Origin of the sequence: Glaciimonas sp. CA11.2, from assembly GCF_034314045.1 — a bacterium.
In the GTDB taxonomy this organism is placed as follows: domain Bacteria; phylum Pseudomonadota; class Gammaproteobacteria; order Burkholderiales; family Burkholderiaceae_D; genus Glaciimonas.
Window position 1 is genome coordinate 692056 of record NZ_JAVIWL010000001.1, and the last position, 57671, is coordinate 749726.

Below are 57671 nucleotides of genomic sequence, written 5' to 3' on the forward strand. Positions count from 1 at the left end.
TGCGTCAATTACTGCGGTTACTCGGGCATTGGTTATTTGGACGGCCCGCAATCAGGAGCGCCGTATGATTTCATTTTCACTCTGGGATATCGTACGTAATCTGTTATTAGCGCTACGCTGGACCGTATTACTATCATTAGCTGCCTTTGCCATGGGCGGATTGCTTGGTCTGATCATCTTATTTCTCCGGACCTCCAAACAAGTCTGGTTACGGCGGGTGACCAAACTGTATATCGAATTATTTCAAGGCACGCCATTGCTGATGCAATTGTTTCTGGTCTTTTTCGGCTTAGCACTATTCGGTCTGGAAGTACCCGCCTGGCTCGCCGCCGTCATCGCGCTGACTTGTTGGAGTAGCGCTTATCTGGCAGAAATCTGGCGCGGCTGCGTTGAGGCCATTCCACGTGGTCAATGGGAAGCCTCATCCTGTCTGGCGATGAGTTACTTGCAGCAAATGCGACACGTTATTTTGCCGCAAGCCCTACGCATGGGTATTCCCCCAACCGTTGGCTTTAGCGTTCAAATCGTCAAGGGCACTGCAGTCACCTCTATCATCGGATTCGTCGAATTATCAAAAGCCGGGACCATGATTACCAACGCAACGTTTCAACCGTTCACGGTGTATGCATTGGTCGCGTTAATGTATTTTGCGCTGTGCTGGCCGCTGTCCAAATATAGTCAGTCTCTAGAAAGGAAATTCAATGCCACTCATCGCGATTGATAACGTTAAAAAAAGCTTTGGTACCAATCAGGTTCTGAAGGGTATCAGCCTCAATGTTGATCCTGGTGAAGTCATCGCGATTATCGGTAAAAGTGGTTCTGGCAAGAGCACGTTGCTGCGTTGTATCAATGGCCTTGAAAGCATTGATGACGGCAGTATCAGTGTGGCCGGATCGCACTTGGGGAACACGGAAATTGAGCTGCGCGCACTGCGCTTGAAAGTCGGCATGATTTTCCAGCAATTTAACCTGTTTCCACATCTGACAGTTGGCCGCAACGTGATGTTGTCGCCGATGATCGTTAAGGGAACGACGGAAAGTGCAGCACGTAAGTCAGCGGAAGAAAATCTGGCACGGGTCGGTCTTTCGGAGAAATTTGATGCATATCCTGATCAGTTATCCGGCGGTCAGCAACAGCGCGTTGCCATTGCACGTGCGCTAACGATGCAACCGCAAGCGTTGTTGTGCGACGAAATTACTTCAGCACTTGACCCCGAACTGGTCAATGAAGTGCTCAGCGTCGTACGCGGCCTGGCAAACGAGGGGATGACGTTGCTCATGGTCACACATGAAATGCGTTTTGCACGCGAAGTCTGTGACCGTGTGGTCTTTATGCATCATGGAAAAGTCCATGAAATTGGCGCGCCGGAAGATATTTTTGCCAATCCACAGACGTTGGAATTGCAGCAATTTTTAGGCGCGGGTGCGTAATACGCTCTATCCGGTTTCTACAACAGGTTTTTTAAACCTTGTCGCTCCCTTCACCGCCAGTAAGTCCCGTAGCAAGACGTGATGGCGGTGTTAGTCTGAGAATTCAGGCTATACGACTATCATCGGCAACTTAAGGATGAACAACGCCCAGTCGATGCTATCGCTCTACTTCCCTAGCAACTGATAAAAAGTCGGATCGCTGTCGCATTCACCGCCGCCGCACTCCAGCACGGTGGACACTAAATTCGCCGCAATCAGCAACGTGAAAATGACAATGGCGAACTTACCTGCAACATTTACTTTCTGTTTGCTTTCCAGCGGACGTTCCCACGTTTTCAGCATCAACATCGCGCCAATAAACAAGATGGCAGCGAGAGACGAAAGCACCGCTAATGTATAAAAATGGACACCAAATACTTCTGAACCATAACCGTTAGTACGGCCAGGAATGATGTGCAAAAACATTTGACGTGTAGCAACGGCCAACGTCAAAAGAGCGCCAATAAGAGAAACGCCATAGTGGGCGCTACGAATCCCGAATCGGACATTCATCAAAAATCCGATGCCGACCGCGATCAGTCCAACACGCTGAAGAAGGCACAGCGGGCAAGGCAATTCATGCAACGCTAGTTGATAGTAAAAGGCAATCGTCAGCGACAAACTAATGCCAAGGAGTGCAAAAATATTCAGTAACTCACTCGCACCGAGAGATTGTGGAATATCGTTTTTTGGTAATGAATAATCAGGGATCATCGCAAGGTCTCGCTTTAAAAGGACAGATTCAGGGAACTTGTCGCGTGATGGTTAAAGGAAGCGATAGTGACGATCAGTAGCGTAAGCCACAAACCAAGGCCGATTTTTTCTTTTCCGGCGAGCATGCTCAGAACGGCAAGCAACGCGATCAAGAACGGTAAAAACATAAACATGTGAGATTTCCTTTAAGGGAACTAAGCGCTTGAAAACCTCTACAAATAAATGTTTAAAACGTGGGCTTTCATTTGCGGGCTGACCGCCAAATAGCTTTATCAACAGCGGTGCATTGCTAAAACTAATTTTCGGCGAGGCAACAATGTACACCTAGTCAGATGCCAGTGCCTGATATCAGCGAGATGTTTAGGGATTTTTAACCCTATTGACAGACCTTCAATTAGTCCTGTTAACGGGATAAACAGCATCACCCCGCTAAACGTTCAGGCGCATACTTTGCATTAATATAAATACAACAACTGATGCAACGATACCATGCTCGTTGACCCCCATCACAAATCAACCTATCCTGCATCATCTACCCAGCAAATCGCGCTAAGGAATTGCAATGCCGCTTATCATCGTCATCGTTTCACTGGTCGCTCTTAAGTATTTTGCCATTGGCCCCTTCGCAAATTTCTCCTGGTGGTGGGTAGCTGGCTTGATGGCGATTGCATTCATCTGGTTTGAGTTTGTGGAACGTATGCTCGGTCTCGATAAACGACGCGCCCACGAAGAGTTGGAAAAGGTCCGCAAAGAGCGCATTGAAAAGACCTTTGAAACAAAAAAACGTCCAGGCCAACGCTAATTTCCTTGCACTCAATCTAAAGCCGACCCTTTGTCATTTTTCATAATCGTGCATTCCAAGTTGCCTTTAAGCATTCAAAGCGGCTATGATCCCACCAAGATGAAACTGGATATCATATGCCTGTAGAGATGCGGCAACTTCGTTACTTCCTCGCTGTTGCCGAAGAAAAGCACTTTGGACGAGCCGCTATTCGGCTACATATGACGCAGCCTCCGTTATCGCAAGCGATACAAGCGCTCGAAGCCGATATCGGCGCTATTCTTTTTGCGCGAACCAAACGCAGTGTGGCACTTACCCCGGCTGGCCTGGCCTTGTTGCCGGAGGCGCGCCGCATCTTGCAACAGGCCAGTACTTTGCCTGATCTGGTGCGGCGCGCCGCAACCGGTGAATCCGGATTATTAACGCTGGCGTTTGTATCGACCGCGGACTACAGCATTTTGCCGCCGTTGCTACGCGAGTTCCGCGAAGCGTACCCGCATGTTCAGATCGATTTGCAAGAGTCCACCAGCGATCTCCAATTGGAACAATTGGCGCAAGGTCAAATTGATGCAGGTTTATTGATTCCCCCTTTGCCAGATCAGGCCAAGCGGGGGCTAGACTATTTGCCAGTATTATCCGAACCGCTGATACTGGCCGCGCCATCCGGTCATAAAGCCTTGCGGGTAAAAGGAAAAATCAGTTTGAGTACGTTGAGCGATTTACCACTCATCATTTTCCCTCGCAGAATTTCGCCCGGTTTTCACGACACGATACTGGCGTGCTTTCGTAATGCAGGGCAAACCCCGCATATCGGGCAAGAGGCGATCCAAATGCAAACCATCGTCGGTTTGGTGTCAGCCGGCATGGGATGTGCACTTGTGCCACAATCAGTGTCCAATTTAAAGCGCCCCGGAGTCGATTACCGCGAACTGAAGGATGCAACGTCGCAAATCGAAACCGGTCTGGCCTGGCGCAAGGACAATACATCACCAGTATTACAAGCCTTTTTAGAGTTATTAAGAAAGAAACAATAAATGCTGATACATCCAATGCCCGATCCGATTGCCTTTTCACTGGGTCCACTTCATGTCCGATGGTATGGCCTGATGTATTTGTTGGCCTTTATACAATTTATCTGGGTCGGTAGAATCAGAATTAAACAACCGCATATCGCAGCGGCCGGATGGAAAAAAGAAGATCTCGATGACATGCTGTTTTACGGTGTGCTTGGAGTCGTCATTGGTGGCCGTTTAGGTCAGGTATTTTTTTACGATCCGGTCTTTTACTTCCATAATCCTTCGCAAATTATCGCTGTCTGGAATGGCGGGATGTCATTTCACGGAGGCTTCATCGGGGTCATGCTGGCGATGGCCTGGTGGGGCCGCAAAAAAGGGCGCAAGCTCATGGACATCATGGATTTCATTGCGCCAATGGTACCGCTGGGTTATGCCGCTGGACGTCTGGGCAATTTTATCAATGCAGAACTACCGGGCCGCGTCGCCGACGCATCGCTACCGTGGGCCATGATCTGGCCGAACGTAGACAATTTGCCGCGCCATCCATCGCCTATTTACCAAATGCTGGTAGATGGTATTTTGCTATTTATCATCCTGTGGTTTTTCTCGCGCAAACCGCGTCCGCGTATGGCTGTTGCCGGTATGTTCAGCTTGTTATACGGCTGCGCACGCTTTTTCACCGAATACTTCCGCATTCCAGACTATAACGTGACGTTTGAAGGAATCACTATTTCGGCCGGACAGATGCTGTCGATACCGATGGTGATACTGGGAATTGTGTTGTTGGTGCTGGCGTATCGAACGCCGCGCTTCGCTAGTGCACCTCAATAGTTAAGCCACGTAATTACCGCTTGAACTTGGCTTGAACTTGTGTACGCGAATGTTATGCACTCCGGAACGAAGGTTGTTCCGGATTTTTTTTGAACAATCGATAGGCGAACCGGTCTTTCAAGCCACATACTTAACCGCATGAAGCAAGCGCTTCTGCTCCAACCATGTTAATGGCGGTCAATCTTCCAGAAGGTTATTGGGTATTGATCACAGAAGGACCGACTGATCTGGGAATCCCACCGCCCTATTCGGGCTGAATACCAGCCGCGTGAATTAAGGTCGCCCATTTACCTTTTTCAGTTCGTATAAAAGTCGAGAGTTCTATGGGGCTACTCAGCGCAACATCAATCCCGATTTTTGCAAATTTGGCCCTTAATTCCGGGTTATCAAGCGCTTTAATTATGGCCGCATTGAGTTGCTTCACGATAGCCGGATTGGTACTCGCGCGTACGCACATTGCGGTCCACGCAACCACTTCGTAACCGGGCAACCCTGACTCGGCGATTGATGGCAATTGCGGCAAGATCGCGCTCCGTTGTGCTGTTGTCACCCCAAGCGCACGCATCCTGCCCGCCTCGACTTGCACCAGCGCAGATGGCACATCGGCGAACATGACCGAGATGGTCCCGTTCATCACATCTGTCAAGCCAGCGGCGTTAGTTTTGTAAGGCACATTCAACATGTCGATACCAGCCATCTGCGCAAACGTGCTTCCTGCGACTTGTCCCGTTGCGTTGGCGCTAGCATAGGACAGCTTACCCGGATGGGCCTTTGCATAGGCAATCAATTCCCGTACCGAATGGACCGGGAGTGCGGGCGTCACGACCAATACAAATGGCAGCAATCCAACGCGGGTAATCGGGGCAAAATCCTTGAGCGGATCATAAGGCAGCGTTTTCATCAAACTGGTATTTGCGGCGAGCGTGGTGGTACTTCCATAGAATAATGTGTAGCCATCCGCTGGCGACCGCAGCACTTCCTGCGCGCCGATAATCCCATTGGCTCCAGGTCGGTTGTCGATGATAACCGGCTGGCCTAGTTCAAGCGTAAGCTGCTGACCGAGGATGCGTAAAGAAGTATCACCGCCGCCACCGACGCCGAAGGGAGCCACAATACGTATTGGATTAGCCGGATAAGGTTGCGCCCAGCCGGATTGCGCCATGCCGGTACTGACGATCAGGCATACCATCGCGCGCTTAATTAGCGGGTTAAGTTGCAGATCAAGATGTTTTGCAAACCACAACGAAAATACCAACGATCTTTTTCTATTTATGATGGTCATGGTCTAGATCTTAAGATACGATGATTAATAGCTTTTTATGTTGGCGCAATATTCGCTAAATCCGTCATAGGTATTACACCAGCGCTTGATAGTGAATACCGGCTTTATGCAGCATCGCATTAAAGATATCGATCGGCATTTCATCTGGCTGCGGCTGGCGAATTGACGCCTCGCGCATTGGCGATTCTTCGTATACCTTCAAAGGTATAGCCTGATTTGGGCCCTGCAATGCATCCATCGCCATCTGCAACTCACAGGCACGCTGCAATCGCCAATAGTTCATGAAAGCCTTTTCTACAGTGTGGCCGATGGCAAGTAGTCCGTGCGTGCGCAAAATCAACATATTCTTATCGCCCAAACTCTTGACCAGGCGTGGCTGCTCGCTTTCATCAGTCGTGATGCCCTCGAAATCATGGTAAGCGATGCGTCCTTTAAGCCGCACGCTCACCAGATTATCGTAGCGCAGACCATCCTGTTTTCCAGCTACCGCTGAACCAGCCAACGTATGCGTGTGGATCACGCAATGGGCATCGTCACGGGCCGCATGAATCGCACTGTGGATAACAAAACCAGCGCCGTTGATAGCGTACTTTGAACTTTCGACCTTGTTACCGGCGAGATCTATTTTGACCAGATTGGACGCGGTCACCTGACAGTAATGCAATCCAAAAGGATTAATCAGGAAATGTGTTTCCGGCCCTGTCACACGTAACGTGATGTGGTTATAGATCAGCTCAGTCCAGCCGAACCAATCGACTAACCGATAGAAAGCGGCAAGTTTGAGTCTATGTTCCCACTCTTCTTCACCAACTTGTTCTGGGCGCATGCTTATCGCTTCTTGCAAATCAGAATACATTTTTTGTTCCTTGATGCATGAGAGGACGCATAAACGGAAGCGCACCACGTCGGGAGTCGTCGGTAAATGTGATTTAAAAAAAATCAAAATATTACCAACTAGTATTCTCAACTTTACGCTTGGCGTCACCCAACTTTTTCTGATCGTTAATCATCGGAAAAATTGTTGTAACTTGAAGTGGTAATAGAAGGATAAGTAAGAAGGGACAAGACAACGAGGGAGCGGCTTATATCCCAAGAGAAATGATTAGATGCTGAAACTGAATTAAAACGTGATGTTTTAAGATGCCAACGGAATGCAGAAAGCCAAACCAAAAAATAGTCAATAACGCTAAGAGGCAATCTGTTTGATCAGATAGCGCCATTCGGCAGCGGAAACGGGCGTAATCGACAGGCGATTTCCGCGACGCAATATTTGCATTTCAGACAGCAATGGTGCAGCCCGTAAGGATGCAAGATTAAATAGCGGCGTCTTCTTTATTGCGCGCACATCTACCAGCACCCAGCGGGGATTTTCACGCGTGGCTTTCGGGTCAAAATACTTACTGTCGGGATCGAACTGTGTGTCATCAGGATACGAGATGCTCGCCACCTCAGCAATTCCGGCGATGCCAGGCTCTGCGCAACTGGAATGATAAAACAGTACGCCGTCACCTACTTTCATGACATCGCGCATATAATTACGCGCCTGATAATTCCTCACGCCATACCAAGGGATGGTCTGATGCGGCAAAGCCAACACATCGTCGATGCTAGCATCTGCCGGTTCCGATTTCATGAGCCAATATTGCATAGTGGGTTCACCGGATAAGGCCAAGTAAAATAAAAAAGCAGCTGCATCTGCATGCAACTGCTTTCGAATTGATTCCCGCTGTGCCGCTTTGCCGGCATCCTGAACCAAGAAGGTTCAAGTTGGCTACAGTTAGTTCAATTTCGGGTTCATCGAACTAGCGACGATCACTCCCATCGAACGATATTCCGTAACCGCTGCGTAAAAATGGTTCAAGGAATTATGACAATGGCGAACACGGCAGGAGCCCTAAGTTTACTCCAAACGTCCTTCATGTCAAACACTTTGGTAAAAAATTAAAACAGTACTTCCTGTGATCCCAAAGCGTCGTCAAGCACCGTATGCATGACAGCAATTTCTTTCTTTACTTCCGCCATAGTAAGATCCGACAAAGGCCCATCAGGCGCTTTTGCCGATAACAATTCTGCCGCCAGACCAAGCGCTGCGATCACCGCGATGCGGTCATTGCCGCGAATTTTTCCTGCATCACGAATAGCGATCATCTTGCTGTCGAGATAAGTAACGGCTTGCTGCAATGTCGCCTCTTCGCCTTCTTTGCAGGATAACGTGTAAGGTTGGCCCATGATTTGGACGCTTAACTGTGTCATGCGTTCTCCTGAACGTGAGGCTGAACCAGCGGTTCATCTTGTGGCAGCGCCGGAATTTTGTCGAGCAATGCGGCAACCCGCCGATGCGCCTCATTAATACGCTTTACAAGGTCAGCGTTTTCGCTGACTAAAGTGGCGGCGTTTTTGCGGAGGTCCGCATTTTCGTGTCGCAATGTCTGCGTTAATTCGGCTAGTAGCCGGACTTTTTCGGATAGTTGGTGGAATTCTGAAATCATGTCGTCACTATAGTGTTGCCGATCAATCTACGTCAATAGATTCGATCAAGGAATTTGCCGCAGCCTAGCAGTCTATCTGAAGTCGCCCTGAATGCGCGATCAATCTGCTCTACAGCAACTCCTTATCTTCATTTGACACATGCTTAATGACAAAGCCATATGCTAGAGTTTGCAATAAAGCCACACTGCTGCCGGCTAACACCTCGCCCACCCGTAATAAGGCAAGATGCAACTCCTCATTCAAGCCGGTCCCCTCGACAGCAGCAGACATTAAAATGACTACGGTTGCGGGACCCAAGCGCCAATTGGCTGGATAGTTATGTAAAAACATTGCTACTAATACGGATATCGCCAATGCTATCAGCATGGAAAAAAAACTCGGACCTAGTATCACCAACGTCAGGCACGCGACAACCGCGCCATTGATGGTATTGATCACGCGCGCCTTGAAATTGGTTTTGGCCAGCGTTATATCCGGCTCAGTCACAACAATCAGAGAAATCATTGCCCAATACGGCTCTGCGATACCCGCTGCACGCAATCCATACCAGGAGATCAACGAGCCGGTCAGTATCTTGATCAGATATAGAAGAGCATTCTTGCGCGGGCTGATGAATTGTAATTCCATTGAATGCATACAATATAGGCGGAGGGCATAGACTAGCACTCCAACCGGCTGAAGGCACGCACAATCCTGCGATGACCGCAACGGCGTTATCTACACGTATTCAATCGTATTTCAACTGACAAATAGCAAAAGACCAGCACTTTGATATTCTAAGGTGATGGTCCATGTAAGTGACGCGTCCGCTGACTCGCTTATGGCGTTTTGATAATCATTTTGCAAGATAATCTATCGCATCGCATCGGCGTGTTCCCGTATGCTTTGGCGCACCATATCGGTCAATTCATTTTCTTCTTGCTCGTCCGCATATTTCAGCAAGGCAGAACGCATGCGCGGCTCCCACGAGCGCTTGATGTGCATGGCGAAATCAGTCATTGCCTGAGGACGGTTTGGCATGGTTTCAAAAAAAGAACCAATCTGATTTGCCATTTTGATGAGATGGTGTACGTTCATTATTTTCTTTCATTTCGCTGTTATCTGGTCTGTAGCATCCTGCTGACCAGATGCGTTAAACACTTAATCTGAATCACTTGGGGCGTGTTGATATTTGAGTGTTGTTTTAAAAGTTGCTTATTGGGTGTTATTGCGATGATTCGATTCATCGATAACTGGAAAAGTTATCGCTCCGTGGATACTGGTCGGGGGCGGCCCGACAGCCAGTTACTTTCTTTTGCTCAGCCAAAAGAAAGTAACCAAAGAAAAGGCGACCGCAGAGGCGCTGCCCTCCCGTTGGTCGGGTCCCAAGCGTTTTAGCCATCAGTCGGGTTGAAAGACCAACTCGCTACGCTCAAACACGTCTTCCAACAATTCCCGCCTGATGACTAAACACTTGGCAGCGCCAATGACGGTGTAGATCAACAGCAACAGCAACAGCCTTTATAGTGAATGTGATTTAGTTTGCACTGACTTCATCTATAAATTTTATATATCAACCGGTCCTAATTCGGATTAATTAACTAGCACTGCGCATTACATTACCATCGATTTTTTTTTACATCACCCCACAACGCGGTCTTTATTCGATCAACAAACGATGCCCGTTTGCGTACACGGCATGAGAGCTTTGGCGCATAAAACCTAACAAGGTGACATTAGCCTCCTGCGCCAACCTGATCGCCAACGCAGTCGGTGCGGAGATTGCCGCAACCAAGCCAATTCCCATCGTGGCGGCCTTTTGCACCATTTCATAACTTGCCCGGCTGGTAATGAGAACCGCGCCACTAGAAAAATCTTCTTTATCTGCCGCTAATGCACCGATCAGTTTATCTAACGCATTGTGTCGTCCGACGTCCTCGCGCACCAACACAACATCGCCATTTTTTCGCACCCATGCCGCTGCGTGCGTTGCGCCGGTCGCTTGTTGTAACTGTTGTTGCTGTTGCATCTGCTCAATGGCTTTGTGTAAGGCCACAGCCGTAAACTGCGCGTCGGATGCTACCGGCGGCGGCTTGCGGATTGCTTGCGCAAGGGTTTCTGCACCACACAAACCACAGCCGGTACGACCGGTCAAATTACGGCGCTTCTCTTTTAGAGCCATGAATCGTTGCGAGGCTATTTCCATCTGCACCTGAATACCATCGGCAGCGCCCACTATTTCACAGCCGAACAACTCGCCGGGATCAGCAAGAATCCCTTCCGTTAAGGAAAAGCCTAACGCAAAATCTTCCAGATCGGCTGGCGACGCCATCATCACCACATGCGAAATACCGTTGTATTCCAACGCAATCGGAACCTCTTCCGCGACCACATCACGTACCGACGACACCCGACCTTCGCGCCATTTTTCAATGTCAACATGCGCGCTGGTCGGATAGTCTTCCGAGCTTGAGATGGTTGTTACGTCGGTACCTGATACTGGACTACGCATTTACATCACACTTCCTATTTAAATCGCCTCGTGCCTTTATTTAGAGACTGCTGGTTCAGCAGAAGCCCCTTGCAACAAGCGCATTTGTAGTTCTGATACCTGACTAAAGTTCTTCTGCCACTCTGACGGTTGCGATACCGGCATAACCTGCACCGCAGTCACTTTATACTCAGGACAGTTAGTCGCCCAGTCGGAATTATCAGTCGTAATCACATTAGCGCCAGATTCCGGATAATGGAACGTGGTATAGACCACACCAGGTTGCACGTTATCCGTCACCGTTGCACGTAACACGGTCTGGCCAGCGCGGGACTCAATACCGACCCAGTCATCTTCCTTAATGCCGCGATCTTCAGCATCGTGCGGATGAATTTCCAAGCGGTCTTCGCTGTGCCACTCCACGTTCTCGGTACGACGCGTCTGCGCGCCAACATTATATTGCGACAAAATTCGGCCGGTGGTTAAAATTAGCGGAAATTTCATCGTTACTTTCTCGTCGGTCGCGAAATACTGGGTATTGATAAATTTGCCCTTGCCTCGCACAAACTCCCCAATATGCATGATCGGCGTGCCTTCTGGCGCAGCGTCATTACACGGCCACTGCAAACTACCGACTTCATCAAGCTTGGCATAACTGACGCCCTTAAAAGTCGGGGTTAGTGCGGCGATCTCATCCATAATCTCGGATGGATGGTTGTAATGCATCGGATAACCCAATGCATTTGCCAATGCAACCGTGACTTCCCAATCCGACATACCGGCCTTAGCTGGCATGACTTTACGCACGCGTGAGATACGGCGCTCGGCATTAGTGAAAGTACCGTCTTTTTCGAGGAAGGATGAGCCCGGCAAAAATACGTGGGCGTATTTGGCGGTTTCGTTCAAAAACAGATCCTGCACAACGATACATTCCATCGCCATCATCGCCGCAATCACATGCTGTGTATCGGGATCAGATTGAACGATGTCTTCGCCTTCGCAATACAAACCCAAAAAACTACCGTCCAACGCTGCATCGAACATATTCGGAATCCGCAGGCCGGGTTCCGGGCTCAACGGTACGCCCCAAGCTTGCTCAAATTCGGTGCGCACTGTGGTGTCGGACACATGCCGATAGCCAGGCAACTCATGCGGAAACGAACCCATGTCGCAAGAACCTTGCACATTGTTTTGACCACGCAATGGATTGACACCAACACCGTCACGACCAACGTTGCCGGTCGCCATCGCCAGGTTGGCAATACCGATCACCATCGTCGAACCTTGCGCATGCTCCGTGACACCCAGACCGTAATAGATCGCACCGTTGCCACCGGTCGCAAACAAACGTGCCGCGCCGCGTAATTCTTCGGCAGAAACACCCGTTACTTCAGCCATTGCTTCCGGTGAATTCTCTGGACGCAAGACGAACTCGCGCCAATCGGCATACGACGCGGTATCGCAACGCTCCGCGACAAAAGCAGCATCTTCCAAGCCCTCAGATACGATGACGTGCGCCAACGCAGTAATCAGCGCCACGTTAGTACCCGGGCGTAATTTCAAATGATAGTTAGCCTCAATGTGCGGCGATTTAACCATTTCTGTCGTACGTGGATCGACCACGATCAACTTGGCACCCTGACGCAAACGACGCTTCATTTGTGAAGCAAATACCGGATGCGCTGCGGCCGGATTTGCACCAATGATCATGATGACATCTGACTTCATGACCGAATCAAAAGTTTGTGTACCTGCCGATTCACCTAATGTTTGCTTCAAGCCATAACCTGTCGGCGAATGGCAAACGCGGGCGCATGTATCGACATTGTTGTTACCAAAAGCGGCGCGTACCAGCTTTTGAACGAGATAGGTTTCCTCATTAGTGCAACGTGATGAGGTGATGCCACCGACAGAGTCCTTGCCATGCTTGGCTTGAATCCGACGGAATTCGCTAGCCGCGTAGCCAAGCGCTTCTTCCCATGACACTTCGCGCCATGGATCGGTAATCTTGCTACGAATCATCGGCTTGGTCATACGATCTTTATGGGTTGCATAACCCCATGCAAAACGTCCTTTAATACAGGAATGACCATGATTGGCCTTGCCGTCTTTATGCGGCACCATGCGCACTACTTCATTGCCTTTCATCTCGGCTTTAAACGAACAGCCAACGCCGCAATATGCGCAAGTAGTGATTGCGCTATGCTCCGCTTGCCCCATCATGATGACGGTTTTTTCGGTCAACGTTGCAGTCGGACAGGCTTGCACGCAAGCCCCGCAAGAAACGCATTCGGACTCCATAAAACTGTCCAGCTGTCCAGCCGACACACGTGACTCAAAACCGCGTCCGTCGATGGTCAATGCAAAGGTACCCTGCGTTTCTTCGCAAGCACGTACACAACGGTTACAGACGATACACTTGGACGGATCATAGGTAAAGTACGGGTTCGATTCATCCTTTTTGAGTTTTAGATGATTCGCGCCTTCATAGCCATAACGCACGTCCCGCAAACCCACCACACCAGCCATGTCCTGCAACTCACAATTGCCATTGGTTGGGCAAGTCAGGCAATCCAGCGGATGATCGGAGATATACAATTCCATCACGCCACGGCGAATATCGGCCAACTTAGGCGTTTGTGTCCTGACTTTCATACCCGGTTCGCAAGGTGTCGTACACGACGCCGGGTAACCTCTCTTGCCGTCGATTTCTACCAGACACAAACGACAGGAACCGAACGGCTCCAAACTATCGGTCGCGCAAAGCTTTGGTACATTCACACCCGCTTCTACCGCCGCTCGCATTACTGAAGTACCGGCAGCGACTTCGACGGTGACGCCGTCGATCTCAAGCGTCACTAATTGCGCAGACAATTTTTCTGGCGTGCCGTAATCAAGTTCATTCATCTGGTTCATGGCTGATTCCTTTTACTGATCCCTTTTACACCCGGGAAGGTGACGTGACATAAGGCCACTGTAGTTAACATTGACAATTGATACGGTGCCGACCTGGATTGCCGACAGTCCCAAATAACAAACTGCTAAGCAGGAACCGGGCAACTATTTGCCGAAGCCCATCCTACTGCGCATGTTTGCATTTCAGCAAATTGCGCACTTAGTGTTCAGCAACCTCTTGCTCTGCGGCGATACCAAAATCTTCCGGAAAATTATTCAGCGCCGACAACACTGGTAACGGCGTCATATTTCCCATTGCGCACAATGAACCATTGATCATGGTGTCGCATAAATCACGCAGCAGATGTACCTGCTGCGGCTGATCAAAACCACCGGTTGATCCAGCTACAATCTTGTCGATCACTTCCACGCCACGGGTCGACCCAATACGACATGGCGTACATTTTCCGCACGATTCAACGGCACAAAATTCCATCGCATAGCGGGCCTGTTTTGCCATGTCGACAGTGTCATCAAACACCACGATTCCGCCATGCCCGACTGTACCGCCAACCGCGCTAAAGCTTTCATAATCGATCTTAGTATCGAATAACGATTCCGGCAAATAAGGCCCCAACGGGCCACCGACTTGCACTGCGCGAATGGCGCGTCCGCTGGCGGTGCCGCCACCGAAGTCAAACAATAATTCACGCAAGGTGACGCCGAACGCCTTCTCCACCAATCCACCGAACTTGATATTTCCGGCCAATTGCATCGGCAACGTTCCATATGATCGACCAATGCCGTAGTTCTTATAAAATGCACCACCGCGGGCCAGAATAATCGGTACCGATGCCAACGAAATCACGTTATTGATCACGGTCGGTTTGCCGAACAAACCTTCCAATGCTGGCAGCGGTGGCTTAGCGCGCACGATGCCGCGTTTGCCTTCCAGACTTTCCAGCAAAGCGGTTTCTTCACCACAAACGTACGACCCAGCACCCTTGCGGACTTCCAGATAAAAAGTTTTGCCAGAATCGCATATATTTTTGCCGAGATAGTGGCGTGCACCGGCAACCGCAATCGCCTCATTTAAAGCGGCAATAGCATGCGGATATTCCGAGCGCACGTAGATGTATCCCTGCGTCGCACCGACGGCCAGCGCGGCAATCGTCATGCCTTCAATCAGCACAAACGGATCGTCTTCCATCACCATGCGGTCCGAAAACGTGCCCGAATCACCCTCATCAGCGTTGCAGACAATATACTTTTGTCCAGCCTGCGCGTTGGCGACTGTCTTCCATTTAATACCGGTAGGAAAAGCGGCGCCGCCCCGTCCACGCAAACCAGAATCGAAAACCTCTTGCACCACTGCTTCGGGCGACATCGCCAGCGCTTTACGTAAACCGACATATCCTTCATGCGCCAGGTAATCATCTAGCGAGACCGGATCGGTGATGCCGACACGGGCAAACGTGAGCCGTTCCTGCTTTTTCAAATATGGAATCTGATCAACCAGGCCGAGTGCTAGTTTATGACTACCGCCGTTTAAGAAATCGGCGTCAAACAAAGCCTCCACATCTTCCAGTTCGACAGGACCATAACCAATGCGACCCGCAGCGGTGGCCACTTCTACCAGCGGTTCTAGCCAGAACATGCCGCGTGAACCATTGCGAATCAATTTAATAGCAATCCCGCGCTGCGCTGCCTTGGCGACGATGGCGTCTGCAATTTGATTGGCACCAAGCGCAATCGCGGTTGAGTCACGCGGGACGTAAACTGTAATCGCTGTGATCATAAAGCACTCCTTTTAGCTTGCACTAATCGATTGAACTTGTCGGTCGTCACGCGCGCATACAAGTCATCTCCGATCATGATATTCGGCCCTGATGCACATTGGCCCAGGCAATATACCGGCTCCAACGTAAATTGTTTGTCACTAGTCGTACTGTGATAATCACAGCCTAATGCTGATTTTGCGTGCGCTTCAAGTAGCTCGGAACCACGCGCCTGACAGGCTTCAGCCCGACAGATTTGCACGACGTGTTTGCCAGCTGGGTGTTGCCGAAAATGATGGTAATAACTGATCACGCCGTGCACTTCCGCACGGGACAGATTGAGCTGATCGGCAATCATCGGTACGACATCTGAAGGAACGTAGCCGACGGCATCTTGTATGGCGTGCAAAATTGGTAGCATCGCGCCAGGCTTGTCTTTTAATTCGCCAATAATGACCGAGACTTGCGCTTTGATTTCTGCCGAGATGGCAGATTTAAGATCTATTTTAGCGCCGGTCTTCGGGTTCATCAGATGCAACGGAAACGTCTTTTCTGTAATACTTTGCGTGCTCACAGCAAACCTCCTACCAATACGTCGAATGGCGCGCCGGGCGGCAATGATCTAACGCCCTCGCGTTGAATTAATTCATACTTTTTTAAACGCCAGCTGATAACCCACAAGGGTCAGCAGCAATGAAAATTACACTCTATTACATCCCTACAACCACAAGCTGCAATTATTTAAACAGCACCGCTGCTTTTTGCAATGTCGTGAAAATACCCCAGATTAGCGGAATACCGACTGCAGCCCACGCCAGCATCAAGAGCGCTGGGCTACCACCGCTACCGACGAGCGACATATCCACCACAACCGGTGCACGGACACCAGTCGTCGCGACTATTTTTTCGTGCGCGAGATGCTTTTCATGCTCCAGCTCTTCCGCGGTCATGAAATATTTTTCTGCCACTGGACGAATCATTAAATTGCACACCAAACCCACCAGCAGCATTCCCGCGAGGATATACATGGTCGTGTTGTAGACTGCCTCCCGTGGAATGCCTAATGACAATTGGTACTCACGCATATAATTTACGACTACTGGCCCCAAAATCCCTGCTGTTGCCCAAGCTGTCAGCAAACGGCCATGAATCGCACCCACCATTTGCGTACCGAACAAATCGGCTAAATACGCTGGTGCAGTCGCAAAACCACCGCCGTACATCGACACGATCAAACATACCGCTGTGACGAATAACGCCATGCTACCGGCCGCGCCAGACCATGGCAGCGATACAAAGAGAATGAAACCAAGTATAAAAAAGATCATGTAAGTTTTCTTGCGCCCTAGAAAATCGGAACATGAAGCCCAGACGAAACGACCACCAATATTAAACAAACTGATAAGACCAGTGAATCCTGCTGCAATAGCGGCAATCGCGCTCTTCTGCTCTAAGGACAATGCTGAAAATTTTGTGGCAACGCCAAGCAAGCGACCACCAAATACTTCTTGCAACATCGGCGAAGCCATCCCAATCACGCCAATACCTGCCGACACATTCAGGCATAGCACCAACCACACCAGCCAGAATTGCGGAATGCCCCAAATTTTGCTGACATGCACATGTTTCTGCGTAATCATCGTGTTTTTAGATGGCGGCGGCGGCAACCAGCCAGCCGGTTTCCAGCCCGATGGCGGAATCCGATAACCAAACGCACCGGCCATCATGAAGACAAAATAACCTAACGCCAAAACCACAAAAGTTTGCCATACGCCAACGCCTGTATCGCTGGCAAAATATTGCATCAGCTTGAATGCCAAGGGACTGCCGATCAACGCACCACCGCCAAAACCCATAATCGCCATACCGGTCGCCATACCGCGCCGATCCGGAAACCATTTAATCAATGTCGACACCGGCGAGATGTAACCTAATCCCAGACCGATACCACCGATCACACCCGAACCGAGCCACATAAGCCAAATTTGATGAAGATAAACCCCGAGGGCCGAGATCAGCAATCCGCCGCACCAACATAATGCGGCCACGAAACCTGCCTTACGCGGTCCAACGTGCTCCAGCCAGCTTCCCCAAATTGCTGCAGAAGTGCCCAATATCACGAAGAACATAGTGAATATCCAGCCCAGCATTGAAATTTTCCAGTCGCAATTGCTTGCGAATATCTCAGCAAAAAATCCTATATCACTGCCACACGCCAAAGACTCTTTAATCCCAATCGCCTTGGATAAAGGCAACCAGAATACCGAAAAACCGTAGGCCATTCCGATACAAAGGTGAATCGCCAAGGCCGCAGGCGGCACTAGCCATCGATTGAATCCAGCACCGGCAATAGTCCGTTCTTTTGATAAAAAACCCATATCTCCCCCGCTTATTTCTTTTAAGAGCCCCAATTATATGTATTTAATTACATATATTTTTATAGCAGATAGATTTTATTTAACTATTATATCTATAGCTTCTCTTAAAATACCATTAAGGGGGGCATTCTTCAATATGTAAAATATTGCATATATTTTTCCAGAAGTTGATACAAATATCGTATTCTGAGCGTTACTCGCCGTCATCGCCGCCTTACAAAAGATACTGTTTAAAAACCCATTTTTTAACACCCAAACCGCCTGGGCGCTTGTTTTGAGACTGCCGTCATGGAAAATCGTATGTATAAAGTTACAATCAAACCACATTGGGAAATTGGACAAACTTCTGATGCCGTTCTGGACACGACTGGGCTGTTGATTTTGCTGACATCAATCCGGGAAACTGGCTCAATTTCCAATGCGGCCAAAGCCACGAAGCAATCGTACCGTCATGTTTGGGGACTCTTGCGCGCCGCAGAAGAACTTTTCGGTCATCCACTGGTATTGACCGAGCGCGGTCGCGGCAGCGTTCTCACACCGCTTGCAGAAAAATTAATTTGGGCCGACCGCCGTATCGCCGCTCGCTTGTCGCCCACGTTAGATAGTTTAGCCTCCGAATTGGAGGGCGAGTTGAGCAAAGCCGTCGCTGGCTCCAGCAAAACGATTCGGCTAAATGCAAGCCATGGATTTGCGGTTGCGGCATTGCTGAGTCAGCTAAATGCTATTCAATTACCAATCGATCTGCGCTATCGTAGCAGCACCGACGCTGTGTCTGCTCTATCTCGCGGCGAATGTGATCTGGCAGGTTTTCATGTTCCATTTGGCGAATTTGAAGATGCGATTATCTCCCTTTACGCGCGCTGGCTGAACAAAAAAACCCACTGCCTGATCCATCTGGCAGTGAGAGATCAAGGATTGGTGGTCGCACCCGGTAATCCAAAAAACATTCATACGTTGACTGATCTGGCTAACAACGGCGTCCTTTTCGTAAATCGGCAGACTGGGTCCGGCACCCGCCTGCTCCTGGAAATGCTACTGGCCAAAGCCGGAGTCGCGCAACAGGCCATAAACGGATTTGAGAGCACCGAATTTACACACTCTGCGGTGGCGGCTTTTATTGCCAGCGGTATGGCCGATGTTGGATTCGGCGTGCAAACTGCCGCAGCCCGCTTCGGCCTTGAATTCATCCCGTTAGTCCGAGAGCGTTATTTCTTTGCGCTGCCAATCGCGGCAATGCAAGATCCTATGATCCAACAAATCATTACCACAATACAAACCGATACCTTCCGCGAAGTGGTCAACCAGTTAGCTGGCTATGATGGAAGCGCAACTGGTGACATTTTGTCGCTGCCGGACGCATTTGCGTATTTACGCTGAACGCGCGATGACGGACACACTAACGATGGTGATGATGATGATGATGATCGGATTTATGCTCGCAAGAAGGTCTCATCTGTACTCAAAATAAGCTAACACGCAGACGTTGTACTCGGTATTCGTACCTGAGCTTATGTTAAAAGGCATCTATATAAGCCAGATATCACACCTTTTTATGGCGATAATTAAGTAAAAGTACTAAAAAAATCCAGGTCAATCGGTCGCTGTTACCATCCTCACCTTAAAATGGCCGACTATTCGCAATTGGTGGAATCACGGAGAATATTGATGAAAAAGTTGTCTAAAGCGTTGCTATGCGTAGCATCAAGTGTTGTCCTGTTGGCAGCATGCGGCAAAAAAGAAAATAAAGAAGCACAAGTGGCGGTATCCGCCCCGTCGGTCTACGTAGTCGGTGCAGAGGCAACCTTTGCGCCGTTTGAATATCAAAACGAACAAAAAGAAATCGTTGGCTTCGACGTCGATCTGATGAATGCGATTGCAGACAAAGCGGGCTTCCAGGTCAAGTTCGTCAATACGCCATTTGAAGGCATTTTCAATTTTCTCGCACAAGGCGACCGCGATTTACTGGCATCTGCGATCACGATCACCGATGAGCGCAAGCAAACCGTCGATTTTTCTGAACCCTATTACGAATCAACCCAGTTGATCGTCGTCCCCAAAGACTCTAAAGTGACAAAATTCAGAGATTTAGAAAAACTCACCGTCGGCGTACAAAGTGCCACCACCGGTGATGAAGTGGTCCAAAAGCTATTGGGTAAGAGTAATCCGAAAATCAAGCGTCTTGAATCGGCGACGTTAGCCTTGAAAGAATTGGAAGGCGGCGGTGTTGATGCGGTGGTCCTGGATACCGGCCCGGTAAAAAATTACGTTAAAAATAATGCAGCATTAGGCTTTCACTTTATCTCCGATCCAGATTTTCCTAAAGAGTATTACGGTATTGCAGTCAAAAAGGGCAATGCCGCTTTACTTGCTAAAGTAAATCAAGGCCTTGCTGCCGTCAAAGCCGATGGCACTTATGACAAAATCTTCAAGAAATACTTTGCTGATGACGCGAAATAATGACGAATAGCCAATAACTGATAGCTATTGGCGATAGCGATGGCGACGAATGTGGCCTCGTCGAGAGTGAAGTGTAATTCTAAGGACTTAAGGAATCTCACATGAAGAAAAGCTTTCTGTCTCTGTTAGCCTTGACCTGCGCGTGCGCCGCCTTAGTGGCGTGCGGAAAAACTGATCCAAAATCGGCAGAAGCAGCTTCCGGAGCAACAAATCCGGTCAATACTAACGTTGAATATGTAGTAGGAACCGATGCCGCTTATGCGCCCTTCTCATCAATGAACGAACAAAAAGAAGCGGTCGGCTTTGAAATGGATATCATCAAAGCTGTCGCCGAGCGGGCAGGTATTAAAATCAAAGTGGAGAATACGCCGTTTGATGGCATCTTCAATGCGTTAGCGCAAGGAGATCGCGATATCTTGATATCCAGCATCACCATTACGGATCTGCGCAAGCAAACAGTTGATTTCACCGATCCATACTTTGAAGCCAATCAATTGATTGCCGTGCCGTTAAATTCTAAAGTTACAAAATTTTCCGACTTAAAAACGCTCAAAATCGGCGTACAAAGTGCGACGACGGGTGACGAAGCAGCCCAGCAACTGGTGGGTAAAAATAACCCCAATGTCAAACGCTTCGAATCTATGCCCTTAGCATTTCAGGAGCTTAACGGTGGCGGCGTTGACGCCGTAGTCGGCGATAATGGCGTCGTGGTTAATTACGTAAAAAATAATAGTGCCAATAGTTTTAAGATTATTTCTGATCCTACCTTCCCAAAAGAGTTTTACGGAATCGCCGTCAAAAAAGGTAATACGGCTTTACTGGAAAAACTGAATAAGGGACTTGCAGATATCAAGGCAGATGGTACTGCCGACAAAATTTACGCAAAGTATTTTTCGGGAAAGACCTAGGAATCATTAAGCAACATTGCATTACTGACAACCAACCCTACGATGAATGTGGGTGTTTGCCTGCGAGTACGGTATAATTTTTGCCTAATTTTTACGCGCCGAAATGCGTGACCAGTAAAAACCGTTGAGTTAAAAAGCGACAATTGCATCGGAAGTCGAATGATATTGGCTTACAGCGACTTACCACCAATATCCAGGTCATAAGTCGCTGTCGGTGAATGTAAGCCGATGTCATACAAATGTTTCGATACACGAATACAGACGCTATTTCACACTCGACAAGTTTTTTGGTTACGCATTTTTTATTCATCCCGCCGCATTGTTTTCTCTTCACAAAAATATGGATTTTCGCTGGAGCATCATCCAGGGCTACGCGCCACTGTTCGTACAAGGTTTTTTCATGACTGTGCAGGTTGCGGTCATCAGCATTATTATCGGCACCTTACTCGGTCTTTTTTTAGGTATGTTGCGCGTCGCTGAAGTCAAGCATGGTCCTTGGAAATGGCCGTTCCGTCTGGTCAAAGCATTAGCAAGTTTTTACGTTGCATTTTTTCGTGGCACGCCGCTGTTTGTCCAGATTCTGCTCATTCACTTTGCTGTCATGCCGGTCTTGATCCATCAGGACAACGGCCTGCTCATTTCCGGTGAACTGGCACGCACCATCAAACAAAACTATGGCGCGTTCATCTCAGGTGTGGTGGCGCTTTCACTGAATGCGGGCGCTTACATTTCTGAAATTTTTCGCGCAGGGATTCAGTCAATTGACCGCGGACAAACCTATGCCGCATCAAGCTTAGGCATGGGTTATCGCACCACGATGCGCTACGTGGTGTTGCCACAAGCATTTCGTCGCATGCTGCCGCCACTAGGTAACGAGGCCATTACATTACTGAAGGATTCATCACTTGTATCCGCGATTGGATTAGCTGAATTAGCCTACGCAGCACGAACGGTAGCGGGTGCTTACTCTCGCTATTGGGAGCCCTACATAACAATTTCTGTAGTCTACTTCACCATGACGATGTGTTTAGCCGCTCTGGTTTCAAGGCTCGAACGTAAGTACGCTGCGCCAGGTCGCCACTAACCGGCTCTTTTGGACTAAGGCCGATTGGCAAACCAATTTGGCAAGAGGAAAAAGATGCATCTTCGCCTTCTTGACTTGTCGCTTTGCCAGCCTTGTTTGCCAAACTACACCATCAGTCCGCCCAGCATTAAAAGTCTCACCCTTAATGGAGATGCTGATTAGGCCACTTCCCACAATTGGCCGTCGGTCGTGATGACTGCCGTCCTAAGCGTCTTGCCAACAAATATCTGGGCGGCAGCGGCGCGATAACCGATCAACTGCGCCTGATATCCCGCACGCTCACTATCCAGTAGCTGGCGTTTGTAATCGAGTATCCATACTTCATCCTCGAACATTACCACCCGATCAAAGCGCAATAAAACATCCGTCATCACTTCCATTTCATTACGCGCTGCGATATGCAAACCCGGATTGAAGAAATGCGTAAGTGACGGTTGCGCCAAAATCGTCCTGGCCTGTTGTTGCACGATCAAAGCCAAGGCTGGTGTACACGGCAACCAGCGCGCAATCGTCGCGACATCAGGTACATTAATCGGCCAGTGCCCATGCTGCGTCAATCGCTCCAATAATGCATGGAGCGCAATACCTTCGTCGATAGCGTCATTATTTGCAGCTATTTCATCTTCAACAAACGGCGATGTCAACGCTAATAGCAATGCGTCGTCATCCATCGGCAGGTTATTTTGAGTAGCAGTAAGTGCCCGCTTCAACGGCAACGCCGTTGGATCAAATATCGGAAGAACAAATTTAAGCTCGGCATCCCTATTCTGAGTTACATCATCCACCTGCATGCCCGACGATGCTAACGCATCCAATTCGGTTTCCGGCACCCATTCCAGACGCGCATACCAACTTCCTTCCGTGACACCGCCGGCTGTGCTATTTCTGGCGCCTGCAACGCCACTAATGATCAGCAGTTGCTTGGCGCGGGTGGTCGCCACGTAGAGCAAGTTCCAATCCTCTTGGGTCTTAAATCCGTCCTCGGCGGCAAATAATTTGTCGCGTGCCGCGCCCCTGTCAGCGGCGCGGCCAAATGCAGAAAAATGCACCGGTGCGTCTTCGTCCTGAGGCCAGTCACATAGAATGCCAATGTCATCACGGGCCGGATCGCTGTGGTTGGCGTCCAGTAACACGACAATCGGCGCCTCCAATCCCTTGGCGCTATGCACGGTCAATATCCGTACTGCGTCCATTGAGGCGTCAATACTGGCCTCATCCGGTGCGTCACTTTCAGCAGTATTTTGCAGCACACGCAAAGCGTCGATAAATTTTGGCAAACTGGGGTAACGTCCGGCATCCATATTCAGCGCCAGTGCCACAAAAGCCTCAATATTGCCAATCGACTGATTCCGCGTCAGTGCGGTCGCATCCTGCGCATAGCGTTCGATCAATTGCCCTTGATGCAAAATGACATCGAGCAAATCATGGACCGATAAACGTGGTGCAACGTCCAGCCAGTGCGCCAATAAAACGGCTGCGCGCTGCAACCCGTCAGAAGCTACCTCTGCAAGTTCGGCGGCCTGCGTCCGCTCCGCCACCGCCGCCAAAAGCCGTGGCCACCAATTCTTTTCACCACGTTGCGCCAATACGATTAAATCGTCATCGGTCGCAGCGAAAATCGGCGATTTCAGGACATGCGCCAGAGCGCGTCCATCATCGGGGGTAATTAAAAACGTGAGCAAAGCAATCAGATCAGAAATTTCTAACGATTCCAGCAAACCACCGCGCCGATCTGATACAAAAGGAATGCCAGCATGCCGGAGCGCGTTCTCATAAGCACCCAAATGTGTTCGCTTTTTTACCAATAACATGACATCCGACCAACGCACATTACGGCTTCCGCTCCCAGTTTTGATATGCACATGCTGACGCGCTGCGATTAAAGCCTGCGCCACGCTCGTCCCCTCGTCGCGACGCCGCGCATCCTCCGACTCTTCCCGCGGTGTGATTAACGGATTGCGTAAACCTGGTTCTGTCGGAGCTTGCTCAACTGATTCAGCGCTAACCTGTTGAATCAACGGCAAGCGCCACACCGCACCGCCCTCTTCTCCTAACGTCGTTTGGGCAGAAAATAGCGGATTTGCATAAAAACTGGTGTTTAACACTTTAATAATCGCCGTAGCATTGCGTCTGGTCTGATTCGCTTGCAACACCGTTGCGCCCTGCGCTTGCAACAGATCCCGTGCAGCGACAAACACTCTTGGTTCTGCGCGTCTGAAGCGATAAATCGATTGCTTGGGATCGCCAACGATGAACACGCTGGGTTGACCGGCGTCCTCGCCATAAGCATTCAACCAGGCGCGGACGATGCTCCATTGCAGTGGATTGGTATCCTGAAATTCATCCAGCAAGATATGCTTGTAACGGCTGTCGAGCCGACTTTGGATGTACGCGGCACTATCGGGATTGGTTAACAGGCGATAAGCTTGCCACTCCAGATCAGCAAAATCGAAGACCCGCTGTTCTGCCTTCATCGCCTGATAAATGTCGACCAGCGCATCACCGACCACGAACAATGCACGATTCAGCGCCAGCACGTCGCGTTCGCCGCTGCGGCGGCGCAATAATTTAAGGGCTTCGCCGACGTTAGAAAATTCTTCGTCGAAAGCGCTGATGCCGTCTACACCGAAGTTATTTTCCAGCGCTTTTTTGAGATTATTAGTTTTGGAATTGCCACGCGGATTTCCGTTGTCGTCAAAAAATTGATGACATAGCGCATCAAAGTTTACTAATCCTGCACCTTCGGATAGCGCTGTCTCAATTGCCGTTGCACGTTTTTGATTAGTGGCTGTGCCTTGCCCAAGCAACCACGCGATGCTCGTTATTTTGGCGGTCAGTTTGGCGTCATCCCACAACGATAAACGCGCATCGATTTTGGCGTCGTCGCCACACAATTCTTTAAGCCAATTTAGCGGCACGTCGAGATCGCGTGGGGCCATGCTGCTGGCCCACCATTCAGCGCGCTTGCTGACGAAGGCGTTCAATAATTTGCGAGCGTTGCCATCGCCGACGAGTTGATACAAATCTAGCAGCGCTTGTTTGGTATCCGCGTTGTCCTTGTTGTTTAACGACTGCATAAACCGCCTATAAGCATCGGCAAGAAGTTCGCCGGTCTTGTCGGTCAATGTATAGCCGTGTGGCACCCCAGAATTGAGCGGCGCGATTTGCAGCAAGCGCGCAAACCAGCTATGAAAAGTGTCGATGGACAGGCTTTGTGGACTCGACAAAACACGTTCATACAAACCGCGTGCGGCGTGCACAGTTTGCTTCAAGTCGGTTTGCAAGATGCCGCGCTCCACAAGCAACACGCGCACCTGCTCATCAGACGCCAAAGCCAGATCATGCAGCAGTTCAAGCAAACGGTCGCGCATTTCCTGTGCTGCCTTGCGAGTGAACGTAATCGCCAGCAGTTCGGAAGGTGCAGCGCCAGCCAATAACAAGCGCAGCATACGTGCTACCAACAACCAGGTTTTGCCGCTGCCAGCACAGGCTTCCACCACAACGGAATGCTGCGGATCGCAGGCGGCGTTGACGAAGCGCTGCGCTTCTACTGGCACGCCGTTCATTTGATAGGCATGCGGTATTACCATATCGACTTGGCCAGCTTGGCCATCATGGTGTATTGATGTTGGAGTGAGGTCATCCATTACCATGCCCCTTTGCGGCACAAACCACGTACATCGCAATACTGACATACCGACTCGGCACCATTGGCGACCATTGGTGCGCCATCGGAAATCGCCTGCATTGTGTCCTTAATATGCTCTTCCAACATTTTTTGCGCCTGTGCATAATCTTGTGCCACTACATCACCGATTTTGTCCTTGGTGATTTCAAGTGCCACGTAATGTGCGGCGTCCACCGACACGTCTGATAACAAACCATAGAATGCCAATTGATGATCTTCATGGTCTTTTAATTTCTTGTTTAATACGGCAATACTATTCGATTTATAATCCAGCACGGCGCGTTCGCCAGCATCGTTTTGATCAATCCGATCCACGCGTCCGTGTAACGTTATTTCGCCCGTTCGCAATGGCAATATTTTTTCATAAGCCTGTTCGCCAAAAACAAAATTCCACCCATTCGCTTCGCGCTCGTTAGCCCACATTACGTAGGCAGAAATCACTTTCTGCCAACGTGCATAATAGCCGAGCGCCGCCGCATTTTTGGCAATCACCTTGTCGAATAATTGCTGCGATATATCGACCAATACAGCAACCCGCTGATCATGGTTATTGGCAATCGCCTCATCGCGAATTGTTTCGTGATAGGTTTCCAAAATCTGATGTAACCAACCGCCGTAATCCCGCTTTTCCGGCATATCGGAAAGTTCATCAAGGGAAGTCAATCGCAACATCCGTTGCGCAAAAAATTGATACGGGCAAGATACGAAACTGTTGTAGCCACTAGAAGATAAACGCGTGGGACGCAACGCGCTAGCAACTGGTGCCGGCATCGCTGCCGGGATCTCGAGCAAACTGCGCTCGACAATCGGCGCCCGATGACGCGGTAACGACGCTGCACCCGACCGCGCCAGCGTCAGTTCCAGCCGCTCAATCCACGGGCTTACGGGATTTGGCTCGCCATCCTGATGCGCTTGCCAGGACAACACAACCAACGGATTCATCGCCAGCAACTCTGCTACATCGCGCATTTGCTGGCGCTGACGACTTTCACGTGTCGCCAGATTTAACTCGCGTCGGACAGTATTCGCAAAAAACAGCGTCTCCTGGGGTTGCGAAGGAAGATGACTGCTATCAGCACCAACCATCAACACCGCATCAAAGTGTCGCAAACGCGCACCGTTCAGTGGAAGCATCACCACGCGTCGATCGATGGCGGGACTGATGAAGCTGGTCTCATCCATTTGCAGGTTGACCAATGCCCGCCATTCTGAAAATGAGAATAAGGCATCACCTCCTTCATCATCCTCCATGCCAGCAATATTTTGCAGCATCTGCAAAACCTGTTGACCGGCAGGATCAGCGTTCAGTGCACTTGTCATGCCGAGCACCTCGAACACCGTTCCCGTATTGATCCACCCGCGCAGCGTTTTGCGGCCAGCATATAAGTTCGCTTGCTGCGCCAGCGTGGCAACCATTTTTTGCGCGTCAGGAAGATCAGTCAGCGCATAAATGACACTATTCCATTCACCCAGTACATTCGCCCTTCGCAGTGCGATTTCGACCGCCATTACCTGCGCCGATTTATCAGGCATATCAGCCAATGCAAATGGCGACTTCAAAAAATCCAGCAGCGCGGTTGTTTCACCGCGTTGGGTGACAACATCAAACCAGGCAGCGATAGCCGATGCCGCGCGCGTGGTCGACAACTTCCAGCCAGTCTCATCAGCAACGTGAACCTGTGCCCGTTCCAGCAAAGCACGTATCCGCCGTGCAACGACACGATCTTGCGCCACGATCGCCAGTTGCGTTTTACCTGCGTGCAACCAGTCAAGTACCGTCTGCGCACCCTGCACGGCCTCGTCTTCGATACTTTGCGCTGCGCATAGGGCGATACCCGGCGGCAATGCAACATTAAATTCTGCCGACGCAAATAAGTCGTCCGGAGGTGTCGGAAGCTGGCTCTCGGGCGTCGCCGCGACATCAATCAACTCCGGCCATGCAGTGGTATATGCCGAGGCGATAGTGTCAACGCGCCAGTCAAGTGAAATCTGCAAAACGGGCTGATATTGTGCGTAAGCCTGCAAAAATGCGCGTTCCATCGGCTCCGGCTCGACCGAACTAATCCATGCTAACGGTGAGTTGGCCTGCGCTGCAAATCGCAGCATTTGACCAAAACGCACTGCAAGCGCATCGTCGCCATCGAGCTGACTTTTCCAGATTGACCAGACCAGTTCGGTCTCGTCGGACAGTAGCTCGCGAGAACTCGGCGTCAATTCTTCAAGCGCAGTCTGCCAGCGCTGCGCAACGTCGCTCGCATCCTGCATCGACGGCAGCAAGGCCTGCGTCAACTCATCTGATAGGGATAACAGCGTTTGCGCCAACGGTAGCAAATCGGTATTTCGCCTCGCGGTAAATATTTTTTTCAGCCAGGCATGCTGTCGTAACTCCGAATACAACCGCATCAACCGTTCACTACCTGCGCTGGCGATAGGAGCATTCAACGCTGGCGGTAAGGTATCAAGCAGGGCTGATAAGGTATTAATCCGCGGCGGTACAAATGCACCCGGTAGTGCGCTCGCCAGTGCCGCTCTTAACAGATGCGCGTGCGCAAATGCCGGAACGACCACTCGCCAGGCAGACAGATCACGATTATTTTCGCCTCCGCTTTCAAGCGAGGCTGCCGATAAAGCACGCGCCACTTCCGGCCAAAACGCGTTGGAAGGCGGAATAGAGTGCAACGTCAAGCGGGATTTTAATAAAGACGGTGGCAACATGGACTCACAAAAAATAAGGTGTGGATGAAGCCAGCCACGCAAGAAATCTGCGGTGCTGCTCGTTTTAGCAACAATTGTTTTGCATTTTATGCGAGCAATCGGTGAATATAAGTAAAAAATAAGCAAAAAAAGAAGATCGTAGTCTCCCCTTTTTATTAAAATCGGTTATGATTTAACGAACACCCCGCCGCAACACCATCTAATCACACCCGCAAAACTTGAAGTCCCGCACGGCGCCCCCACTTATTCATTAGAATAGGGACCCAACGCGGGATCCAACGCAGGTAAGCCGCCCAGGTGAACAGATAAGTTGACTTGGTACACAATCATTTTTTTTCCCTCTTCCAGAGGAACTCATGAGCGAAAACATTAAACATATTACCGATGCATCCTTTGAACTAGATGTGCTTAAATCAGACAAACCCGTATTGGTCGATTTTTGGGCCGAATGGTGTGGTCCATGCAAAATGATTGCACCCATTCTGGAAGAAGTCGCCAAAGAATACGACGGCAAAATCCTGATCGCCAAGATGGACGTTGATGCCAATCAGGCAGTACCTGCCAAATTTGGTATTCGCGGTATTCCAACGTTGATTCTGTTCAAAAATGGTGTTGCCGCTGCTCAAAAGGTAGGCGCTTTAGCAAAAGGGCAGTTAACATCTTTCATCGATAGCAATATTTGATGTAAACTAGTCGACATTGCGGTGGTGCGCCCGCGCCGCCGCTTATATTTTCAGAGATACAGTACAATTTAAGTACGAGTAATGTAGAGACACAGTACAAGCAAGATACTACTCACACCACGAAGTCCCCTCCCCCACCAGACAATTCCCACCCCGGGATACTCATATACTATGCATTTATCCGAATTAAAGGCGCTACACGTCTCAGCACTGCTAGAAATGGCAATTGGCCTAGACATTGATAACGCCGCGCGCTTGCGCAAACAAGAACTGATGTTCGCCATTTTGAAAAAACGCGCGAAATCAGGAGAACAAATTTTTGGCGATGGCGCGCTTGAAGTCCTGCCTGATGGCTTTGGCTTTCTGCGCTCGCCCGACGCCAGTTACATGGCGTCCACTGACGACATTTATATCTCGCCCTCACAAATCCGCCGTTTCAATTTACACACCGGCGATTCGATTGAAGGCGAGGTCCGCACACCGAAAGATGGCGAACGCTATTTCGCACTGGTCAAAGTTGACAAGGTCAACGGCGAATCACCAGAAGCGTCGAAACACCGCATTCTGTTTGAAAACCTGACGCCACTGCATCCGAACAAGCCACTTCCGCTAGAGCGCGATATGCGCGGTGAAGAAAACATTACGGGTCGCATCATCGATATGATCGCGCCTATCGGTAAAGGCCAACGCGGTTTGTTGGTGGCATCGCCAAAATCCGGTAAATCGGTCATGCTGCAACACATTGCGCATGCGATTACGACCAACCATCCCGACACTGTGATGATCGTCTTGCTGATCGACGAGCGTCCTGAAGAAGTGACCGAAATGCAGCGCTCAGTGCGCGGTGAAGTCGTCGCGTCGACTTTCGATGAACCCGCAACTCGCCACGTTCAGGTTGCTGAAATGGTGCTTGAAAAAGCCAAGCGCCTCGTTGAGATGAAAAAAGACGTTGTGATTCTGCTGGATTCGATCACCCGTCTGGCCCGTGCTTACAATACCGTGATCCCTGCTTCCGGCAAGGTATTGACCGGTGGTGTTGATGCAAATGCACTACAACGTCCAAAACGTTTCTTTGGCGCGGCCCGTAACATCGAAGAAGGCGGCTCGCTGACCATCATCGCAACGGCGCTTATCGAAACCGGTAGCCGCATGGATGACGTGATTTACGAAGAGTTCAAAGGTACCGGTAACATGGAGGTCCACCTTGAGCGTCGCCTTGCAGAAAAACGCGTTTATCCGTCGATTAATCTGAACAAATCCGGCACCCGCCGTGAAGAATTGCTAATCAAGCCAGATCAGCTGCAAAAAATCTGGGTATTGCGCAAGTTGCTGTATAGCATGGATGAAATCGAAGCGATGGAATTCATCCTCGACAAAATCAAATCAACGAAGACCAATCTGGAATTCTTCGACATGATGCGACGCGGTAACTAATCAATTGGATCAATTTGGGCCTTCGTCATAACTGATGACAATAAGCTCAAATCGAAACAATTGAAGCAAAATGTGTAAAGGGTCTGACATGCGAAAGCTTGCCGGACCCTTTTTTGTAACTGCAATCTGCTAACCAACATTTTACCAAATCGGCCTGAGGCCATGAAGAGCGGCTAAAAAACTCTTAAACCCAAGCAATTTTTTCTATTGCCTGTAGACATAATCGACCGATGAGAACAGAATTATGGAACGTGCAAACACGCAGTTTTAATTAACAAATAACTAACAGCAAGAGACCTTAAGAAGTTCAAGAATGCCATCCTCGCATTACTCGTTAAACAATATCCTCATTTGAAGATCGAAAACTCACCTCTTGGCCTCGGTATTCCCAACGGCTAAGTAAAACAACAATACTAATCTTCAACTTTAATTTTCTGGCGGAAAAAACATGACAATCACCAAGTCCAGCCCATCAAAAGTCGCTACCGTCCTGCGCGTTACCAGCGGTAACTTCATGGAAATGTTCGATTTTTTCCTCTTTGGGTTCTACGCAACGTACATCGCAAAGACCTTTTTTCCTGCGAGTGATGAATTTGCATCACTGATGCTGACTTTTATGACCTTTGGCGCAGGATTTTTGATGCGTCCTTTAGGAGCAATCATTCTGGGTGCATACGTTGACCGCATTGGCCGACGCAAAGGGTTGATCGTTACCCTCGCACTCATGGCAATCGGCACCATGCTGATCGCCTTTGTTCCTGGCTACGCCACCATCGGCTATCTGGCTCCATTTCTGGTGTTAGTCGGTCGCCTTCTCCAGGGCTTTTCTGCTGGTGTTGAACTTGGCGGCGTTTCTGTCTACCTGTCCGAAATGGCAACTCCCGGTCGCAAGGGATTTTATGTTAGTTGGCAATCGGCAAGCCAACAAGTCGCGATCATTTTCGCTGCAGCCCTCGGTTATGGCCTTCAGGTCTGGCTTCAGCCCGCTCAAATCGCTGACTGGGGCTGGCGCATCCCATTCTTTATCGGTTGCATGATCGTGCCTGTATTGTTTGTCATACGCCGCTCGCTGCAGGAAACAGAAGAATTTTTGGCCCGTAAGACGAAACCGAACATGCGCGAGATTTTGCGCTCGATGGTCGATAACTGGGGTCTTGTGGTGGCTGGCATGATGCTGGTATCGATGACAACCGTCTCGTTCTACCTCATCACCGTCTACACACCGACATTCGGTAAATCGGTGTTGAAACTCAGCACCACAGACGCGTTGGTTGTCACCTTTTGCATCGGTATCTCCAACTTTATCTGGCTCCCGATAATGGGCGCATTATCTGATCGCATAGGTCGCCGTCCTTTACTGCTGGTATTTACGGTCCTTACCATCCTCACCGCCTATCCAACCTTATCCTGGCTGGTCGCAGCACCGAGTTTTGAGCGGATGCTGATTGTTGAGTTATGGTTGTCATTTTTATATGCAAGTTACAATGGTGCGATGGTCGTAGCACTGACCGAAGTCATGCCGGTGGATGTCCGTACTGTTGGTTTTTCTCTGGCGTATAGCCTTGCAACTGCCATTTTTGGTGGTTTTACACCAGCGATTGCGACTGGCTTGATTCAAATGACCGGTAACAAAGCTGCGCCGGGTCTGTGGATGAGCTTTGCCGCCATCTGTGGTCTGATCGCAACACTGGTACTGTATCGAAAAAGTGGCAACCAACGCACATCGGCAGTAAAAGCATCAGCCTGAGTCGACAGGCGCTAACAAGGCGCTTCGTTAATCTTGCAAGATAAAAAGAAGGTAGCACTCGGGGCTGACCGCAATTTGTTGCCGGTCAGCCTATGAATTCGCTCCTCATGACTGAATCCACAGAATACATGTCGTTTTACTGTATAATCGCGTGTTTTCCACCTTGGCAAGTGATCGACAATCGGGTCAAGAAGCATGGCGACCGACGAAGTGACGATTGGCTACCGAATTTTTAGAGGCAATTATGAAAGACGGCATTCACCCAAATTATCGTGAAGTTTTATTCCAAGACATGTCTTGCGATTTTAAATTCGTCACACGTTCGACTATTCAAACACGCGAAACAGCAAACTTCGAAGGTAAAGACTATCCTCTAGTGAAGATTGAAGTTTCTTCGGAATCGCACCCGTTCTACACTGGTCAACATAAAATCGTTGATACAGCTGGTCGTGTCGACAAATTCCGTAAGAAATTCGGTACTGTTGGTTCGAAAACATCCGTCGCTGCAGGTTAATTCCTATCAGCGTAGTCGATGTTTCAAAAAGGCAGCTATGGCTGCCTTTTTTAATTTCAGCAACGCATTCCTCATCCAATGCATTGCCACTTGCAAGTGATGTCTGGCAAGGCTAGTTGAAGTCAACTGATACTGGCAAAACGTAAGCGATAGTAAGTGATGTCTCACGCAACCAGCGAATCGCTATAATTGCCAAAGACTTTCTACCCGATACGCTGTGCCCTATGCCGTTTTTGCGGCACAATACTCCCCCAACTTACTATTCTCATAAAGCCATATCGTGATGAAGCCAGTCCGCCTTCCCGCTTCTGCCACCAGCGCATTGCCACGCTGGGGATTATGGGCGCTTGGTCTACTCTATATATTGCCCGGCTTGTTTGGTCGCGACCCGTGGAAAAATGAGGATGCATCGAGCTTTGGGATCATGTGGACCATGGCGCACGGCAGCTTCAATACGTGGCTGGCACCACAAATCGCGGGTTTACCTATGCCAGGAGAAAGCCCGTTAACCTTTTGGATTGGTGCCATCTGCATCAAATTATTCGGCTGGTTATTAGGCGATCCATTGGCAGCCCGGCTGTCCACGATTATTTTCTTTTTAATTGGCTCACTATCTGTTTGGCATGCCACGTACTTGCTAGGACGCCGCAGTGAAGCGCAGCCGCTTCGACTGGCATTTGGCGGCCAACCCGAGCCAAGGGACTTTGGTCGCACGCTCGCGGATGGCGCGTTCCTCATTTATCTGGGATGTTTGGGGCTGCTATTACACAGCCACGAAACGACCGCAAAAAGCCTGCAGATGTCGCTGGTTGCCTATGCCATCTATCTCGCTGTCCGTTTGTTCGATGCGCCTGCCACCGGATCAAGTACAAAACCATCCAACACCGAAAATCCGAATTCCTTAGCACTCCATAGCGCAGCATTACTCGGCATAGCACTTGGTCTACTGACGTTGACCCGTGGTTGGGGTGTCCCGGTTGCTATCCTTGCAGGCTTAATCGGCCTTGCTCTGTTACGTCAAAAATCTATCGCCATACACCTGCTATGCGTCACTTTACCGGTCGCTATCGCGATTAGTGGCGCATGGTTCGTCGCTGGATATTATTACCTCCCCGAAGGTAATAATTACGCCTTATGGCAAGAACAAAATCTGCAGCAATTCGGCTGGCCGTCGTTACACGCTTTCGCCTATTACTTCAAATATGGCATTTGGTTCGCATGGCCCGCGTGGCCGTTCGCTGGCTGGGCTGTCTACGCCTGGCGTCAACAACGCAAAGCGCTCCATATCGCGCTACCCCTCGCATTCTTTATCAGTCTGAGCGTCATGATGTTGCTGATGCCACGGCCTGATGAAGGCGTGTTGTTGCCACTGTTACCAGCGCTCGTAATTCTGGCAGCGTTTGGCTTGCCGACCATGAAGCGTGGTGCCATTAATGCGGTTGACTGGTTCTCCGTGATGACACTCAGCACCTGCGCCGCGTTCATCTGGATCGGATGGATTGCTAAAGAAACCGGTTGGCCCGCACAAATTGCCAAAAATGCTTACAAGCTGGCTCCAGGATTCAAACCCGGCTTTAATCTGACCGCCGTCGTCATTGCCGCTCTCGGCTCAATCTGTTGGATTCTGTTGGTTAACTGGCGTCTTTCAAGACGACCGGCGGTACTCTGGCGCGCCGTAGTATTGTCATCCGGCGGCGTCGTATTATGCTGGTTATTACTGATGACACTATGGCTACCGTGGATCAACTACGGCAAAAGTTATGCCGGTGTCGCTGAGCAAATCAACACGCATTTACCAACGGTCAAACAATGTGTCGATACCAATGTGGGTCCGGCGCAACGCGCCTCGTTTGCCTATTTTGGTAGCGTCCCTTTTTCCGCTTTAAGCCAGGAGCGCTGCGACTATTTGCTTTATCAAGATAACAACAGAACCAAATCCGACGATGCCGCCATTAAACGCGCCTTTGGCGGTCGCTGGAAATTACTTTGGACCGGACGACGCCCATCGGATCGTGATGAACGTTTCCGCTTATATCAACGCGTTGGTAACTAAGCAGCCGCCCCCTACCATTAGCCGAACATACTATTAACCAACGAGCAGAACATTACACTTTCATTCCTTCATCAAGCTAAAACGCGTCTCGGCCGCTCTAACACAGTCCGCATCGCCAAGCTGGCGTGGCCCATCCTCATCGGGCAATTGGCGATTGTATTGAACGGGGTCATCGACACCGCCATGACATCACGATATTCCGCGACTGATCTCGCCGCCCTGGCGTTGGGTAGCGCGATCTATGTCAGTGTATTCGTCGGTCTAAGCGGCGTTCTGCAAGCACTTTCACCCATTATCGGTCAGTTATATGGTGGACAACGGATGGCGGAAATCGGCTATCAAGTCAAACAAGGTACATGGCTCGCCCTCTTCTTGTCGTTGCTCGGCTGCGTCGTACTACTATTTCCACAGCCTTTTTTATCAATCGCCCATGCGTCACCTTTGCTCAGTGAAAAAGCCACGCTATATCTACAAATTCTTGCGTTAGCGCTACCTGCAACACTCGGCTTTAATGTCTATTCAGCGCTCAACACTGCCGTTGCCAGACCCAAGATGGTGATGGCAATCAAACTCATCGGGGTCCTACTAAAATTTCCTCTGAACGCGTTGTTCATATTCGGTGGTTTTGGCATTCCTGCACTCGGCGGCCCGGGCTGCGCCATTGCTACGACTCTCATTGCATGGCTGATGCTATTGATTGGCTGGATGATCCTGCGCCACAATAGTTTTTACACACCATTTGCTCTGTTCCACAGCGGTTTTGTCAAACCACACTGGCGTGCACAACGTGCCTTATTAAAACTAGGCATCCCGACCGGCTTGAGCTATTTCATTGAAGTGACAGCGTTTACCTTCATGGCGATTTTTATCGCAAGACTGGGAGAGACCGCGATCGCAGGACATCAAATCACTGCCAACTTCGCCACGGTGCTTTACATGCTGCCGTTATCCATTGCAATTGCTACAGGAATCCTGGTAGCACAAGCGATCGGCGCAAAGGAGCTCGATCACGCGCAACGGATAGGCTATTCCGGGATTCGTCTGGCAGCGCTCTGTTCGGCAAGTCTGGGCCTCATCATCTGGTTGCTACGCGAGACAATTATTCGCGCCTACACACCCAACGAAACCATCATCGCAGCCGCCATGCCGCTATTTATATTCATTGGCTTCTATCAATTATTCGATGCGATACAGTGCAGTACCGCTTTTGTTTTACGCGCCTATAAAGTCGCCATTATTCCGACGATTATTTACGCGTTTTCGCTGTGGGGAGTTGGCTTGGTATCCGGCTACATTTTGGGCCTGAATCCGTTCGGCATAAGTCCTCCCGCCTTGCATGGCGCATCGGGATTCTGGATGGGAAACAGCGCAAGCATTGCCTTGGTCGCCGTAAGCCTGCTGTTTTATTTACACACAGTGCAGCGCCGTGCCAAACAGCAACGGCTTTAATTTCACGCAGCAAAATGGCGAAAAATATCGCGTTAATCATTTATCCGATAAAAAACCTATTTGATTGCTCAAAGCTATTGATCTGACGCACCAAATAAGTCATAATGCTGCACGCGTTGCCGAGATGGCGGAATAGGTAGACGCACGGGACTCAAAATCCCGCGCTGTAAGGCGTGCCGGTTCGATTCCGGCTCTCGGCACCAAGAAACATAGTAGTAGGTCAGCATAAAGCGTCGCAAACCAAGTAAACACTGGTTCTGCGACGTTTTTGCATTCCGGCCTAAAATCTTAAAATATTCCTAAGAATTGTTTTTTTACTTTAATCTCTTACGAAAATATCATGTAAAGATTGCGAATGACTAGCGTCACCCTGGAGCAAACCATGCATGAAATTTATAACGTTCAGGTCTATAAATCGCCCATGTGCCTTCGCAATCTACATTCATTACCTGACGCCGTGGTGCAGCACTTTCAGCCGCAATTTCTAGGTATCCCAAGATCGTTGATCAGGCGCTTTCATGAATATTCTTGATCAAACTTTAAATAAGATTGATCGAGCGTGCTGCAAATGGCCATTAGTGGGAATGATCCAGATACCGCAAAGTCGAGATGCGTACTAGGTCGCAGATCAAGCCAGTGTCCAAAATGCATGTTTGTTTAGCCCTGCACCTCAATCGGAATTCTCTTACGCTTTCCGTCATGTTACTCACTCGGGAACTTTGGCTGCCTCATCAGCATCGCATCTTCCACTCCGCTCACTTCCTGGATTTTCTTCAATAGTCGCCGGCATGTGCGCATTTCCCTTGAGTTTGCTAGCTCTGTTGCAGTATTAAGGGAACGCTCAATTTCGATCATGCGTAGTAAGTTGCTATTGAGTTGATGCGTTAATTCGAATGACTCCAGCGCCAATTCTTCCAACTCAAGAAGCTGATCTGACTTACTTTCAAATAAGTGCCGATAATGAATATGGCGCAGTTTTCGTTTGATTGTTTTAACTATCTCTGGGAGTAATAAGGTGCGCATTTCGCTCCTCCCCGATATACCCCCGACACGAAGGTCAGGGGCAAATAAGTTAATCACATACAACCATTAGATCGCTACAAAATGTTCACTTCGATTCTTCGCGGTTTGGCTTGTTCGAGCTTCGGCATGTGAAGCGTCAGGACTCCGTCATTAATGGATGCAGCAATTTGCGCCGCATCCAGTTCGCGGCTTAAAGTAAAAGTGCGCTTGTAATGTGCCGCCCGAATTTCGGCATAGACTGGCGCTACGGTTTCCCCCTCTCCTAAAGTTAAGGCGCCCTCAATGATTAGCAGGTCCGCATCTACTCGAATCGCTAGGTTTTCTTTGGTGACGCCTGGCAAGTCGGCTGTGAGCGTGATGCCATTTTCATCCTCGATTACATCAACGAGCGGAAATAAGGATTTTTCATCGTTGATATTGGACTTGTACTGCGCTAGTTCTTGTTTGGTATCCATGTCGAATCCTCCTCTCGATAACAATCGGTTAAATAACGTTATGCACTTCGATGCGGCGGGATTTCGTAGATTCTCGCTTCGCAATGACGACACGCAGCACCCCGTTTTTGTACGTAGCATTGACATGCTCGGCGTCTACATCTTCTGGCAGGCTAATGACGCGTTTAAATGCGCCATTGAAACGCTCACGAGCATATATGCTCAGTTTTTCCTGCCGGTCCGCGGGCACCGCGCTTTTGCGTTCACCTGCGATGATGAGCAGCCCTTTATCGACGGTGAGTTCTAGTTTAGAGGTATCAATCCCGGGTGCTAATGCGTAGATTTCTATGGCGTCATCAGTAGTGCACATATTGATGGACGGAAACGTGCCACGACGTACCGCACGAATACTGGAAGGCGAATCTACCACCCCAAAAAATTGTTCAAACTGGCGTTGAATATCGCCAAGCTCAGAAAATAAATTATTGGGAAATTGCATAGAAGACGAGAACATGATGCATCCACTCCTTTCCATTTATCAGAAAATAAATACGAAAGATTCGCTTACGACTATCGCGGAACTCTCGACCGATTGGCAAATTATCCGCTACTACGCGGATAATTCCTCCACCGCTTCCAATATAGGATCCACCTAAACGCGTTTCAAGACCCCCTATTTCAAATATGTAGCTGTTTGGACACTTGTCCATTTAAGCTTTTTATTTAAAAATTTCGCTCGCTTCTAAAGACGGCCATACCTTCGCCGGTAGCGGTTTTTTGCGCCTATGATCATTGGTAAAGGGCTGTTGAAAAAACGAGAGGAATGAGACGATAGTTAATTACTGTCTCCCAACCTGAAGGTGCAAGGAATTTTTTAATCAATAACAAAGTTTTATAGATTTACTATAAGGTAAGCCTCATATTTGCATCCGTTTAGGGTGCGGTTCCCTTGGGAAAGTTGCAAAATGGCAAATAACAATAGTATGTATAGGCCTTGATTCGAACTAACATTAGCCCTCGTCAATTTGTGTTAAAGGTTGAGCATGAAACTCTCAACTCGAGTAAGGCCCATTAGTTACCTCAAGAATCACACCAAAGCAATTATTAGGGCCATTGTGGGAAATCCTGAGCCTGTGTCACCCAAAATGGCGAAGGGAAGCTGACCATCCTGTCCGTGAAAAATTTTGAAGAACAATAAGAAACGCATGCGTATGCTTGCATTGAGCAAAGTCATCCCTGTTTTTGTTCAAAGCCAGAAATACTTCAACACACAAACGCATCAACGGCCTATCGAATGTCAATCCGATAGGCCGTCGTTTTTTTTAAACGCAGTTCTTTGGGTCTGCGTAATCAGCAACGCATCACAGTAATATTGTCCGACAGTCGCCTCACTTACTGAATGAAAGTTTGGCCCCTAAGATTGGAAGCAAACCATGCATAGACGGCGCATCGCCAAACAATACTGCGCCAAAAACTTTGCTGACCAGATAAAAATACCTGAATCAATGCTTAGTATCGGGTTTATCCATACCATCTTTGTCCATACCCTCTTTATCCATCGTGCTTTTATGCATCTTTTTCTTCATTGTCTTCTTTTTCGTCGTTGGATTGGCCATTGAACCGTTGTCCATCGCGCCGCTCGAGGATGCATCTGTCCCCATACTGCTATTTGGCATTGCAGGTGCGTTTTGAGCCATCACTGCGCCTGAACCGAAAGCCATCAATACTGCAAGACTCATAAGATATTTCTTCATTTATCGCTCCAATATAAAAACGCACACTACGAGGTGCAAACCGTCGGAGAATCATTAATATTGTGTTTCACCGAAAAAAGTAGACTCCTTGCTCAGCACCGCACACCGCGTAGCGATAGAAAAGTCACTGAATAACTTAATGATCTTTGCCGCTGAATAATTTGGAAATCAAGTAACCGGCAGCCAAGGCCATACCAACCGCTACAACCGGACTGGTGCGGACATATTGGCGTCCAGTATCCGCAAATCGTTGATAGGCAGCACTCAGTTCGCGCGTGTGTTGCGTAAGCGACTCTGTGGCGTCGGTCAGTGCGCTGGATACTTGGTCGACACTCGTGTGTGCACCATTTGCCATGCGATCAATGGCTGGCCGCACTGTGTCGGAAGCCTTATCAATCGCACTGTGAAGGTCCGCACTCTTCTCTTTAACCATGCCATTAATACCGTCACCAGTTTGGTCTACAACCTTGGTAAGCTCTGGCGTTGTGTCCATGATCTTCTCCAATATTAAAAAAATAAGATGGCATAGGTCGCGTAATTAGTCGGCTCTTAAAAGCCCACGATGGCGTAATAAAAAACGTGTCGTCTTTTAGTGCCGTAGTAGCACTTTAAGAAGCACTGCAACAGGCGCTTTAATACTCAGCAGATACTTGTGTATTAGGTATGGCATCAGATGACTTTTTCTGTTGGCCCAACTTCGTGACAGGTTTCTGGCTCCTGTATAGGTTGATGTTTGCCAGATACACATCGGGTAAATGTCACATCAACTCTCGCATCGCTGCGCTCGCACACTGTTCCCATCTTTTGTTGCGGACGCGTGATGCAAAGCCCTCACCTCACTTACTGTGACAAATCATAATAGATTACCGAATGATCACTATCAGCTAAACACTGATACTTAAGTAGGAGTTCGATAAGGATAAGGTAGGAGATTTGGTGAAAATCGCGGTAACGTGCCGACATTCAAGAGCGGATTGTGCATTTGATGTCAGTAATGCGCCTTACTCACATACGAGACCAGCCATCGCGGAAAAAAATAGGACGATGAGTGACAAATTACATCGGTGATGACAATAGGTGCGGCGCCCTGCAAAGTAACCCTTTGCAAAGTATGAGAATGAAGCCGTAAAGCGATGTACGAGCAACTTTTTCAAATTTGACAATTAAGCATAAAAAGTAGAATAAAAACAAAAAAAGTCATGCTGATTTAAAAATCAGCATGACTTAATTTACCGTCGGTAACGCAGTTACTCAATACAAGTAAAATAAAAGCGCCAACACCGTCATTGACTACAAATTGGAAGAACAAACTCCGCCCGGGGCTAGCAAGCGTTGTGCGCTTTCTTCGTCGTATTCATATTCGCGCAAAATCTCCGCACTATGCTCACCCAATCCCGGTGGCAAGCGTGTGACATCCGGTGGCGAAGCGCTCATGCGTAAAGGATTGCGTCCGATCAACAATTTACCTTCAGTCGGATGCTCTTGCACACTCCAGAAATCGACACTCTTCAAATGAGGATCTTCACGCAGGTCTTCAATGCTGTTAACTGGGGAGAACGGAATATCTTCCGGCGTCAGCAGACGTAACCATTCGGCATTGGTTTTAAGGCCTATCTGACGCTCAATCTCATCCCATACTGCACGGAAATGTTGCTGACGCGAGGCGAACAGCGTAAAACGCGGATCGTCCATTATTTCCGGCGCACCTGCCAACTCAAAGAACCGCCGCCAGTGCGAATCCGAATACGGCAGCAAAGACAAATAGCCATCAAGCGTTTTATATGGTCGGCGGGCCGCAGCCACTACGGGCGCATATCCCATGTCACCGATTGGCGGCTCAAAAATATGCCCCCATTGGTGTTCGATCATATTGAACGAGGCCATGGTTTCAAACATCGGCACTTCCACTTCCTGACCTTCTCCAGTGCGCAGACGGTGCATCATCGCGAGCACGATCGCATAAGCCGCATGGACGCCACTAATTTTGTCAGCGACAATTGTCGGGATGTAACGTGGCTGTCCTGCGACTACCTCCTGCAACATTGCCAGACCTGACGCAGCCTGAATAATGTCATCATAAGCAGGACGTCCACCATACTCACCATCGTCGCCATAACCGGTAACGTGGCAATACACCAGACCCGGATGGGTTTTGGCGAGCGTGGCGTAATCAAGCCCAAGGCGAGCGGCTGCCGGTGTGCGCATTGAGTGCAACAGCACATCCGTTTTGGCTAATAAGCGATGCAGGATTTCGCGCCCTTCCGGACGCTTCAAATCGACCACAATACTGCGCTTGCTACGATTACTTGTCAGAAAAAATGCGCCCATGCGCGGCGAACGGCGCGGTCCGATTGAGCGGGTTAAATCGCCTTCCGGTGGCTCAAGCTTGATCACATCGGCACCCATATCGCCGAGATACTGTCCCGCCACAGGGCCAAATACCATCGATGCTATTTCGAGTACGCGGATACCGTCAAGTGGCCGCTTTTTGGTAGAATTTTTCATGGTCTACAGCACCGCAACGGGAGCGAGAGGACTACCGGTAGCGCCAACAATCGGCAGCGCGCTGGCAACGAATAAGAACGCAAAACGACCGCTGGCAACCAGTGGATCAAGCATTAGGCCTTCCAACAGCGGCACGCCAAAATCGCGGATCAGTAATTGATGTACCGGAAATACTGTTCCCTTTGCAAACGGCAACACTTCTACCGCGAAGTTATCCGCACCCACCACTGCAACCTCGCGCTCAGCCAACCAGCGTCCAGCTTCGACGTCAATACCCGGCTCAACGTCAAAGGAGACATTCTTCACGCCTTTTTGCGATTCCAGCCAACCTGTGCGCAGTAATACTGCATCGCCCTGCTCTATCTGAAGACCGGCCAAAGCGGCAGCGGCTTCGAGGTCGGCGCGGCTGATCACCTCGCCCGGAACCAATACGCGTCCTTTTAAACGGACCAGATCAAGCAACACACCGCGCGTGACGATAGGTGGCATCTTTTCGACGCCTAATTTAGAAGCGCCGGTAGTGCTGCGAATAGTGTCGCTGGAAAAGCCGTTATACAGCTCGTCGTCATACCAGGCGTGGCACAACGCATCCACGTGAGTACCGATATGCAATGGCATGATGACTGAGTCTTCAGCAAACTGGAAGCCTTCAGGACGCCCCGCGCCCGCAGCATAATCACCACCATCACGGCCCATAAAATGTTGCAAACCACAACGATGAGCAGGCACCGGCGTCTTTGACGATAGCAATTGTGCAAGACGTAATACTTCACCTGTCTGCACCAATCCGGTGGCGCGGCGCACCTGATCCGGTCCGATAAAATTCAGCGCGCCACGTTCGTCGTCGTCGCCCCAGCGCTTCCATGTATTTTCAATCATCGTATTCTTTCTTCAAGTGAGGGTGGTTGGCGCAACGCGCCACTACAAATTCATTAAGGCCGGTAACCCAAGCGTACCGACAAGCGCCGTGCCGCATCGCTCAAACGCGCTACCGCCGGATCATCCGGAGTAAAACACACTGCTGCGCCCATCATCGTCAGCGCCAGCACAATCGATCCCGAAGCATCGAATACGGGCGCACTGACAGCGTTCACGCCCAGATCATTGATATCGGTCATGATCGCATCATCTATCGCCCCCAGCCGGCGTTCGCGCACCAACGCCAAGTGTTCTTCCACCGCTGCACGGGTGTTGAATGGTGCATCGGGAATATGTTGTACCGCGGCGATTTCTGCGTCCAGATAGCGTGCTGTCAACTGCGGCGCTGAAAAGGCAGCAAACACTTTGCCGGTAGCAGAACCCAGTAACGGTAACACCATCCCGCAACGCAAGCGCACATCAAGCGGTTGGCGTGCTTCTACCCACCAGATGAGGGTCGGGCCAAGGTTGCCCCAGACGCCTAAACCGACAGTTTTATCTGTTTCACGATTCAACTCTTCCAGACAAGGCCGCGCTAACTGAACAGCGTTCAATGTGGCGACGTTACCGGAGCCCAAGTCAGCGTTGGGCGCATGCGGATGTACGACCATGTATTTGCCCGCGCCAAAAGCCAGCGGCTTGCGCGAGGTCCCGAGAATGCGATCAACACGGCCTAGAAAAAGCAAGTGGTCGCCGCCCGGATACGTGGCTTCAGTGCTGCATTCAAGATATGCCGAGCAACCATCAATGAGCGGCAAGCCATCGATGCCCGGCGTGATAGCGATCCCCTCAAAACGACCGGGGCCGGATTTAGCGAAGCGATTAGAGACATCGACTTGCTCTTCCGATAATATATTGACGACAAACCGTTTCGTTTTGCTATACACAGGAAAACTGGTCGCATTGGTACGCACGCTCCAGACGATAAGCGGTGGATCGAGCGAGACCGAATTGAACGAATTGACCGTCATGCCGATTGGTGCACCGTCCTCATCAAGCGCCGTGATTACCGTCACGCCAGTGACAAAGGCTCCAAGGCAACGGCGCAACTCGGCTGGATCAATGGGTGACACTTGCGCCGACACTTGCGGCGATGCTAACAAAGAATCACTCATGGAGGCTGGTATCTTTCAATGGAATAGAGGGTTCGGAAAGCGCACGGCGAAAGCCGGCTTTGACCACATTTGCAACCAAAGGGTCGCTTCCCACCAAAGGCAAACGTGCGATCTCGAATCGGTCGGCAACCCAACCACACAAGCCACGCCGGAAGGACATGACGCAAACAATAAAGATCGCGCCCTGAATCATTGTGACCCATGATCCAAAACCGGCAAGGTAAGTGCTAATCACCACTAACACGAAAGCCCCGATAATCGGACCAAACAGCGTACCTACGCCGCCAACCAACGTCATCAGAATCACATCGCCAGATACTGACCAGTTAACATCGTTGAGTGTCGCAAGCTGAAACACCAGCGTCTTGGTCGCACCGGCTAGTCCAGCCAGCGCAGCCGACAAGACAAACACCAGCAACTTAATCCGCTCAACCCGATAACCCAACGAAATAGCCCGCGGTTCATTTTCACGAATTGCCTTGAGTACCTGACCGAATGGCGAATGCACGACGCGATAAATCAGCGCGAAGCCACCGATACAGATCGCCAGCACGGTGTAATACATCGCCAAGGGTTGGTTGAGGTTAATGACGCCAAAAAGATGACCGCGCGGGATCGCCTGAATGCCATCTTCGCCACCAGTAAAACCACCAGCCTGTAAATAGAAGAAATACAGCATTTGGGCCAACGCTAACGTCACCATCGCGAAATAAATACCTTGACGTCGAATCGACAGCCAGCCGAACACCACACCTAGTACCGTCGCAGCCAGTGTGCCAAGCACAATCCCAACCTCCGGATTAATGCCCCAATACTTCATTGAGTAGCCGGTTACGTAGGCCGCAGTACCAAAAAACGAAGCATGCCCGAAGGACAGCAAGCCGCCATAACCGAACAGCAAATTGAACGCTGCAGCAAGCAACGCAAAACACAAGGCCTTCATCATAAAGACCGGATAGAGCCCGATAAAAGGACTCACCAGCGCAAGCAGCAACATCAAAGCGGCGATGATCAGTGGCGCATTTTTTTGTGCAAGATCGGATTGCATCAACGCTTTTACATTCGACACCATCATGCAGTCCTCCCAAACAACCCGGCAGGCTTGATCAGCAATACCAGCGCCATAATTACGAAGATCACCGTACTGGAAGCCTGTGGATAAAATACCTTGGTCAAACCTTCCGCCAAACCGAGCGCAAAGCCGCTGAAAATCGCCCCGACGATTGAACCCATGCCACCGATCACGACGACTGCAAACACCACAATAATAGTGCTGGTTCCCATCATCGGGCTGACCTGATAAATAGGTGCGGCCAACACGCCACCCAATGCAGCCAAACCCACACCAAAACCGTAGGTCAGCATCATCATGCGCGGCACGCGCACGCCAAAGGCTTGAACCAATGATGGGTTTTCAGTGGCCGCGCGCAAGTAAGACCCTAGTTTGGTTTTCTCAATCATCAGCCAGGTAGCACCACATACCACGATAGAAAAGATGAAGACCCAGGCGCGATAAGTAGGTAAATACATAAAGCCTAAATGATGCCCGCCCTGCAACAGCGCGGGAGTGGCATACGGCAACCCGGCCGCTCCGAATAGTTGGCGAAAAGCACCCTCAATCAACAGCGCTGTACCGAAAGTGAGTAACAAACCATACACATGGTCAAGTTGTTGAATATGGCGTAACAAATAGCGCTCAATCAGCATTCCGCTCGCACCGACGATAAGTGGCGTCAACACCAGCGCCATCCAATAATTTAGCCCGAGAAAGTTGAGTAACAACCACGCACAAAACGCACCCATCATATATTGCGCACCATGCGCGAAATTGATGATGTTCAGCAAGCCAAAGATAACCGCCAGACCAAGGCTGAGCATGGCATAGAAGGCACCGTTGATAGCACCGATCATTAATTGCCCAGACAGTGCCTGCACGGAAACACCAAAGAATTCTGTCATAATTTACATACTCAAATAATTGTGAATGTTGGCCACCGTCGTCGGATCAGCGATCTCGGCTGCAGCAATATGATCAACTACACGACCATCTTCAATCACGTAAAATCGTTCTGACACACTGGCGGCGAAATTGAAATTTTGCTCGACCAGAACGATGGTGTAACCCCGCTCTTTAAGCTTCTGAATTGCATGACCGATTTGTTCGATGATGACCGGTGCCAGACCTTCAGTTGGTTCGTCCAGTAATAGCAAATCTGCGCCCGTGCGCAAGATACGTGCAATGGCCAGCATTTGTTGTTCGCCGCCGGACAATTTGGTTCCTTGACTGGCGCTACGCTCGGCCAGATTAGGAAACAATTGGTGGATTTCCGCCAGCGTCATACCACCCGCCTTAATGATCGGTGGCAGCATCAGATTTTCTTGCACCGTCAAGCCAGCAAAAATGCCGCGCTCTTCCGGACAATAGCCGATACCCAGACGCGCAATCTGATCCGGCGATGCGGCAATTAATTCGCTACCGGAAAATGTAATCGCGCCTTCACGTCGCCGCATCAATCCCATGATCGAACGCAGCGTACTGGTCTTGCCAGCGCCGTTGCGTCCAAGCAAAGTAACGGTTTCGCCGCGTTGCACAGTCAGGTTAATGCCATGCAAGGCCTGCGATTCGCCGTACCAGGCACGCAGATTATCAATGGCCAGTAAATCCGGTTGGGGAGATAAATCAGGCATGCGCTGATCCCATGTAAGCACTACGCACCAGCGGATTCGCAGACACGACGGCATACGGGCCTTCGGCCAATATTTTGCCGCGCGCCAGCACCGTAATGGTGTCCGACAAATCGGCCACTACTTTTAAATTGTGTTCCACCATCAAGACCGTACGACCAACCGCAACCTTTCGAATCAGACTGGCGATGCGCGCGATATCCTCATGACCTAGTCCAGCCATTGGTTCATCCAGCAACATCACTTCTGGATCGAGCGCCAACGTGGTCGCTAATTCGAGCGCACGCTTACGGCCATATGACAGATCGGCTGCTCGCACATCACGCCATCGCGTTAAACCCACCGCCTCAAGCAACTCGTCGGCACGCTCATACAATGCCGCAAGTGTCTTGTCAGAACGCCAGAATTGGTAGCTAACTTGCAGCGGGCGCTGTAACGCAATCCGTACATTGTCACGCAAACTAAAAGCCGGGAAAGTGGAAGAAATCTGAAACGAGCGCACCATGCCGCTCTGCGCTACCAAGGCCGGGTCGCGTCGGGTGATCTCTTCACCTTTGAAAAATATTTGTCCACCACTAGCGGGCAAAAAACGTGTCAGTAAATTGAAGACCGTAGATTTACCCGCACCATTAGGACCGATCAGCGCATGGATAGATCCCTTGCGCACTTTCAAATCGACTCCACCAACCGCGATAAAGCCGCGGAAGTCCTTGGTCAAGCCACGTGTTTCGATGATCGTACCAGTCACTTTACCCGCCCCATCAAGCCATCAAATTGTCACGGAAGCTGTCGCCTTCATAAGCAGTGCGGAACACGCCACGGCTTTGCAGGATTGGCACGACCTGATCAACAAAATCTTCAACGCTATCAGGATTGGTCGTCGGACTCAGGTTAAAGCCGTAGCAACCGGTTTCGCGCCAGGTACGCTCCATTTCATCAGCCACTTGTTCCGGCGTACCGATCACTTGAGGAATGGCCACCGACAAGGCCCAGGTTGTTGCTGCCTGACGCAATGTCACCGCCTTGCCATCCGCACCGGTCACCGTCGCCGCCATCAATCCGCGTGAAGCCTGGGTTTCCATTTCCGCCAATGGACGATCTGGATCAAGCTGGCTCAGATCGATACCGAACACGCCCGAGAGACGCGCAAGAATGGCATCCAGCGGAATCCGCTCAGCCAATTCTTCAGCACGTTGACGCGCTTCAAGTTCGGTACTGCGCACGATCGGTTGCAGGCCAAATAACACCTTGCATTCTTTACCCTTGCCTTGCTCCGCAGCGGCAGCGCTCAATTGCAGCATGCTCTTTTTCATCCCTGCGATATGCGATTGAATCGCAAAAATCACTTCAGCGTGTTCCATCGCAAACTGCAAACCACGTCCCGATGAACCAGCCTGAAACAACAATGGCCGACCGTATGACGATGGCAACGTCGGCGCAACCGCTTTGCAATTTAGAAAACGACCTTGAAAATCAACGACATTGATTTGTTCGGGATCAGCAAACTTGCCAGTAACGTGGTTCTTCAATATCGCTGCATCGGGAACGCTATCCCACAAGCGGTAGCAAATTTCCATAAATTCGTCGGCTTGGTCATAACGCTCGTCATGACCCAATGCGCCAAGACCATTAGCCTGATGTTCTGCTGCGCTGAAACCGGATACGATGTTCCAGCCAACGCGACCACGACTCAAATAATTCAAAGTCGAAATGCGACGGGTCGCCAGATAAGGCGTCGTACCAGTGGTCGACAACGTCACACCAATACCGAGGTGTTTAGTCGCCGCAGCCATCACCGCTACCAAAGGCATCGGATCATGATTGGGCCATGATGCACCGTATTCTACTGATGGCTTGACGCTACTTTTATAGACCGCATGTGTGGCTGGGCTATCGGCAAAAAACACGCCATCAAAACAACCGCGCTCAAGCGTCTGGGCCAGATTCTGCCAATAGGCAAAATCTTGCAAGCCATCTAACTGCCCATCCTTCGGATCGGTCCAACTAAGCAGAGTATGCGTACTGGCGCTGTGTATCAGCATTTGCATCAAGTGCATTTTCGAAGACATTGGACTTCATCCTTGGAACAAAAAATAAATAGGCTAGTCAGCAAACGACAGAGCTGAGCAGAGTAAAGCTATCGAATCAGCGATTGCAGATAATCATCGCCCAGACCGACTTCACGACAATACTTGGCGTACCGATCGAGGCGCAAAAACACATCATCGTAGTCAGTCGCATTACCTTCTTCATCCAGATACACGAGCGGGCCATGAACGTGAAACAACGCGGTCATCTTGCCAGCTTCCGGATCAATATAAAGAGTATGGATGTGACCCGGTGGCTCATAAACAAAACTACCGGCACGTGCAACCCAGTCGTACTCGCGATAGCCCCACGCGCCATCAAGCGTCCAACCGGTTACTGGCGAAGCATGACGGTGGCGCTGAATAGTGCCCTGACCTTCAGCCTTCAGAATACTGATCCAACCACCATTCGAGACATCAAACAGGATCGGACGAACCTTGCCCAATTTACCTAGGGGATACCATTTGTTATCGTCAATCATGACGTCCGGCGAAAACATTTCCGGACGTGTAAAAGGTGATTCTGGAATATTAATTGGTTTGTTACTTTTAATATCACTCATCAGATACTCCCTGGTTTAACGAGTGGGCAACCACCCGCCGACATTGGACGCCAAGCCTGATCCGGGCCGAGCTTACGTTTGATCTTGTACAAATCCCACTCGCCTTTGCTCTCTTCCGGAGACTTGACTTCGAATAGATACACATCACTGACAACGCGACCGTCAGCACGAATGCGCGCATTGGTCAGCACGTCATCGCTGATCGGCAATTGTTTCATACGCTCAACTACGACACGACCAGAACGTTTGGCTTCTGCAGCGCCCACATCGGCAACTGCTTTCAAATAATGTGTCACAGCGGAATAAGCGCCAGCCTGGCCCATGTTCGGCGGTACACCCTTAGTGTTAGGCGTTATACGTTTCGAGAAAGCACGCGATTTGTCGCTCAAATCCCAATAAAACGATTCCGTCAGGACCAGACCTTTGGTGACTGGCAAACCCAGTGCTTTAATATCTTGCAAATAAATGATCAACGCAGCCATCCGCTGACCACCTTTGGTCAGTCCAAATTCGTTTGCTTGCTTGAGGCAGTTGAGCAAGTCATTACCGGCCAACGCCAACGCCACAACTTTTGCGCCGGAAGCTTGTGCCTGCAACAGAGCGGACGCAAAATCGGTCGTGCCAACTGGCACCGCGACTTCGCCCACCACTTTGCCGCCTTTAGCGATGACTACGGCAGCGGTGTCGTCGCGTAAGGCTTTGCCAAATACATAGTCGGCACGGATGAAAAACCAACTTTCTCCAGCGCCCTTTTCGATCATTCCGTTACCCATGCTGGTCGCCAGCATCGCAGTATCGAAAGTCCAATGGGTCATATTCGGGGTGCAATTGACGCCGCTGAGAGAAGCGGAGCCGACGTTATTGGCAAGCATCACTTTGTCACGCTCACGCACTAAATTATTGACGGCTAAAGCGATTGCGGAATTATTAAACTCCATCAGTGCATCAACGCCCTGATCAAGCCACTGGCGCGCAATGGCAGCGCCAATATCAGGTTTATTCTGGTGATCCGCTGTAAGGATTTCGACATTCAAACCACGGCTTCCCGCGATTTCAGCAATCGCCTGACGCGCACAAGCGATTGAACCGACGCCACCAAGATAACTATAAGGACCAGATGCATCTTGCAACATGCCGATACGAATCAAAGGTTTAGACTGTGCTCTTGCGATCATTGGCGCTAAAGAAACTGCTGAAAGCGCTGATAGTCCAGCTATCACGGTACGACGATTCACCATCTTTAATCTCCCTGGTTTACCACCCTGTTCCGGTATCCAAACCGCATAATTTTCGAGCGATTCCTGATGCCTTACAGGCTGATATATACTTAATAGAATTGTTATCTACCCGATGGTATAGCATTTTTACTGACGTCGCAACTTTTTTGATAAGCGTTTGAATGATGATTATTCATGCTGTAAATCAGCCATAAATCACGTGCGCCAAGCCCACACTTAAGCACACGGAAGCGAGACCATTTCAGGCAAAACAGAGATATAAAATTGAGTGAAGCAAGGAAAGAAATACAGACAACGACTAGGTAAACATCACGTCGAAAAATTGAAACAAAAAAATCAGACCAACAAAAACAAATGGCCCCGCTCAAGCTGAGAAGGGCCATCGGATATGACATATTCCAAATAATTCTGAAACAAGCCAAAAAAGGTTTTAAATAAACCCACCAACTCAAGACTTACGCAAAATCGTCCCAGCAAGGCGTGCCAACGAAGACAGTACGATAGTACCGGCCACATTGGTGGCTAGGAAAGCACAACGCCGCTGGGGCGGTTTTTCGTAGGTCCGGCGTTAGAAGGAGTGGCGCATGCCGATAGCCGCTGCTCTGATGGTCGAACCGTAAGGTACGACGCCAGCAGTAGCAGAGGTGATCGTAGACACCAATGGACCGTTTGCAGTCGCGCTATTCTTAGTCTGACCATAGTTAGCGTACAAAACAGTGGTTTTCGAGAACGGATACTCATAAGTCAAACCGAGTACAGTACCGTGACCGTCTGGTGTGCCATTTTTATAGATGTAATCGATTCTGTCGATAGAAGGAATGAAAGTACCTGTACCGACCGGAATACGTGCGCCGATCCAGTATGAATGCTGACGACTCCAGGTATAGGCGTAAGCTGCCGCACCGGGCGCACCAACGGTCGCAGCCGGGCTCAAATTAGCAAAATTGCTTGGTCCGATGAATTGATAAGCGCCAAGAAATACCTTAGCAAAATCGAAGGTATAAGAACCACCGGCGATTTGCTCACTCACCCACTCAGGCTTAGCAGTTGCAAGAATACTATCTTGCGCCTGACGCAGACGGGTAGCCGACAAACTCAATGACAACGGACCATTGTCGTATGTCACGCTAGGGTTGATCAATTGGCCTGTATTGCGCGTATTTTCATCACCAGCTGCCAACATCAACTTAAATGTCAGACCGGAAGTTTTAAATGTTCCCAACAAAGAGTTGTTTACACGGGAAGTCGACTGCCATGTTCCACTAGTTGCGGTCGCACCAATAGTCGGATAGATAGCATGGTTGGTTGCCGTTGTCGCGTTACCAAAGTACAGACCATACGATGGATCGATCGCAGCAAAGATGACGTCGATCGGCGCATATTGACGACCTGCAGACAGAGTCCAGTTAGAACCAGCCAAACCAACCCATGATTGACGACCAAACAACACACCACCCTGCTGACTAGCACCGGTATCCGCACCAAAACCAGCCTCAAGCACGAAGTTAGCGCTCAGCCCGCCACCAAGATCTTCGGTACCACGGAAACCCAAACGACTCGCTGGACCAACGCCAGAATCTTCACGCAGGATATGCGCTGAATTTACACCGACTGAACCGCCCGGTTTTGTCGTGCCGCCGATTGTACTCACCGATACAATCGCTGCATCTACGTTACCGTAAATGGTCACGCTGGAATCGGCTTGTGCTACGCCGAAAGGTGCCAATATGGCGATTGCAGCAACTAATTTTTTCATTTGTGATGTCCCGTGATCATTTCGTTTTTATATTTAACAGTGCTATCTCTTGAAGACCACACTCAATTCGATGATTTCATACTCACTTATGAGCTTCTTGCGTAAACTAGCTAAAGCGGAAAAAAGAGGATCAACTTTGCCTAATGTGTAGTTTTTTTGAGCTAGGTTGGCACGCTTAATTTAATGCAGGAAACTGTTATTTCAATTAGCAGTTGAGCCCCAGTTTAATTATTTTTTTAATCACTTTTCCGTCCGATAAACTTGTCTCAGTTTGGATGCAGTTCAGTTGGGATCTTTTTGGGTGGTGTTAGTAAATAATGCTAATTCGACTTATTTCTGGCGATCCCGGCATTGATGCAAAATGCACCGTACCGGGCCCCAGACTCTCCATTCACTAATCACGTACAGGCGACGTGAAATCAGAAAAAATTTGTTGCGCTTCTACGAGCGTTGTTTTAAATCACACCAGTTGTCAACTACAGGCCGCTTTTAGCCAAACTTCTAGTCAACCTTACAGTCCCATATACGAGCGCTGGATATCAGGGTCTTGTAACAAGTCCTTACCACTCGCAATCTTGAGGATACGACCGTGCTCAATGATGCAACCGCGCTGACACATGCGTAGTGCATTGCCGACATTCTGCTCCACCAACAACACAGAAATCCCTTTTGTTGCCACCAGTTGGCTGACAATCTCAAAAACTTTATCAACCATGATCGGCGCAAGCCCGAGTGAAGGCTCATCCAACATCAGCAGTTTCGGCAATGCCATCATCGCGCGGGCGACTGCACACATCTGGCGTTCGCCACCGGAGAGGCGGCCAGCAAGTTGGGTGCGGCGTTCAGCCAGCAAAGGAAACAACGTCATGACCTCGTCCAGCGACTGCGCCATGCGCGCCCGCGCCTTTGGATGGTAAGCGCCAAGTTGTAGATTCTCCAGCACGCTCATGAAGGGAAACAAACGACCGCCTTCAGGCACCATGACCAGACCACGTTCCGCTGCTGCATGGGCGGGCAGGTTAGTGATATCTTGCCCATCAAACATAACCCGGCCGGAATGCGCTTTCAAATGACCGGTAATCGTGAGTAGCAAAGTCGTCTTGCCAGCGCCATTGGCACCAACGACAGAAACAAATTCACCCTGTCCGACATCCAGCGTCATGCCATGTAACACCGGCAGTTCCGAATATCCGGAACATAGCGCTTCGACCTGAAGAATAGCGTTGGTCATTGTTGATCTCCCAGATACGCTTTAATAACTTCGGGTGAACTGAGAATCTGCTCGGCGCTGCCTTCTGCGATCATCCGTCCGCGGTCTAATACCACCACCCGATCCGAGAACGCACGCACCACTTTCAGGTTGTGTTCGATGATCAAAAAAGTCAGTCCATTCGCATGCAAATCCTGCAGCAATTCGATGACTTGACCGACTTCACTTTGATTCAGACCTGCCATGACTTCATCGAGCAGCACCAGTTCCGGTTCAAGCGCCAGCGCTCGCGCCACTTCCAGTCTGCGTCGCTCACTCAGTGTCAGGTCGCCCGCGCGTCGCAATGCATGGCGCGCCAATCCGACGCGCTGCAACACTTCCATCGCTTTGTCGCGCGCAGTCGTCAACCGCGAATGCCGCATGAATGCGCCGATCATCACGTTTTCCAACGCACTCAACGTAATCAGTGGCTTGGCGATCTGAAAGGTACGGCCGATGCCACGTTGCGCACGGGCATGCGGGGCCAGACGGTTAATCGACTCACCGCGCAGGCATACTTCACCTTGACTGGGCGATAACTGACCGGAGAGCAAATTAAAGAAGGTCGTTTTACCGGCACCATTGGGACCGATAATGCTGATAATCTCGCCTTTTTTGACCGACAACGTGACGTTATCGACCGCCCGTAAGCCAAGAAATTGTTTGCTGACGCCAGAGACTGAGAGCAAGGCCGTTGCTGTATTCTGCGATTGTATTTGAGACATTGTTTGCGTCATTTTTTTGCCATCCACAGGTTTTGCAGCTTGCGCCACAAGTCACTCAATGCGCCAACCAGACCGCGCTTCATGAACAAGGCTGCCAACACCATCAAAAATCCCAGGATCGCCAGATTGATACCGGGAAGCGCGCTTGCCAGTTCAGCACGTAAAAAATTCTCGAACGGAATAATCAACGCCGCGCCCAGTAACGGGCCAGCAATGGTACCGATGCCGCCAATCAAGGTTATCAATGCAAATTTGACACCTACATCAGTCATCGTGAACAACGTCGGTGGATCGATATAGCGCAGGTACATTGCAAACAAAGTACCGCCAATCGAAGTCAGTCCAGCGCTCAATGCCATGCCGCGCAACTTGACGCTGAGCACGTTGATGCCAGCTGCACGTGCAGCGTCTTCATCCTCGCGCACCGCCAGCAGGTAATAACCAAGGCGACTACGACGCAACACCACGGTCACACCGATTACCACAGCGGCGAAGATAAACATCAGCAAACAGTACTGCCAGCGTTCGACAAAAATCATATTCGCAAAACCTGGCTTAAATGGGATCAAAATGCCACTTGGTCCATTGGTCAGTGAGTCGAAGTGATTAGCGATTACGAACGCGACCTCATTAAACGCCATGGTTGCGATGGCGAAAAATGGTCCACGCAAACGGAATGTCGGCCATGAAATCAGCACCGCGATGAGCGCCGCAAACACGGCCGCGGGAATCATGCTCAGCCACGGCGACACGTCAAATAGCGTGTAAAACCTTGCCGTGACATACGCGCCAATGCCGAAAAATACACCGTGACCGAGTGAGAATTGTCCCGCAAAACCGCCGATAATATTCCATGCCGCCGCCAGCCCACCCATTAAATAAGTGAACGCGATAATGTTGAGCCAGTAAGCATCATGCACCAACAATATAAACGGCAAGAATGCCACTGCCATGCCGCCCGCATATTTCAATAACGTTTGCCGTCTTGTATCGATCCCGCTTTCGCGGTGCAAAGCGCCGTAATGTTCCAACTCAGATTCTGCCTGAGGCTGCACATTAGGCTGCACCTGCGGTTGGACCAAAGGCACCTGTTTATCCAGCGTACTTGTTTCATTGTTGTTCACGGAATCCCACTTCTTCCGCGCCAACCTGACCGAAAAGGCCTGACGGACGCAAGATTAAAACGATAAGAAAAATGATGAACCAGATCGCACTTTTCAATGATGGATCGATGTAGTAGCCAGCAAACGCTTCAACGATACCAACGATCAGGCCGCCGATATACGCGCCCCAGACACTGCCCAACCCACCAAGAACCACCACAGCAAAAGCGGCAAGAATAAAATTGCTACCGACTGTTGGCGTGATCGAATAAATTGGTGTGAGTAGCACGCCAGCCAGGCCAGCGAGGCCAGCGCCGAGACCGAAGGTGTACAAGAAAGTACGTTCGACGTTGATCCCCATCACCCGTGCCGAGCGCTTGTCCTGCGTCACCGCCCGAATCGATTTACCCGCCATTGTGCGCGACAGAAAGAGATGCAAACCGATGGTAATGAGCGTGGTCGCTATAAAAGTCACCAGCCGGACGACGCTGATTTTCATATCACCGACCGTCAATACCGACGCGCCAACCTGACCGCCAATACTGACTGCCTCGCCTCGCGACACTGCCAGCATGATGTTCTGAAACATCATCAACAGACCGAAAGTGGCAAAAATTTGCATGTTCGACTCATTATGCAGCGGTTGAATCACCAGTCGCTGAATCGCCATTCCGATCAGGCCGACCAATGGTGCAACGATCAATGCGGCCAGGTAAGGGTTCAGACCCAGATAGGTGTACGCATAGTAACTGCCGTACATACCAAACATCACCAGTTCGCCTTGCGCAAAATTAACGATTCGCACCACGCCAAAAATCAGGTTCAATCCAATACTGACCAGGCCGTAAATGCCTCCCAGCAGAATGCCAAACACCAGCACATTTAAAATTTGATCCATTGCCTACTTTCCTTAAGTAGAATGCCGCCAATTAAAGCGTGGGCGGCATCCACGATAAACAATGCCTGATATTAGTTACGTGCCAGGGGTTTAAGTGTGGCGCCAGTTGGGGAGGCATTTTCTGGAAACACTGTCACCATCTTGCCGGCCTGCCACTGCGCTGTGACGGGAAGTGCGCGCACGTTTTGGAAATTTTTATCAAATTTGAGGCCATAACCGGTTGCGTACGTACCGTTCGGTTTATCCATTGCGGCAGCGGCGGCACGGACTTTTGCGACGTCCAGACTGTTAGCGGCGCGAATCGTATCGAACAGCATTTGCATACCGACATACGCAGTCATACTTTGCGATGCAATCGGGTCAGTTTTATATTTGGCGCGATATGCTGCAAGAAAACCTTTTGCACCAGGACCGTATTTTTCAGAAATATCGGTACGCGGATAGCTGACCACCAGCACGCCTTCAACAGATCCTGCGCCTAACGATTGCAAAGTCTCCGGGGTGTCACCCACGCCAACCAACATAATCGCGCCAGGCTTAAAGCCTTGATCACGTGCTGTACGCAACAATAAATTGCCATCCGGCACGTAACCTGTCTGGATCAGCACGTCTGGATTGGCTTGCTTGGCACGCAGGACCGTGTCGTTCAAGTCAATTGAACGCATTGAATGTGCGCCAACGCCGACGACCTTTGCGCCGAGGGCTTCCAATAAACGTTTCTGGGTCTGGGCAATCGACGTACCGTAGAGCGAGTCTTCATGCTCGATCCAGATCTTGACATC

The 57671-nt window shown here is 49.9% G+C and carries 53 protein-coding genes, 1 tRNA gene and 1 other RNA gene (2 of these 55 only partly in view); 17 read left to right on the forward strand and 38 right to left on the reverse strand.

Annotated elements, in window-relative coordinates:
• The 3 genes in view from RGU75_RS02920 to RGU75_RS02930 are tightly spaced (each overlapping or abutting the next) and all read left to right on the forward strand, a layout consistent with a single transcriptional unit that may run on beyond the window.
• Positions 1–68, forward strand: partial view of an amino acid ABC transporter permease gene (locus tag RGU75_RS02920; protein ID WP_322232839.1) — the end only. The gene continues 613 nt to the left of window position 1, outside the view; 68 of the gene's 681 nt are visible here — the last part of the coding sequence; its start codon lies off the left edge, out of view; the stop codon is at positions 66–68.
• Positions 65–721, forward strand: coding sequence for an amino acid ABC transporter permease (locus RGU75_RS02925; protein WP_322232841.1), 657 nt, complete (start codon positions 65–67; stop codon positions 719–721). The genes RGU75_RS02920 and RGU75_RS02925 overlap by 4 nt, the downstream gene beginning before the upstream one ends.
• Positions 702–1430 carry an amino acid ABC transporter ATP-binding protein gene (locus RGU75_RS02930; protein ID WP_322232843.1) on the forward strand — a complete coding sequence of 243 codons (729 nt, stop codon included), beginning with the start codon at positions 702–704 and terminating at the stop codon, positions 1428–1430. Before RGU75_RS02925 ends, RGU75_RS02930 begins: the two co-directional genes overlap by 20 nt.
• 165 nt (positions 1431–1595) lie before the next feature.
• Here RGU75_RS02930 and RGU75_RS02935 read toward each other — a convergent pair whose 3' ends face one another.
• Positions 1596–2183, reverse strand: a complete 588-nt coding sequence (locus RGU75_RS02935) for a disulfide bond formation protein B (protein ID WP_322232845.1) — start codon at positions 2181–2183, stop codon at positions 1596–1598.
• Positions 2184–2197: 14 nt separating this feature from the next.
• Complete coding sequence (locus tag RGU75_RS02940; protein WP_322232847.1) at positions 2198–2356, reverse strand: DUF5993 family protein; 159 nt, start codon at positions 2354–2356, stop codon at positions 2198–2200.
• Between the two features lie 389 nt (positions 2357–2745).
• Between RGU75_RS02940 and RGU75_RS02945 the strand changes: the two genes are divergently transcribed.
• The 3 genes from RGU75_RS02945 (at position 2746) to lgt (ending at position 4811) form a co-directional block, all read left to right on the forward strand.
• Positions 2746–2985 carry a TIGR04438 family Trp-rich protein gene (locus tag RGU75_RS02945; RefSeq protein ID WP_322232849.1) on the forward strand — a complete coding sequence of 80 codons (240 nt, stop codon included), beginning with the start codon at positions 2746–2748 and terminating at the stop codon, positions 2983–2985.
• Between the two features lie 116 nt (positions 2986–3101).
• The gene (locus RGU75_RS02950; protein ID WP_322232851.1) at positions 3102–3998 is read left to right on the forward strand and encodes a LysR substrate-binding domain-containing protein; all 897 of its coding nucleotides are present in this window, start codon (positions 3102–3104) and stop codon (positions 3996–3998) included.
• Entirely contained in the window at positions 3999–4811 is an 813-nt protein-coding gene (gene lgt, locus RGU75_RS02955) for a prolipoprotein diacylglyceryl transferase (protein ID WP_322232853.1), read from the forward strand.
• A 244-nt stretch (positions 4812–5055) separates the two neighbouring features.
• Here the strand turns inward: lgt and RGU75_RS02960 are convergent, their stop codons facing one another.
• The 13 genes from RGU75_RS02960 to RGU75_RS03020 form a co-directional block, all read right to left on the reverse strand.
• Positions 5056–6093 (reverse strand): tripartite tricarboxylate transporter substrate binding protein, encoded by a 1038-nt coding sequence (locus tag RGU75_RS02960; RefSeq protein ID WP_322232855.1) that lies wholly within the window; start codon positions 6091–6093, stop codon positions 5056–5058.
• A 73-nt stretch (positions 6094–6166) separates the two neighbouring features.
• A complete protein-coding gene (locus RGU75_RS02965) occupies positions 6167–6949 on the reverse strand; it encodes a class II aldolase/adducin family protein (protein ID WP_322232857.1) in 783 nt (260 codons plus the stop codon).
• Between the two features lie 330 nt (positions 6950–7279).
• The gene (locus RGU75_RS02970) at positions 7280–7741 is read right to left on the reverse strand and encodes an EVE domain-containing protein (RefSeq protein ID WP_322232859.1); all 462 of its coding nucleotides are present in this window, start codon (positions 7739–7741) and stop codon (positions 7280–7282) included.
• Between the two features lie 68 nt (positions 7742–7809).
• Positions 7810–7988, reverse strand: a non-coding RNA gene (gene ssrS, locus RGU75_RS02975) — 6S RNA.
• Between the two features lie 46 nt (positions 7989–8034).
• Positions 8035–8346, reverse strand: coding sequence for a cell division protein ZapA (locus RGU75_RS02980; RefSeq protein WP_322232861.1), 312 nt, complete (start codon positions 8344–8346; stop codon positions 8035–8037).
• Positions 8343–8582 (reverse strand): DUF904 domain-containing protein, encoded by a 240-nt coding sequence (locus RGU75_RS02985; protein WP_322232863.1) that lies wholly within the window; start codon positions 8580–8582, stop codon positions 8343–8345. The genes RGU75_RS02980 and RGU75_RS02985 overlap by 4 nt, the downstream gene beginning before the upstream one ends.
• A 109-nt stretch (positions 8583–8691) precedes the next feature.
• Positions 8692–9210 (reverse strand): FUSC family protein, encoded by a 519-nt coding sequence (locus tag RGU75_RS02990; protein ID WP_322232865.1) that lies wholly within the window; start codon positions 9208–9210, stop codon positions 8692–8694.
• Positions 9211–9435: 225 nt separating this feature from the next.
• Complete coding sequence (locus RGU75_RS02995; RefSeq protein WP_322232867.1) at positions 9436–9660, reverse strand: formate dehydrogenase subunit delta; 225 nt, start codon at positions 9658–9660, stop codon at positions 9436–9438.
• A gap of 562 nt (positions 9661–10222) precedes the next feature.
• Positions 10223–11074, reverse strand: coding sequence for a formate dehydrogenase accessory sulfurtransferase FdhD (gene fdhD / locus RGU75_RS03000; protein WP_322232869.1), 852 nt, complete (start codon positions 11072–11074; stop codon positions 10223–10225).
• 36 nt (positions 11075–11110) lie between these two features.
• On the reverse strand, positions 11111–13969 hold the full coding sequence (gene fdhF, locus RGU75_RS03005) for a formate dehydrogenase subunit alpha (RefSeq protein WP_322232871.1): 2859 nt from the start codon (positions 13967–13969) through the stop codon (positions 11111–11113).
• Between the two features lie 199 nt (positions 13970–14168).
• Positions 14169–15746: an NADH-quinone oxidoreductase subunit NuoF gene (locus RGU75_RS03010; RefSeq protein ID WP_322232873.1), complete on the reverse strand. Its 1578-nt coding sequence runs from the start codon at positions 15744–15746 to the stop codon at positions 14169–14171.
• Positions 15743–16255: a formate dehydrogenase subunit gamma gene (locus RGU75_RS03015; RefSeq protein ID WP_322240187.1), complete on the reverse strand. Its 513-nt coding sequence runs from the start codon at positions 16253–16255 to the stop codon at positions 15743–15745. The genes RGU75_RS03010 and RGU75_RS03015 overlap by 4 nt, the downstream gene beginning before the upstream one ends.
• Before the next feature lie 208 nt (positions 16256–16463).
• Entirely contained in the window at positions 16464–18104 is a 1641-nt protein-coding gene (locus RGU75_RS03020) for an OFA family MFS transporter (RefSeq protein ID WP_322232875.1), read from the reverse strand.
• A gap of 300 nt (positions 18105–18404) precedes the next feature.
• On the opposite strand from RGU75_RS03020, the gene RGU75_RS03025 reads away from it, so the two are divergent.
• From RGU75_RS03025 to RGU75_RS03040, 4 genes are all read left to right on the forward strand, one after another.
• A complete protein-coding gene (locus RGU75_RS03025; RefSeq protein ID WP_322232878.1) occupies positions 18405–19481 on the forward strand; it encodes a substrate-binding domain-containing protein in 1077 nt (358 codons plus the stop codon).
• 288 nt (positions 19482–19769) lie between these two features.
• The gene (locus RGU75_RS03030) at positions 19770–20561 is read left to right on the forward strand and encodes a basic amino acid ABC transporter substrate-binding protein (RefSeq protein WP_322232880.1); all 792 of its coding nucleotides are present in this window, start codon (positions 19770–19772) and stop codon (positions 20559–20561) included.
• A gap of 101 nt (positions 20562–20662) precedes the next feature.
• Positions 20663–21469, forward strand: a complete 807-nt coding sequence (locus tag RGU75_RS03035; RefSeq protein ID WP_322232882.1) for a basic amino acid ABC transporter substrate-binding protein — start codon at positions 20663–20665, stop codon at positions 21467–21469.
• Positions 21470–21809: 340 nt separating this feature from the next.
• Positions 21810–22553, forward strand: a complete 744-nt coding sequence (locus RGU75_RS03040; protein WP_322232884.1) for an amino acid ABC transporter permease — start codon at positions 21810–21812, stop codon at positions 22551–22553.
• A 158-nt stretch (positions 22554–22711) separates the two neighbouring features.
• Here the strand turns inward: RGU75_RS03040 and RGU75_RS03045 are convergent, their stop codons facing one another.
• The gene (locus RGU75_RS03045) at positions 22712–26143 is read right to left on the reverse strand and encodes a UvrD-helicase domain-containing protein (RefSeq protein ID WP_322240189.1); all 3432 of its coding nucleotides are present in this window, start codon (positions 26141–26143) and stop codon (positions 22712–22714) included.
• A 56-nt stretch (positions 26144–26199) separates the two neighbouring features.
• Positions 26200–28956 (reverse strand): PD-(D/E)XK nuclease family protein, encoded by a 2757-nt coding sequence (locus RGU75_RS03050; protein ID WP_322232886.1) that lies wholly within the window; start codon positions 28954–28956, stop codon positions 26200–26202.
• A 356-nt stretch (positions 28957–29312) separates the two neighbouring features.
• On the opposite strand from RGU75_RS03050, the gene trxA reads away from it, so the two are divergent.
• The 7 genes from trxA to RGU75_RS03085 all read left to right on the forward strand — a co-directional run bounded on the left by trxA (position 29313) and on the right by RGU75_RS03085 (position 37039).
• Entirely contained in the window at positions 29313–29639 is a 327-nt protein-coding gene (gene trxA, locus RGU75_RS03055; protein WP_322232888.1) for a thioredoxin TrxA, read from the forward strand.
• 171 nt (positions 29640–29810) lie between these two features.
• Positions 29811–31073, forward strand: a complete 1263-nt coding sequence (rho, locus tag RGU75_RS03060; protein WP_205319314.1) for a transcription termination factor Rho — start codon at positions 29811–29813, stop codon at positions 31071–31073.
• Positions 31074–31521: 448 nt separating this feature from the next.
• Positions 31522–32820 (forward strand): MFS transporter, encoded by a 1299-nt coding sequence (locus RGU75_RS03065; RefSeq protein ID WP_322232891.1) that lies wholly within the window; start codon positions 31522–31524, stop codon positions 32818–32820.
• Positions 32821–33064: 244 nt separating this feature from the next.
• On the forward strand, positions 33065–33334 hold the full coding sequence (locus RGU75_RS03070) for a type B 50S ribosomal protein L31 (RefSeq protein WP_205319311.1): 270 nt from the start codon (positions 33065–33067) through the stop codon (positions 33332–33334).
• Between the two features lie 283 nt (positions 33335–33617).
• Positions 33618–35387, forward strand: coding sequence for a glycosyltransferase (locus RGU75_RS03075; RefSeq protein WP_322240191.1), 1770 nt, complete (start codon positions 33618–33620; stop codon positions 35385–35387).
• Between the two features lie 51 nt (positions 35388–35438).
• Positions 35439–36836, forward strand: coding sequence for an MATE family efflux transporter (locus RGU75_RS03080; RefSeq protein ID WP_416186847.1), 1398 nt, complete (start codon positions 35439–35441; stop codon positions 36834–36836).
• Positions 36837–36954: 118 nt separating this feature from the next.
• A tRNA-Leu gene (locus tag RGU75_RS03085) sits at positions 36955–37039 on the forward strand.
• A gap of 499 nt (positions 37040–37538) precedes the next feature.
• Here the strand turns inward: RGU75_RS03085 and RGU75_RS03090 are convergent.
• From RGU75_RS03090 to RGU75_RS03190, 21 genes are all read right to left on the reverse strand, one after another.
• On the reverse strand, positions 37539–37859 hold the full coding sequence (locus tag RGU75_RS03090; RefSeq protein ID WP_322232893.1) for a hypothetical protein: 321 nt from the start codon (positions 37857–37859) through the stop codon (positions 37539–37541).
• Between the two features lie 74 nt (positions 37860–37933).
• Entirely contained in the window at positions 37934–38314 is a 381-nt protein-coding gene (locus tag RGU75_RS03095; RefSeq protein ID WP_322232895.1) for an Hsp20/alpha crystallin family protein, read from the reverse strand.
• Between the two features lie 28 nt (positions 38315–38342).
• Positions 38343–38807 (reverse strand): Hsp20/alpha crystallin family protein, encoded by a 465-nt coding sequence (locus RGU75_RS03100; protein WP_322232897.1) that lies wholly within the window; start codon positions 38805–38807, stop codon positions 38343–38345.
• A 988-nt stretch (positions 38808–39795) separates the two neighbouring features.
• Entirely contained in the window at positions 39796–40047 is a 252-nt protein-coding gene (locus RGU75_RS03105) for a hypothetical protein (RefSeq protein WP_322232899.1), read from the reverse strand.
• Positions 40048–40183: 136 nt separating this feature from the next.
• Positions 40184–40540, reverse strand: coding sequence for a hypothetical protein (locus RGU75_RS03110; RefSeq protein WP_322232901.1), 357 nt, complete (start codon positions 40538–40540; stop codon positions 40184–40186).
• A 797-nt stretch (positions 40541–41337) separates the two neighbouring features.
• The gene (locus tag RGU75_RS03115) at positions 41338–42552 is read right to left on the reverse strand and encodes a CoA transferase (RefSeq protein ID WP_322232903.1); all 1215 of its coding nucleotides are present in this window, start codon (positions 42550–42552) and stop codon (positions 41338–41340) included.
• A 3-nt stretch (positions 42553–42555) separates the two neighbouring features.
• A complete protein-coding gene (locus tag RGU75_RS03120) occupies positions 42556–43431 on the reverse strand; it encodes a cyclase family protein (protein WP_322232905.1) in 876 nt (291 codons plus the stop codon).
• Between the two features lie 53 nt (positions 43432–43484).
• Complete coding sequence (locus RGU75_RS03125; RefSeq protein WP_322232907.1) at positions 43485–44585, reverse strand: flavin reductase; 1101 nt, start codon at positions 44583–44585, stop codon at positions 43485–43487.
• Complete coding sequence (locus tag RGU75_RS03130) at positions 44578–45633, reverse strand: branched-chain amino acid ABC transporter permease (protein ID WP_322240195.1); 1056 nt, start codon at positions 45631–45633, stop codon at positions 44578–44580. Before RGU75_RS03130 ends, RGU75_RS03125 begins: the two co-directional genes overlap by 8 nt.
• Before the next feature lie 23 nt (positions 45634–45656).
• Entirely contained in the window at positions 45657–46544 is an 888-nt protein-coding gene (locus RGU75_RS03135; protein WP_322232909.1) for a branched-chain amino acid ABC transporter permease, read from the reverse strand.
• A gap of 3 nt (positions 46545–46547) precedes the next feature.
• Positions 46548–47273: an ABC transporter ATP-binding protein gene (locus tag RGU75_RS03140; RefSeq protein WP_322232911.1), complete on the reverse strand. Its 726-nt coding sequence runs from the start codon at positions 47271–47273 to the stop codon at positions 46548–46550.
• The gene (locus RGU75_RS03145; protein ID WP_322232914.1) at positions 47266–48018 is read right to left on the reverse strand and encodes an ABC transporter ATP-binding protein; all 753 of its coding nucleotides are present in this window, start codon (positions 48016–48018) and stop codon (positions 47266–47268) included. Before RGU75_RS03145 ends, RGU75_RS03140 begins: the two co-directional genes overlap by 8 nt.
• Positions 48019–48031: 13 nt before the next feature.
• Positions 48032–49339, reverse strand: a complete 1308-nt coding sequence (locus RGU75_RS03150) for an NtaA/DmoA family FMN-dependent monooxygenase (RefSeq protein ID WP_322232916.1) — start codon at positions 49337–49339, stop codon at positions 48032–48034.
• 68 nt (positions 49340–49407) lie between these two features.
• Positions 49408–49920 carry a 2,4'-dihydroxyacetophenone dioxygenase family protein gene (locus RGU75_RS03155; RefSeq protein ID WP_322232918.1) on the reverse strand — a complete coding sequence of 171 codons (513 nt, stop codon included), beginning with the start codon at positions 49918–49920 and terminating at the stop codon, positions 49408–49410.
• Positions 49920–51158 carry an ABC transporter substrate-binding protein gene (locus RGU75_RS03160; RefSeq protein ID WP_322232920.1) on the reverse strand — a complete coding sequence of 413 codons (1239 nt, stop codon included), beginning with the start codon at positions 51156–51158 and terminating at the stop codon, positions 49920–49922. Before RGU75_RS03160 ends, RGU75_RS03155 begins: the two co-directional genes overlap by 1 nt.
• A 568-nt stretch (positions 51159–51726) precedes the next feature.
• Positions 51727–52914: a porin gene (locus RGU75_RS03165; RefSeq protein WP_322232921.1), complete on the reverse strand. Its 1188-nt coding sequence runs from the start codon at positions 52912–52914 to the stop codon at positions 51727–51729.
• 511 nt (positions 52915–53425) lie between these two features.
• Complete coding sequence (locus RGU75_RS03170; RefSeq protein WP_322232924.1) at positions 53426–54145, reverse strand: ABC transporter ATP-binding protein; 720 nt, start codon at positions 54143–54145, stop codon at positions 53426–53428.
• Complete coding sequence (locus RGU75_RS03175; protein WP_322232927.1) at positions 54142–54888, reverse strand: ABC transporter ATP-binding protein; 747 nt, start codon at positions 54886–54888, stop codon at positions 54142–54144. Before RGU75_RS03175 ends, RGU75_RS03170 begins: the two co-directional genes overlap by 4 nt.
• A gap of 8 nt (positions 54889–54896) precedes the next feature.
• Positions 54897–56012, reverse strand: coding sequence for a branched-chain amino acid ABC transporter permease (locus RGU75_RS03180; RefSeq protein ID WP_322232929.1), 1116 nt, complete (start codon positions 56010–56012; stop codon positions 54897–54899).
• Positions 55999–56889, reverse strand: a complete 891-nt coding sequence (locus RGU75_RS03185) for a branched-chain amino acid ABC transporter permease (RefSeq protein WP_322232931.1) — start codon at positions 56887–56889, stop codon at positions 55999–56001. Before RGU75_RS03185 ends, RGU75_RS03180 begins: the two co-directional genes overlap by 14 nt.
• Positions 56890–56960: 71 nt before the next feature.
• A protein-coding gene (locus RGU75_RS03190; RefSeq protein ID WP_322232933.1) for an ABC transporter substrate-binding protein crosses the window boundary here: on the reverse strand, positions 56961–57671 show its 3' portion. It continues 525 nt past the right edge of the window; 711 of the gene's 1236 nt are visible here — the last part of the coding sequence; its start codon lies beyond the right edge, outside the window; the stop codon is at positions 56961–56963.

Bases quoted from the DNA above. Each gene is read 5' to 3' on its own strand.
- RGU75_RS02925 (WP_322232841.1), top strand. From the start codon at position 65: ATGATTTCATTTTCACTCTGGGATATCGTACGTAATCTGTTATTAGCG.
- RGU75_RS02930 (WP_322232843.1), top strand. From the start codon at position 702: ATGCCACTCATCGCGATTGATAACGTTAAAAAAAGCTTTGGTACCAAT.
- RGU75_RS02935 (WP_322232845.1), bottom strand. From the start codon at position 2,183: ATGATCCCTGATTATTCATTACCAAAAAACGATATTCCACAATCTCTC.
- RGU75_RS02940 (WP_322232847.1), bottom strand. From the start codon at position 2,356: ATGTTTATGTTTTTACCGTTCTTGATCGCGTTGCTTGCCGTTCTGAGC.
- RGU75_RS02945 (WP_322232849.1), top strand. From the start codon at position 2,746: ATGCCGCTTATCATCGTCATCGTTTCACTGGTCGCTCTTAAGTATTTT.
- RGU75_RS02950 (WP_322232851.1), top strand. From the start codon at position 3,102: ATGCCTGTAGAGATGCGGCAACTTCGTTACTTCCTCGCTGTTGCCGAA.
- lgt (WP_322232853.1), top strand. From the start codon at position 3,999: ATGCTGATACATCCAATGCCCGATCCGATTGCCTTTTCACTGGGTCCA.
- RGU75_RS02960 (WP_322232855.1), bottom strand. From the start codon at position 6,093: ATGACCATCATAAATAGAAAAAGATCGTTGGTATTTTCGTTGTGGTTT.
- RGU75_RS02965 (WP_322232857.1), bottom strand. From the start codon at position 6,949: ATGTATTCTGATTTGCAAGAAGCGATAAGCATGCGCCCAGAACAAGTT.
- RGU75_RS02970 (WP_322232859.1), bottom strand. From the start codon at position 7,741: ATGCAATATTGGCTCATGAAATCGGAACCGGCAGATGCTAGCATCGAC.
- RGU75_RS02980 (WP_322232861.1), bottom strand. From the start codon at position 8,346: ATGACACAGTTAAGCGTCCAAATCATGGGCCAACCTTACACGTTATCC.
- RGU75_RS02985 (WP_322232863.1), bottom strand. From the start codon at position 8,582: ATGATTTCAGAATTCCACCAACTATCCGAAAAAGTCCGGCTACTAGCC.
- RGU75_RS02990 (WP_322232865.1), bottom strand. From the start codon at position 9,210: ATGGAATTACAATTCATCAGCCCGCGCAAGAATGCTCTTCTATATCTG.
- RGU75_RS02995 (WP_322232867.1), bottom strand. From the start codon at position 9,660: ATGAACGTACACCATCTCATCAAAATGGCAAATCAGATTGGTTCTTTT.
- fdhD (WP_322232869.1), bottom strand. From the start codon at position 11,074: ATGCGTAGTCCAGTATCAGGTACCGACGTAACAACCATCTCAAGCTCG.
- fdhF (WP_322232871.1), bottom strand. From the start codon at position 13,969: ATGAACCAGATGAATGAACTTGATTACGGCACGCCAGAAAAATTGTCT.
- RGU75_RS03010 (WP_322232873.1), bottom strand. From the start codon at position 15,746: ATGATCACAGCGATTACAGTTTACGTCCCGCGTGACTCAACCGCGATT.
- RGU75_RS03015 (WP_322240187.1), bottom strand. From the start codon at position 16,255: ATGAACCCGAAGACCGGCGCTAAAATAGATCTTAAATCTGCCATCTCG.
- RGU75_RS03020 (WP_322232875.1), bottom strand. From the start codon at position 18,104: ATGGGTTTTTTATCAAAAGAACGGACTATTGCCGGTGCTGGATTCAAT.
- RGU75_RS03025 (WP_322232878.1), top strand. From the start codon at position 18,405: ATGTATAAAGTTACAATCAAACCACATTGGGAAATTGGACAAACTTCT.
- RGU75_RS03030 (WP_322232880.1), top strand. From the start codon at position 19,770: ATGAAAAAGTTGTCTAAAGCGTTGCTATGCGTAGCATCAAGTGTTGTC.
- RGU75_RS03035 (WP_322232882.1), top strand. From the start codon at position 20,663: ATGAAGAAAAGCTTTCTGTCTCTGTTAGCCTTGACCTGCGCGTGCGCC.
- RGU75_RS03040 (WP_322232884.1), top strand. From the start codon at position 21,810: ATGGATTTTCGCTGGAGCATCATCCAGGGCTACGCGCCACTGTTCGTA.
- RGU75_RS03045 (WP_322240189.1), bottom strand. From the start codon at position 26,143: ATGGTAATACCGCATGCCTATCAAATGAACGGCGTGCCAGTAGAAGCG.
- RGU75_RS03050 (WP_322232886.1), bottom strand. From the start codon at position 28,956: ATGTTGCCACCGTCTTTATTAAAATCCCGCTTGACGTTGCACTCTATT.
- trxA (WP_322232888.1), top strand. From the start codon at position 29,313: ATGAGCGAAAACATTAAACATATTACCGATGCATCCTTTGAACTAGAT.
- rho (WP_205319314.1), top strand. From the start codon at position 29,811: ATGCATTTATCCGAATTAAAGGCGCTACACGTCTCAGCACTGCTAGAA.
- RGU75_RS03065 (WP_322232891.1), top strand. From the start codon at position 31,522: ATGACAATCACCAAGTCCAGCCCATCAAAAGTCGCTACCGTCCTGCGC.
- RGU75_RS03070 (WP_205319311.1), top strand. From the start codon at position 33,065: ATGAAAGACGGCATTCACCCAAATTATCGTGAAGTTTTATTCCAAGAC.
- RGU75_RS03075 (WP_322240191.1), top strand. From the start codon at position 33,618: ATGAAGCCAGTCCGCCTTCCCGCTTCTGCCACCAGCGCATTGCCACGC.
- RGU75_RS03090 (WP_322232893.1), bottom strand. From the start codon at position 37,859: ATGCGCACCTTATTACTCCCAGAGATAGTTAAAACAATCAAACGAAAA.
- RGU75_RS03095 (WP_322232895.1), bottom strand. From the start codon at position 38,314: ATGGATACCAAACAAGAACTAGCGCAGTACAAGTCCAATATCAACGAT.
- RGU75_RS03100 (WP_322232897.1), bottom strand. From the start codon at position 38,807: ATGTTCTCGTCTTCTATGCAATTTCCCAATAATTTATTTTCTGAGCTT.
- RGU75_RS03105 (WP_322232899.1), bottom strand. From the start codon at position 40,047: ATGAAGAAATATCTTATGAGTCTTGCAGTATTGATGGCTTTCGGTTCA.
- RGU75_RS03110 (WP_322232901.1), bottom strand. From the start codon at position 40,540: ATGGACACAACGCCAGAGCTTACCAAGGTTGTAGACCAAACTGGTGAC.
- RGU75_RS03115 (WP_322232903.1), bottom strand. From the start codon at position 42,552: ATGAAAAATTCTACCAAAAAGCGGCCACTTGACGGTATCCGCGTACTC.
- RGU75_RS03120 (WP_322232905.1), bottom strand. From the start codon at position 43,431: ATGATTGAAAATACATGGAAGCGCTGGGGCGACGACGACGAACGTGGC.
- RGU75_RS03125 (WP_322232907.1), bottom strand. From the start codon at position 44,585: ATGAGTGATTCTTTGTTAGCATCGCCGCAAGTGTCGGCGCAAGTGTCA.
- RGU75_RS03130 (WP_322240195.1), bottom strand. From the start codon at position 45,633: ATGCAATCCGATCTTGCACAAAAAAATGCGCCACTGATCATCGCCGCT.
- RGU75_RS03135 (WP_322232909.1), bottom strand. From the start codon at position 46,544: ATGACAGAATTCTTTGGTGTTTCCGTGCAGGCACTGTCTGGGCAATTA.
- RGU75_RS03140 (WP_322232911.1), bottom strand. From the start codon at position 47,273: ATGCCTGATTTATCTCCCCAACCGGATTTACTGGCCATTGATAATCTG.
- RGU75_RS03150 (WP_322232916.1), bottom strand. From the start codon at position 49,339: ATGTCTTCGAAAATGCACTTGATGCAAATGCTGATACACAGCGCCAGT.
- RGU75_RS03155 (WP_322232918.1), bottom strand. From the start codon at position 49,920: ATGAGTGATATTAAAAGTAACAAACCAATTAATATTCCAGAATCACCT.
- RGU75_RS03160 (WP_322232920.1), bottom strand. From the start codon at position 51,158: ATGGTGAATCGTCGTACCGTGATAGCTGGACTATCAGCGCTTTCAGCA.
- RGU75_RS03165 (WP_322232921.1), bottom strand. From the start codon at position 52,914: ATGAAAAAATTAGTTGCTGCAATCGCCATATTGGCACCTTTCGGCGTA.
- RGU75_RS03170 (WP_322232924.1), bottom strand. From the start codon at position 54,145: ATGACCAACGCTATTCTTCAGGTCGAAGCGCTATGTTCCGGATATTCG.
- RGU75_RS03175 (WP_322232927.1), bottom strand. From the start codon at position 54,888: ATGTCTCAAATACAATCGCAGAATACAGCAACGGCCTTGCTCTCAGTC.
- RGU75_RS03185 (WP_322232931.1), bottom strand. From the start codon at position 56,889: ATGGATCAAATTTTAAATGTGCTGGTGTTTGGCATTCTGCTGGGAGGC.